38 protein-coding genes are annotated in these 42,054 nt (G+C 54.4%); 9 read left to right on the top strand and 29 right to left on the bottom strand.

Translation table 11 applies throughout. The features are described 5' to 3' along the window. Nucleotides 1–70: 70 nt before the first annotated feature. On the bottom strand, nt 71–634 hold the full coding sequence (gene gmhB / locus ACKWMY_RS21210; protein ID WP_024529528.1) for a D-glycero-beta-D-manno-heptose 1,7-bisphosphate 7-phosphatase: 564 nt from the start codon (nt 632–634) through the stop codon (nt 71–73). A 186-nt stretch (nt 635–820) separates the two neighbouring features. Between gmhB and metN the strand changes: the two genes are divergently transcribed. The 7 genes from metN (at nt 821) to ACKWMY_RS21175 (ending at nt 7,404) form a co-directional block, all read left to right on the top strand. Further along, nucleotides 821–1,852 carry a methionine ABC transporter ATP-binding protein MetN gene (gene metN / locus ACKWMY_RS21205; RefSeq protein ID WP_074031341.1) on the top strand — a complete coding sequence of 344 codons (1,032 nt, stop codon included), beginning with the start codon at nt 821–823 and terminating at the stop codon, nt 1,850–1,852. Further along, entirely contained in the window at nt 1,845–2,498 is a 654-nt protein-coding gene (locus ACKWMY_RS21200) for a methionine ABC transporter permease MetI (protein ID WP_021179942.1), read from the top strand. Before metN ends, ACKWMY_RS21200 begins: the two co-directional genes overlap by 8 nt. A gap of 98 nt (nt 2,499–2,596) precedes the next feature. Next, nucleotides 2,597–3,412 carry a MetQ/NlpA family lipoprotein gene (locus ACKWMY_RS21195; RefSeq protein ID WP_021179941.1) on the top strand — a complete coding sequence of 272 codons (816 nt, stop codon included), beginning with the start codon at nt 2,597–2,599 and terminating at the stop codon, nt 3,410–3,412. Nucleotides 3,413–3,529: 117 nt separating this feature from the next. Continuing rightward, nucleotides 3,530–3,934, top strand: coding sequence for an Rcs stress response system protein RcsF (rcsF, locus tag ACKWMY_RS21190; RefSeq protein ID WP_024485562.1), 405 nt, complete (start codon nt 3,530–3,532; stop codon nt 3,932–3,934). Beyond that, complete coding sequence (gene tsaA / locus ACKWMY_RS21185; RefSeq protein WP_024529526.1) at nt 3,931–4,638, top strand: tRNA (N6-threonylcarbamoyladenosine(37)-N6)-methyltransferase TrmO; 708 nt, start codon at nt 3,931–3,933, stop codon at nt 4,636–4,638. Before rcsF ends, tsaA begins: the two co-directional genes overlap by 4 nt. 121 nt (nt 4,639–4,759) lie before the next feature. Then, a complete protein-coding gene (gene proS, locus ACKWMY_RS21180; protein ID WP_024529525.1) occupies nt 4,760–6,478 on the top strand; it encodes a proline--tRNA ligase in 1,719 nt (572 codons plus the stop codon). A gap of 65 nt (nt 6,479–6,543) precedes the next feature. Beyond that, nucleotides 6,544–7,404: a YaeF family permuted papain-like enzyme gene (locus ACKWMY_RS21175; protein ID WP_074031342.1), complete on the top strand. Its 861-nt coding sequence runs from the start codon at nt 6,544–6,546 to the stop codon at nt 7,402–7,404. Nucleotides 7,405–7,719: 315 nt separating this feature from the next. On the opposite strand, the gene nlpE is transcribed toward ACKWMY_RS21175, so the two are convergent. From nlpE to ACKWMY_RS21160, 3 genes are read right to left on the bottom strand one after another with little or no spacing between them, the layout of a single operon-like run. Continuing rightward, the gene (gene nlpE, locus ACKWMY_RS21170) at nt 7,720–8,403 is read right to left on the bottom strand and encodes an envelope stress response activation lipoprotein NlpE (protein WP_024529523.1); all 684 of its coding nucleotides are present in this window, start codon (nt 8,401–8,403) and stop codon (nt 7,720–7,722) included. A gap of 41 nt (nt 8,404–8,444) precedes the next feature. Next, nucleotides 8,445–8,858, bottom strand: coding sequence for an alternative ribosome rescue aminoacyl-tRNA hydrolase ArfB (gene arfB / locus ACKWMY_RS21165; RefSeq protein ID WP_024485567.1), 414 nt, complete (start codon nt 8,856–8,858; stop codon nt 8,445–8,447). A 3-nt stretch (nt 8,859–8,861) separates the two neighbouring features. Further along, on the bottom strand, nt 8,862–9,410 hold the full coding sequence (locus ACKWMY_RS21160; RefSeq protein ID WP_065685544.1) for a YaeQ family protein: 549 nt from the start codon (nt 9,408–9,410) through the stop codon (nt 8,862–8,864). Between the two features lie 214 nt (nt 9,411–9,624). Here ACKWMY_RS21160 and ACKWMY_RS21155 point away from each other — a divergent pair, with 214 nt between their 5' ends. Next, nucleotides 9,625–9,825, top strand: coding sequence for a YaeP family protein (locus ACKWMY_RS21155; protein WP_024529521.1), 201 nt, complete (start codon nt 9,625–9,627; stop codon nt 9,823–9,825). Further along, nucleotides 9,818–10,075 carry a Rho-binding antiterminator gene (gene rof, locus ACKWMY_RS21150; protein WP_223499701.1) on the top strand — a complete coding sequence of 86 codons (258 nt, stop codon included), beginning with the start codon at nt 9,818–9,820 and terminating at the stop codon, nt 10,073–10,075. Before ACKWMY_RS21155 ends, rof begins: the two co-directional genes overlap by 8 nt. A 51-nt stretch (nt 10,076–10,126) precedes the next feature. Here the strand turns inward: rof and ACKWMY_RS21145 are convergent, their stop codons facing one another. From ACKWMY_RS21145 to rpsB, 25 genes are all read right to left on the bottom strand, one after another. Further along, nucleotides 10,127–10,441 (bottom strand): c-type cytochrome, encoded by a 315-nt coding sequence (locus ACKWMY_RS21145; RefSeq protein WP_074031344.1) that lies wholly within the window; start codon nt 10,439–10,441, stop codon nt 10,127–10,129. Nucleotides 10,442–10,451: 10 nt separating this feature from the next. Then, nucleotides 10,452–11,777 (bottom strand): tRNA lysidine(34) synthetase TilS, encoded by a 1,326-nt coding sequence (gene tilS / locus ACKWMY_RS21140; RefSeq protein WP_409486995.1) that lies wholly within the window; start codon nt 11,775–11,777, stop codon nt 10,452–10,454. Nucleotides 11,778–11,833: 56 nt separating this feature from the next. Continuing rightward, a complete protein-coding gene (dtpD, locus tag ACKWMY_RS21135) occupies nt 11,834–13,294 on the bottom strand; it encodes a dipeptide permease DtpD (protein ID WP_074031346.1) in 1,461 nt (486 codons plus the stop codon). A gap of 59 nt (nt 13,295–13,353) precedes the next feature. Then, nucleotides 13,354–15,492, bottom strand: coding sequence for a lysine decarboxylase CadA (gene cadA / locus ACKWMY_RS21130; RefSeq protein ID WP_021806099.1), 2,139 nt, complete (start codon nt 15,490–15,492; stop codon nt 13,354–13,356). A gap of 96 nt (nt 15,493–15,588) precedes the next feature. Then, on the bottom strand, nt 15,589–16,935 hold the full coding sequence (gene cadB, locus ACKWMY_RS21125) for a cadaverine/lysine antiporter (RefSeq protein ID WP_024485571.1): 1,347 nt from the start codon (nt 16,933–16,935) through the stop codon (nt 15,589–15,591). A gap of 414 nt (nt 16,936–17,349) precedes the next feature. Continuing rightward, nucleotides 17,350–18,900, bottom strand: a complete 1,551-nt coding sequence (gene cadC, locus ACKWMY_RS21120; RefSeq protein WP_161712816.1) for a lysine decarboxylation/transport transcriptional activator CadC — start codon at nt 18,898–18,900, stop codon at nt 17,350–17,352. An 89-nt stretch (nt 18,901–18,989) separates the two neighbouring features. Next, a complete protein-coding gene (locus ACKWMY_RS21115; RefSeq protein WP_024529516.1) occupies nt 18,990–19,379 on the bottom strand; it encodes a VOC family protein in 390 nt (129 codons plus the stop codon). Nucleotides 19,380–19,585: 206 nt separating this feature from the next. Continuing rightward, on the bottom strand, nt 19,586–21,724 hold the full coding sequence (locus ACKWMY_RS21110; RefSeq protein ID WP_024529515.1) for a lysine decarboxylase LdcC: 2,139 nt from the start codon (nt 21,722–21,724) through the stop codon (nt 19,586–19,588). Nucleotides 21,725–21,836: 112 nt separating this feature from the next. After that, on the bottom strand, nt 21,837–22,796 hold the full coding sequence (accA, locus tag ACKWMY_RS21105; protein ID WP_021806103.1) for an acetyl-CoA carboxylase carboxyl transferase subunit alpha: 960 nt from the start codon (nt 22,794–22,796) through the stop codon (nt 21,837–21,839). 12 nt (nt 22,797–22,808) lie between these two features. After that, nucleotides 22,809–26,297, bottom strand: coding sequence for a DNA polymerase III subunit alpha (dnaE, locus tag ACKWMY_RS21100; protein WP_024529514.1), 3,489 nt, complete (start codon nt 26,295–26,297; stop codon nt 22,809–22,811). 152 nt (nt 26,298–26,449) lie between these two features. Further along, complete coding sequence (gene rnhB, locus ACKWMY_RS21095) at nt 26,450–27,058, bottom strand: ribonuclease HII (RefSeq protein ID WP_409486994.1); 609 nt, start codon at nt 27,056–27,058, stop codon at nt 26,450–26,452. Continuing rightward, nucleotides 27,055–28,203, bottom strand: a complete 1,149-nt coding sequence (gene lpxB / locus ACKWMY_RS21090) for a lipid-A-disaccharide synthase (protein ID WP_024529512.1) — start codon at nt 28,201–28,203, stop codon at nt 27,055–27,057. Before lpxB ends, rnhB begins: the two co-directional genes overlap by 4 nt. A gap of 3 nt (nt 28,204–28,206) precedes the next feature. After that, nucleotides 28,207–28,995, bottom strand: coding sequence for an acyl-ACP--UDP-N-acetylglucosamine O-acyltransferase (gene lpxA, locus ACKWMY_RS21085; RefSeq protein ID WP_024529511.1), 789 nt, complete (start codon nt 28,993–28,995; stop codon nt 28,207–28,209). A 3-nt stretch (nt 28,996–28,998) separates the two neighbouring features. Beyond that, complete coding sequence (fabZ, locus tag ACKWMY_RS21080; protein WP_021179919.1) at nt 28,999–29,454, bottom strand: 3-hydroxyacyl-ACP dehydratase FabZ; 456 nt, start codon at nt 29,452–29,454, stop codon at nt 28,999–29,001. A 161-nt stretch (nt 29,455–29,615) separates the two neighbouring features. Beyond that, entirely contained in the window at nt 29,616–30,638 is a 1,023-nt protein-coding gene (gene lpxD, locus ACKWMY_RS21075; protein WP_024529510.1) for a UDP-3-O-(3-hydroxymyristoyl)glucosamine N-acyltransferase, read from the bottom strand. Nucleotides 30,639–30,642: 4 nt separating this feature from the next. Further along, nucleotides 30,643–31,140 (bottom strand): molecular chaperone Skp, encoded by a 498-nt coding sequence (gene skp, locus ACKWMY_RS21070; protein WP_024529509.1) that lies wholly within the window; start codon nt 31,138–31,140, stop codon nt 30,643–30,645. 163 nt (nt 31,141–31,303) lie between these two features. Continuing rightward, a complete protein-coding gene (gene bamA, locus ACKWMY_RS21065; RefSeq protein ID WP_074031351.1) occupies nt 31,304–33,727 on the bottom strand; it encodes an outer membrane protein assembly factor BamA in 2,424 nt (807 codons plus the stop codon). 35 nt (nt 33,728–33,762) lie between these two features. Then, the gene (gene rseP / locus ACKWMY_RS21060) at nt 33,763–35,118 is read right to left on the bottom strand and encodes a sigma E protease regulator RseP (RefSeq protein WP_024529507.1); all 1,356 of its coding nucleotides are present in this window, start codon (nt 35,116–35,118) and stop codon (nt 33,763–33,765) included. Between the two features lie 32 nt (nt 35,119–35,150). Beyond that, nucleotides 35,151–35,999: a phosphatidate cytidylyltransferase gene (gene cdsA / locus ACKWMY_RS21055; RefSeq protein WP_024529506.1), complete on the bottom strand. Its 849-nt coding sequence runs from the start codon at nt 35,997–35,999 to the stop codon at nt 35,151–35,153. A 9-nt stretch (nt 36,000–36,008) separates the two neighbouring features. After that, complete coding sequence (gene ispU, locus ACKWMY_RS21050) at nt 36,009–36,767, bottom strand: (2E,6E)-farnesyl-diphosphate-specific ditrans,polycis-undecaprenyl-diphosphate synthase (RefSeq protein WP_024529505.1); 759 nt, start codon at nt 36,765–36,767, stop codon at nt 36,009–36,011. A gap of 370 nt (nt 36,768–37,137) precedes the next feature. Further along, nucleotides 37,138–38,334: a 1-deoxy-D-xylulose-5-phosphate reductoisomerase gene (ispC, locus tag ACKWMY_RS21045; protein WP_409486993.1), complete on the bottom strand. Its 1,197-nt coding sequence runs from the start codon at nt 38,332–38,334 to the stop codon at nt 37,138–37,140. Between the two features lie 158 nt (nt 38,335–38,492). Then, on the bottom strand, nt 38,493–39,050 hold the full coding sequence (frr, locus tag ACKWMY_RS21040; RefSeq protein WP_024484316.1) for a ribosome recycling factor: 558 nt from the start codon (nt 39,048–39,050) through the stop codon (nt 38,493–38,495). A gap of 126 nt (nt 39,051–39,176) precedes the next feature. Further along, entirely contained in the window at nt 39,177–39,902 is a 726-nt protein-coding gene (gene pyrH, locus ACKWMY_RS21035; protein ID WP_021179910.1) for a UMP kinase, read from the bottom strand. 134 nt (nt 39,903–40,036) lie between these two features. Beyond that, nucleotides 40,037–40,891 (bottom strand): translation elongation factor Ts, encoded by an 855-nt coding sequence (gene tsf, locus ACKWMY_RS21030; RefSeq protein WP_021179909.1) that lies wholly within the window; start codon nt 40,889–40,891, stop codon nt 40,037–40,039. Between the two features lie 117 nt (nt 40,892–41,008). Continuing rightward, the gene (rpsB, locus tag ACKWMY_RS21025) at nt 41,009–41,734 is read right to left on the bottom strand and encodes a 30S ribosomal protein S2 (RefSeq protein WP_021179908.1); all 726 of its coding nucleotides are present in this window, start codon (nt 41,732–41,734) and stop codon (nt 41,009–41,011) included. Nucleotides 41,735–42,054 lie beyond the last annotated feature (320 nt).

The raw sequence follows: 42,054 nt of genomic DNA, 5'->3' as shown, positions 1-42,054 counted from the left end.
GCTGGTTCAGAATGACAAGGGTTAATATGCACTTTTCTTCCGACCGCTCACTATTCATGCATAACGCTGCTTAAACCCGCTTTTTAATCGCTGCAGGCAGCTCTTGCAGGCTGTTTAGCACCCAATCCGCCGCTTTCTCACCTTCTTCAGTTACTGGCTTGCCGGTGCGTACCAACACTTTAGTGCCGACACCTGCCGCTGCTGCCGCCTGCATATCCTCGATTTTGTCGCCAACCATATAAGAAGCGGCCAAATCGATATTCAGTTCTTTCTGCGCCTGTAGCAACATGCCCGGCTGCGGTTTGCGGCAATCACAAACCTGGCGATACTCTTCTATTACTGCTTCAGGATGATGTGGGCAGAAATAGATGCCGTCCAGATCGACATCGCGGTCGGCCATCGACCAGTCCATCCATTCTGTCAGACGCATAAACTGGTCTTCGCTGAATTTGCCGCGGGCAATGCCAGACTGGTTGGTGACCAGCACCAGCGCGAAGCCCATGTTTTTCAGTTCACGACAGGCGTCAATCACGCCATCGATAAACTGGAAATCATCTATTTCATGGACGTAGCCATGATCGATATTAATCGTGCCATCACGATCTAAGAAAATTGCTGGAACGCGTTGTGTCACCGGTATGCTCCTGAAAGCCTGAAAACCGCCCCAGTATCGCATGTTTTCGCCGAGACTGAGAATGATGAAGAATAGCGTTAACGTTGACTTGGACGTCTAGACGCCTTAACATCTGATCCAGACCTTGGCGCTGACCAAGGTCTCTCTTTATTAGGCCACGGCAACCAAGCTAAAAATAAGAAGAATATGATTAAACTTTCCAACATCACCAAAGTGTTCCAGCAGGGGTCGCGTTCCATTAGCGCACTCACCGACGTGACTCTTCACGTTCCTGCCGGACAGATTTATGGCGTCATCGGTGCCTCCGGCGCCGGTAAGAGTACGCTGATCCGCTGCGCCAACATGCTTGAGCGCCCGACGTCAGGTACCGTTCTGGTTGATGGCCAGGATCTGACCTCTCTGTCTGAAGGTGAGCTGACGCGCGCACGCCGCCAGATCGGCATGATCTTCCAACACTTTAACCTGCTCTCTTCACGTACGGTCTTCGGTAACGTTGCCCTGCCGTTGGAGCTGGACAACACCCCACGCGCGGAAATCAAAAAACGCGTGGTCGAACTGCTGGAGCTGGTTGGTCTGTCAGACAAGCACGATGCCTACCCCGCCAATCTGTCAGGCGGCCAAAAGCAGCGTGTGGCCATCGCCCGTGCTCTGGCCAGCAATCCTAAGGTGTTGCTGTGCGACGAAGCGACCAGTGCACTGGATCCAGCCACCACCCGCTCCATTCTCGAACTGCTGAAAGACATCAACCGCCGTCTGGGGCTGACCATACTGCTAATCACCCATGAAATGGACGTAGTGAAACGTATCTGCGATCAGGTTGCGGTGATCAGCCAGGGCCAGTTGATTGAGAAAGACAGCGTGAGCGAAGTGTTTTCACACCCCAAGACGCCGCTGGCACAGCAGTTTATCCAGGCTACGCTGCATCTGGATATCCCGGACGACTACGCCGCGCGCCTGGTGCCTGAGCGTACCGGTGGCCGTCAGCCGCTGTTACGCCTGGAGTTTACCGGCCGCTCGGTTGATGCACCGTTACTGTCAGAAGCGGCCCGTCGCTTCAACGTGAACAACAATATTATCAGCGCACAGATGGATTACGCTGGCGGCGTGAAGTTCGGCGTGATGCTGGCTGAACTGCACGGCTCCGATGAAGATGCACAGGCAACGATTAAGTTCCTACAAGAAAATCAGGTAAAAGTAGAGGTTCTGGGTTATGTCTGAGGCAATGATGTGGTTAATGGCACGTGGCGTGTGGGAAACCGTTACGATGACCTTTGTCTCCGGCTTCTTTGGCTTTGTGCTTGGCTTGCCGGTTGGCGTACTGTTATATGTGACCCGCCCCGGGCAAATCATTGCCAACAATACCGTTTATAAGGTGTTGTCCGGGTTGGTGAACATTTTCCGTTCCATCCCGTTCATTATCCTGCTGGTCTGGATGATCCCGTTCACTCGCATGATCGTTGGCACCTCTATCGGTTTGCAGGCGGCTATCGTTCCACTGACCGTAGGCGCGGCTCCCTTTATCGCCCGTATGGTAGAAAACGCCCTGTTGGAGATTCCGTCAGGTCTGGTTGAAGCCGCTCGTGCCATGGGTGCGACTCCTATGCAAATCATCACCAAAGTGCTGTTGCCTGAAGCGCTGCCAGGTTTGGTGAATGCCGCTACCATCACGCTGATCACCCTGGTGGGCTATTCTGCAATGGGCGGTGCCGTCGGTGCCGGTGGCTTAGGTCAAATTGGTTATCAGTATGGTTATATTGGTTATAACGCTACCGTGATGAATACGGTATTAATATTACTGGTGGTGCTGGTGTATCTGATCCAGTTTGGTGGCGACCGTATCGTGAAGGCCGTTACCCACAAATAGCTTTACCCACGCGCTGACATCTACTCGATAGCTTTGCTGCACCCGGCAGGATAAAGAGTAAAGCGTATTTCATATGCGAGTCTAATTGAGGAAGGGATATGTCGTTAAAATTTAAATCCATCGCAACAATCGGCGCACTGATCGGTACTCTGGCTCTGGCCGGTTGTGGCCAGGATGAAAAAGATCCAAACCATATCAAAGTGGGTGTTATTGTTGGTGCTGAACAGCAAGTGGCTGAAGTGGCACAAAAAGTGGCAAAAGATAAGTATGGCCTGGACGTTGAGCTGGTCACCTTCAACGACTACGTGTTGCCAAACGAAGCCCTGAGCAAAGGCGATATCGATGTCAACGCCTTCCAGCACAAGCCTTACCTGGATCAGCAGATCAAGGATCGTGGTTATAAGCTGGTTACGGTAGGTAACACCTTTGTGTACCCGATCGCCGGTTACTCCAAAAAGATCAAATCCATTGATGAGCTGCAAGAAGGTTCACAGGTAGCACTGCCTAACGATCCAACCAACCTGGGCCGTTCACTGTTGCTGCTGCAAAAACAGGGTCTGATCAAGCTGAAAGACGGTGTTGGCCTGCTGCCAACCGTACTGGACGTGACCGAGAACCCGAAAAACCTGAAGCTGGTTGAGCTGGAAGCACCACAGCTGCCACGTTCACTGGACGATCAGCAAATCGCACTGGCCATCATCAACACCACTTATGCCAGCCAGATTGGTTTGACGCCGGCCAAAGACGGTCTGTTTGTTGAAGATAAAGACTCACCTTACGTCAACATCATGGTTGCCCGTGAAGATAACAAAGACGCGGAAAACGTGAAGAAATTCGTTCAGGCTTACCAGTCTGACGAAGTTAACGAAGCGGCCAACAAGATCTTTAACGGTGGCGCAGTAAAAGGCTGGTAATCGTTCCTTAGCCATTTTATTCCGATAATTGCAAGACGGGCTACGGCCCGTCTTGTTATTTGCGCCAGAGATTGCTTCAATAGCGCCACTTTGATTATAAAATGGCAGGGACTCTCAATGCGTGTTTTACCTCTCTGTTTGTTAGCGCTCGCGCTGACTGGATGCTCAACGCAGCACACGGCTCCATCCACAACAAACAGCACAACAACTACGGCCGCTCCCGCTCCGGTAAAAGCCACCCCAGCAGCCCGCCCGGCCCCGGTAAAACTGTACAAGAGTGCAGAAGAACTGGTTGGCAAGCCTTTCCGCGATTTAGGTGAGGTTTCTGGCGAATCCTGTCAGACCACGGTTCAGGACTCTCCGCCAAATCTGAATACCGCACGTAAGCGTATGCAGACCCGGGCTTCCTACATGAAGGCCAATGCGGTGCTACTGCATGACTGCCAGATTGTCAGCGGCGTCGCCGGTTGTTACCAGCAGGCCATCTGCCAAGGCTCTGCGCTTAACGTCTCTGCCAAATGACCGAATTTGTTTTTGAGCAGATCGGCACCATCCGTTCTCCGTATAAAGAGAAATTCGCGGTTCCCCGTCAACCAGGGCTAGTGGAAGACGGCGGCGGTGAACTGCTGTTGCTGCCGCCTTACAATCAGCCCGAAGCGGTACGTGGCCTCAGTGAGTTCAGCCATCTGTGGGTGATGTTTGTGTTTCATCAAACCATGGAAGGAGGCTGGCGTCCTACCGTGCGGCCTCCTCGTCTGGGCGGCAATGCGCGTATGGGTGTGTTCGCCACCCGTTCGACCTTTCGCCCTAACCCGTTGGGTATGTCCCTGATCGAGCTGAAAGGCATTCGGACTCAAGGGGGCGAGGTGGTACTGGAGCTGGGCAGCCTGGATTTGGTTGACGGTACGCCGGTGGTCGATATCAAACCCTATTTGCCGTTTGCCGAAAGCCATCCGCAAGCGCGAGCCGGGTTTGCTCAGGCGGCTCCTGCTGGCGATATGCCGGTGTATTTCTCGCCCGAAGCGGAACAACAGCTGCAGCAACATGTGCGGCGCTATCCCAACCTGCGCCGTTTTATCACTCAGGTTCTGGCGCAAGATCCTCGCCCCGCCTATCGAAAAGAAGAAGCCAGCGGGCGCGAATATGCGGTATGGTTATTGGAGTTCAACGTGCGCTGGCGGATCGTTGATAGTCAAAGCGAAGTGTTGTCGCTCGACGCCCGTTAAAATTCCGCCCGCTCTCTTTTGACAACCGGCTTGCGCTGGTAAACTAAGCCACTTTTGAAAATTTTGGCGGCCAACCCTGGCAGCCCGATGCAATTTGCAGTTCTAACGGAACCAAAACACCATGCGTACAAGCCAATATCTGCTCTCCACACTGAAGGAGACACCTGCCGACGCCGAAGTGATCAGCCACCAGCTGATGCTACGCGCCGGGATGATCCGCAAGCTGGCCTCCGGTCTTTATACCTGGTTGCCGACCGGCCTGCGCGTTCTGAAGAAGGTTGAAAACATCGTTCGCGAAGAAATGAACAATGCTAACGCGATCGAAGTTTCCATGCCGGTTGTTCAGCCCGCCGACCTCTGGCTGGAAAGCGGCCGCTGGGAGCAATATGGCCCGGAATTGCTGCGCTTTGTCGATCGCGGCGAGCGTCCCTTTGTGCTTGGTCCAACCCATGAAGAAGTGATCACCGATCTGATCCGCAACGAAATCAGCTCCTACAAGCAGCTGCCGCTGAATTTCTTCCAGATCCAGACCAAATTCCGTGACGAGGTTCGTCCACGTTTTGGCGTAATGCGCTCGCGTGAATTCCTGATGAAGGACGCCTATTCCTTCCATACCACCCAGGAATCCTTGCAGGTCACCTACGACGCGATGTACGAGGCCTACAGCAAGATCTTCAACCGCATGGGTCTGGATTTCCGTCCGGTGCTGGCCGATACCGGTTCTATCGGTGGCAGCGCTTCGCATGAATTCCAGGTGCTGGCAGACAGCGGTGAAGACGATATCGTGTTCTCAACCGGTTCCGACTATGCTGCCAACATCGAGCTGGCCGAAGCGGTTGCCCCTGCACAGCCACGTGCTGCGGCAACGGAAGAACTGCGCATCGTCGATACGCCGAACGCCAAAACCATCGCCGAGCTGGTAGAGCAATTCCAACTGCCAGTAGAGAAAACGGTGAAAACCTTGATGGTGCACGCCCGTGAAGAGAGTGGCCACAAGCTGGTTGCCCTGCTGGTGCGCGGCGATCACGAGCTGAATGAAATCAAGGCCGAGAAACTGCCACAGGTCGCGGTTCCACTGACTTTCGCCACGGAAGAAGAAATCCGTGCAATCGTCGGCGCAGGCCCAGGATCCCTTGGCCCAGTCAATTTGCCGATCCCAGTGGTTGTCGATCGCAGCGTAGCCGCTATGAGCGACTTCGGCGCGGGTGCCAACATCGATGGTAAACACTACTTTGGCATCAACTGGGAGCGTGATCTGCCGCTGCCACAGAGCGCCGATATCCGTAACGTGGTGGAAGGCGATGCCAGCCCAGACGGGAAAGGTACGCTGCTGATCAAGCGCGGTATCGAAGTGGGCCACATCTTCCAGCTGGGTACCAAGTATTCAGAAGCGATGAAAGCCACCGTTCAGGGTGAAGATGGTCGTAATCAGGTGCTGACCATGGGTTGCTACGGCATCGGCGTGACGCGCGTGGTGGCTGCCGCCATCGAACAGAATCACGATGACCGTGGCATTATCTGGCCGGACGCAATTGCCCCGTTCCAGGTAGCGATTCTGCCAATGAACATGCACAAGTCATTCCGCGTGCAGGCACTGGCTGAAGAATTGTACGATACCCTGCGTTCACATGGCATCGACGTGATCCTGGACGATCGTAAAGAGCGCCCAGGCGTGATGTTTGCCGATATGGAACTGATCGGCGTACCTCACTCCATCGTGATCGGCGATCGTAACCTCGACAGCGAAGAAATTGAGTATAAAAATCGCCGTGTTGGCGAGAAGCAGATGATCAAAACCGGCGAAATCGTTGATTTCCTGCTGGGCCAGATCCAACGCTAATCGCTAGACAAAGCCCCCCAGATGGGGGGCTTTATTGATGGATGTTGTTGTTAAAGGATTAACTTATGCCATTACGCAGCCCCCCGGCTACCCGCCTATTTGCTTTGCTTTCAGTTTTTTTGACCGGTTGTACCATGGACGTAGGCCTATCCGACCGTGAAAAACATTCCATCAATCCCGTCAACGTTCAGTTCCAATCGTTAAGCTCCGCCCCTGGAAAAACTCTGCGAGAAATCAATCAGGCCGATCTGCAAGAGGGAGACCTGCTGTTCTCCTCAACTATTGGTTTGAAATCACTCGGGATCCGTATCTTGAGTACTTCGTCAGTCAGCCATGTGGCCGTGTATATTGGCGAAGGCCAGGTTGCCGAAGCGGTAGGGGAAGGCGTGCAGATTATCAGCCTGAAAGATGCGCTGACCCATAGCGACAAGATGTTTGCTTTGCGCATCCCCGATCTGACACCGGAGCAGGCTAGCCAAATCCGCCAATTCGCCAGCCAAAAAGCCGGCAGCCGGTATAACTATCTGGGCATTGCCGAGATGGTGCCCTTTATGATGACCAAGCAGCTGTGTTCGCTGAACCCCTTCTCTGCCGATTTCCGCCAGCAATGTGTCAAAGGCCTGGCCGCAGCCCAGCTCAAGGCGCCGACCGGTGCCGAGTCGTCGTATTTCTGTTCGGAGTTTGTGATTGCCGCGTTTGAAAACGCGGGGCATCCGTTGACATTGGCCGCCCCAGGCTGGGTCAGTCCGGGCGATTTACTGCATATGCGGGAAGGGGATATTGCCACGCTGGCACCTAGCAAAGCGCTGGTTTACGTTGGCCATATCAAGCCGGGGATCTATTTACGCTCGCGGGCGTTGGCAAAAAATCAGGCCCCTCACCCTAACCCTCTCCCACAGGGAGAGGGAACCGATCGAGTTCGCTGATTATTCTGCGTAATACCTTAACTTTTTGTTCCTACTCCCCACATTCCAAAGTCGCACGAACTAATCGAGAGGGAGAGGGAACCGATCCAGTTCGCTGATTATTCTGCGTAATACCTTAACTTTTTGTTCCTACTCCCTACATTCCGAAGCTGCACGAACTCATCAAGAGGGAGAGGGAACCGATCGAGTTCGCTGATTATTCTGCGTAATACCTTATCTTTTTGTTCCTACTCCCTACATTCCGAAGCCGCACGAACTCATCAAGAACTCCGGGCAGCTCCCTCTCCCTGTGGGAGAGGGCTGGGGTGAGGGGAATCAGTTACAGCTCTTGCTGCTGTCGAAAGTGATCTTGCCACCGGGTTCCGGGATCAGCGCTTTTTGCATCTGCCCTTCTTCCATGGAAGGCTGCACGCTGAAATGCCCGTTCAACATCAGGAATACCGGTTCGCCCGGCGCCCGCTGAGCCTTCAGATAGCCCTGCTCCAACGCGATATTATTCGCTACCGGGAAGGTTTTGCCAGTGGCACAATCCTTAAATACCGCCGCGTCGGCCATATAGGTATACAACCCGGTCAACGGCATCGGCGTTTTCGGCAAGGCTTTGGTCACCGGCGACAGCACATAATTAAGCTGAGAGACAATCGGTGCTCCACTGCGGTCCAGCATTCTCAATTGCTTGCCTTCCGGGTGGAAATAACGTTTTTCACCGTTGCTTTCGGTCAGCACCAGCTTATCTGCCGTACGCGCCCATGTGCCGTAACTGGCAAAGGTTTGATCGCCATCTTTAGCGCCACGATAGGTTTCCTGCAACACAAAGGTGCCGTCCTCATCGAGGAACAGCGATGTGTCCAGCCCGGAGCAGTCCGCACAAGGCAATAAGCCCTGATAGCTCTGCTGCATCGGCTGAAGCGCTTGTTCTTTTGGCTGGTATTGATTGTTACATCCCAGCAATGAAAGGGCTCCTGCCGCTAAAAACAGGGCGATAGTTATTTGCTTCAAGTTATTCTCCTGTTGTCATCCATTGATATCCACGGCGTAGGCTAAGGCTGAACCTTGCCGCGCAGTGCCTTGGTGGCACCTTTGCGCACCTTGCCTTCAAGACGGCGTAATTTGGCCCCTTTACTGGGTTTGGTTGCCCTACGCGTCTTTTCGACCACCATCGCCTGCTGGATCAGCGCCACCAGCCGGGCCAGTGCCGCTTCACGATTCATTTCCTGGCTGCGATATTCCTGCGCTTTGATAATCACCACCCCATCACCGGTCACTAAATGATGGTTAAGCGCCAACAGCCGTTCTTTATAGTACTCTGGCAGGCTGGATGCCCGGATGTCAAAGCGCAAATGGATCGCCGTTGAGGTTTTATTCACATGCTGACCACCCGCACCCTGCGCGCGGATCGCCGTTAATTCTATTTCGTTGTCCGGTATGGCTACGTTTCTTGACAGTTCCAGCACCGGTTATTCCTGCGCCTGCTGCCATTCGGCAAATTGAATTTCCAGACTATTCTGAAGGTCTGACAGCCAGATGGTCCCTTCCTGCAGCGTGGCCTGTAGCGTCATATTGCGGCTGGCTAACGCGGTCAAGCGGGACAGTTGTTCATCATCGAGAAAACGAATACTCAGGTTCTTGTGGTTGGCGACTTTGCTCTGCATAGACTGCCACCAGACATGCCCGGCACGATCACCATAGGCGTAAAGCACCACCCTAGGTGACTGATTGCAGGCCTTTTTGATGCGCTTCTCATCCGGCAGCCCCAGCTCTATCCACATTTCCAGCCCGTTATGGTCGTTGCGCCGCCAGATTTCCGGCTCGTCTTCCGCACTCAGTCCCTTGGTAAACACCAGGCGCTCATCGGCATGGCAGATCCAGGCCAGCAGGCGCAGCATCATGCGCTGTTCGGTTTCTGAAGGATGCTGGGCCAGGGTGAGTGTGGTATCACAGTAAAAGTGACGATCCATATCAGCGATATTGAGCGTGGCTTTATAAATTGTTGCTTTCAGCGCCATGGGTAACCTCATTATTAACAGGCCACATTGTACTTGATCAGGGCAGCCCGCAGCCAGCACGGGGAGCATCAGGAGTGGACTAATGCCCAAAAAGAGGAACTAATAACTCCCTAACACCTGTGCTATAGTCCTTTAGATAGGATTTAACCCCGAGTGTCTGTGCCTTATTGCAGCCTGCGTGGCAATAATGCAGAGATCCTAAAGGGAGGCCATTGTGCAACAATACTGTGAGTTAGTACGACGTTTTTACGCTCAGATCGGCAGTGGAGATCTAGGCTACGTGCCGGATGCACTAGCATGTGTGTTAAAGGCATTGGACGAGGTTGCCGCGAATAGCGAGCTGCCGTCCTCCGTTAGGGAACAGGCGGCATTTGCCGCCGCTAACTTATTGGTGAGCGACCATGTTGATGAATGATGAGTACCAATCCATCAATTGCGATGACTATGAAAGCCTGGAACTCGCCTGTCAGCATAACTACATTCTGAAGCTAGAGTTACGCGACGGAGAGAAGTTCGAAGGCATTGCCACCGAGTTGAAATTTACCAAGGGCGTTGAGTACCTGATTGTCGATCAGGCCGGAAGTGCTCTCAGCTTGCGTCTGGATCACATCCTCAGTTTCAGTCATCCGGAAATCGGTACCGTGGTTGTCAGCCTGTCAGACTGACTTTGCGGTAACGCCATCTCCACAGGGCAGCCCAAGGGCTGCCCTCGTCATTTAAGGCTTCAGGCTGGCGTAATAGGCCGCCAGGTCGGCAATATCCTCATCCGACAGACCTGAGACATAGGCCTTCATCACTTCCGCCTGCCCGCCAGAGCGCTCCCCTTTCTTGTAAGCCTGCAAAGAGTGCTCCAGATACATTTGATTTTGCCCGGCCAGATTCGGGTACATCGGAACCGAAACTTTGCCTTCCGCGCCGTGGCAGGCCATGCAGCTGGCCGATTTATCCTTGCCTGCCACCGCATCGCCCGCCGCCATCGCGGAAAAACTCAGTACGCTGGCCATCACTACCATTACGCTCACCAATTTCATTGCCCACTCCTCACAGCAGATTGTTATTATTTTTTTTCCAGCCAAGCCGCCAGGCCGGTTGCCCCGCAGACGCTTGCCCTTCCTCAGTAATAAATACGCCCACGGCAGCGATTAACTGCTCATCATAATAGAGCAACGGGATACGTTCACGCTGCCACGGTGGAATAGCCAACTCTTGCCACAGTTTTTTGATCGGACGTGAACCGGTACGGCCAACAATCCGCGCCCTGCCCTTGGCGGTAAAGCGCACACTGACCGACTCATGCTCTAAAGGGGCGCGTACCAGGCATTCACCTTCGCCCACGTACAGAGTACCCAGTCCGTCTGGTAATGCCAGTGGAGCCTCATTAGGCCAGGGCAATCGTGTGCCGCTCAGATCAGCCATCAGCGGTAGCAGGTACAGGCGCTGGCGAAAACGGCGGATCTGGTAGTTCCCGAGTTGCAGCTGCGGTTCGGCATCTTCCCGGCTTAATGCCACTTCCTGCCATAGCCGATGCAAGCTATCTCGCGCAGGCATGGTGACACCAAACAGCCCAATCCAGCGCCGTAGCAAAGCATAGCGCCTGGCAGCAGAGCAGGTAGCCAATTCGGCGATAGCGAGCGAGTTTTCGCCATCCAGCAGTTGGGTTAATTGCTCGGCCAGCAGCTCATCAAGCAGTTGCTCCTGCTCGGCACATAATTCAGCGCTGCGTGCGGTGGCGGCAGCAAAATGCGGCCAACGTTGATTCACTATCGGCAAAACGTTCAGACGTAAGAAGTTGCGATCGAAGCGGGGATCCTGATTGCTGTCATCCTCGATCCACTGCAGTTGATGCTGGTGTGCGTAGGCTTCCAACTGCTGGCGCGATATTCCCAACAGCGGGCGCAATAAGGGATTGTTACCCAAGCGGGTTTGTGCGGCCATGGCAGACAGTCCCGCAGGGCCGCTGCCCCGTTTTAAGGCCAGCAAGAAGGTTTCACATTGATCGTCAAGATGCTGCGCCGTCAGCAAAGTCTCGTCTGCGGTCAACGTTTCTGCGAAAACAGCGTAGCGGGCCGAACGGGCCGCGGCCTCGATCCCCCCAGGCCGCCCCTCTAGCTGAACATGTTTTACCACCAGCGGGACCTGCCAGCGTTCACATTGCTGCTGGCAATGTGCCACCCAATCATCGGCAAAACGGCTCAGGCCATGGTGCACATGCACCGCGCGCAGAGCGATGTCCGGTTGCTGCTGGCGCAACAGCACCAGCAGGTGCAGCAGTACGCTGGAATCCAGACCGCCGCTGAACGCCAGCAGCAGTTGGCGCTCAGCCCCTAGATGGTCGGCAATCTGTGTCAGGAGGTGGTGGGTCTTCATCAATTGAGCTTAGTGACATCTACATAACTGCACGTTAACCAGCCCACCGCCATCAATCAAGCATTAACCGCGCTATCATTGCGACGGGTCATTCCCCACCACAGCACCAGAGCCACCAACACCAAGGCCGCACTGCCTGCTGCTCCCCAGCCAATCTGGGTGAAAACCTTGCCGTAAGCTTCAATCATCGCATTACCCAACTGGCTTTCGGTGGTCTGGTTGGCAATCAGGCCCGCGAGGTAATTAGCCACCGAGCCCGTCGCCAGCATATAAATACCAGTCAGCACGCCAGTGACACCAGGAATATCCAACCGGGTGATTTGAGCCATCGCTACCGGATCGATAAACAGTTCGGCAAATCCCATCACCGCCAGCCCTGCCACCATCATCCCCATCGAGGCCTGGCCGTGCAGTTCCCCCCAGCGCGCATTTAATGCCATCAGCATAAAGCCCACAGCAATCAACAGCAGGCCAAAGGCAAACTTGCACCAGATGCGCACGGTCTGAGCGTTTCCCTGGCTGTTACGCATCAGGCAGGCCAGCAGCACGCCGCCGAGCATGACCGCAAAGGCGTTTACCGACTGGAACAGCGCTGTAGGCACCGACCAAGAGAACCATTGCCGGTCAACAAAGTGATCGATAAACAGGCTGATCGAACTGCCGCCCTGTTGGGCAAAGGCCCAAAACAGCGTTCCCAGCAGCATCAAGATGATGATTTGCCATAACGCTCGCCGTTGCTCACCGCTCACCCGCCAGAGGATACGCATGACGATCACCACCGCAGCGGCGCACACCACGCCAAGCAGATATCCGGCCCAGTTGTGAATGAACAACAGCGCGAAAAACAGCGGAGCACACAGCCCCCCTGCCACCAGCCAGAACCAATGCGGCAAGCGTAACGTGGTGGCCTGTATCAGCGGGATATTCACCCCGCGCGTATGCCGAAAGTGTTTGCTCCCCGACAGGAAGATCATCAGCCCGGCAAACATCCCTATTCCCGCCAGTGCAAAGCCGACGTGCCAACCATAGCGTTCAGCGGCTAACCCACAGGCGATCGGAGCCAGGATGGAGCCAACGTTCCCCGCGGCATACAGCAGAGAAAACCCGCCTTCCCGCCGTGGATCCTGCGCCTGGTACAGCTCTCCCAGCAGGCAGCTGATATTGGATTTAAACAGGCCATAGCCGCAGATGATGATGCCCAGCGCCAGGTAAAGGGAGTTGGCCGAGACCGCTCCCAGCCCCAATACGATATGGCCCAAGGTCATCAAGGCCGCCCCGGCAATCACCGAGACGCGGTTGCCCAACAGGCGATCGGCCAGCAGGCCGCCCAGAATGGGGGTGACATAAACCAAAGAGGCATAAGCGCTGAAAAGGGTGATGGCGTGGCTATCGGAATAGCCTAACTGGTGGGTCAGGTAGAGGATCAGTAACGCGCGCATGCCGTAAAAACTAAAATACTCCCAGATTTGTATCGCAACGACGTAGTAGATAGCGCGCGGCTGTGAGGGTGTTTTCATGGTGTACTCCCATCAGGATAACAAAGGGGAAAGCGTCTGTGCTTTCCCCTGTGATGCCATTATTCCGCTTTCAACACTTTCACCGTGTAGCGACCATCCGGCTGGCGGTATGCCCCGTGAATATCGGTCTCAAAGCCCGGATAATGCGCGCCGATTTCACACAGCATTTGCAGGAACTCGAGCACCGGGCGGCTTTCTTCGGTCAGCATTTCACCCGGCATCACCAACGGCACGCCTGGAGGATAAGGCAGGATCATATTGGCATTGACCTTGCCGACCATATCCTCCAGATAGACTTCCTCCACTTCGCCGTGCAGTTCTTTCTGGAAGGCGTGGTAAGGGTTCATCACCATGGTTGGCAGTACTTCGAAGGCGCGGTACATCAGGTCCGGCAGGTTATGATGCTCGACCAGGCGATGGATGTTCTGCGCCAGATCCTGGATGCGCATGTTTTCATAGAACTCAGGCGCTTCCTGATACAGCGATGGCAGCATGTTTTTCACCCGCAGGTTCAAATCGAACGAGCGTTTGAAATCGGTCATCGCACGCAGCAGGCTCAACGCCTTGGTTTTATCGATACCAATGCTGAACAGGAACAGCAGATTGTACGGGCCGGTTTTCTCCACGATGATACCGCGCTCATCCAGGTATTTGGCTACCAGGCTGGCCGGGATACCGAACGGCTGCATCTCACCTTCTTTGCTCATCCCTGGGGTGAGGATGGTCACCTTGATCGGATCGAGATACATGTGTTCGTTATCGATGTTTTTGAAGCCGTGCCAGGCGCTGTCGGAACGCAGCGGCCAGCATTCTGGCTCATCGATATGCTCCGGCTGCCAGACGTCAAAGAACCAGCCTTCGGACTCCACTTTCAGCCGTTTGATCTCCTTACGGAACTTGATGGCACGCTCGATGGAACCGTTAATCATGCGCTTACCGGCGTTGCCCTTCATCATCGCAGCGGCGGTTTCGGTGGACGCCACGATGCCATAATGCGGCGAGGTGGTGGTGTGCATCATATAGGCTTCGTTAAAGGTCTCTTCGTTGATGTCACCCTTCACGTGGATCATCGAAGCCTGCGAGAACGCCGCCAGCAGTTTGTGGGTCGACTGGGTTTCATAGATCACCTTGCCTTCAACCCGGCCGCCGCTCATGCCGCATTTGCCTTTATAGATCGGATGGAAGTTGGTGTAAGGCACCCAAGCAGAATCGAAGTGGATCGATTTAACATCCAGAGTCTGTTTGATGAAATCGGTGTTGTACAGCAAGCCGTCGTAGGTGGAGTTGGTGATCACCGCGTGCGCTGGCCAACTGGCGTTCGGCGTTTCTTTCACCCGTTTGGCGATGGTGGCACGGCTGAATTCGCTCTGCGGGATGCCACCGAGAATACCGTAGGCATTACGGGTTGGCCGGAAGTAGATCGGCGTGATGTCACTCATCATCATCAGATGGGTCAATGATTTGTGGCAGTTACGGTCGATCAGCACGGTGCTGCCGGCCGGAGCGGCATACATGCCGACAATCTTGTTGGCGGTGGAGGTGCCGTTGGTCACCATGTAGCTGCGTTCGGCATTGAACACGCGGGAAATGTACTCTTCAGCCTCTTTGTGCGGGCCGGAGTGATCCAACAGCGAACCCAGTTCGGAAACCGAAATGGAGATGTCAGACTTCATGGTATTCGGGCCGAAGAAGTCATAAAACAGGCTGCCTACCGGGCTTTTCTGGAAGGCAGTGCCGCCCATATGGCCTGGAGTACAGAAAGTATATTTACCTTCACGCACGTATTTGAACAGCGCCTTGGTCAGCGGCGGCAGGATGGCATCGATATACTCGTCGGTGTTCTGTTTGATCTTGGCGGCGATATCTTTTGCCGCACCCAGCGCATATTCGAAGAAACGTACCTGCATACGCAGATCGTTGAGGCTGACATCGAGCGTCGAATAAGTGTTGGCGAAGGCATACAGCGGCATGTATTCATTGAGCTGGCTGATCTCTTCGCACAGCTCAAGGTTGTATTTGTCCCAGTCAAAAATCACGCCGCACAGGCGGGCATTGTTTTCGATCAGCTTTAATAAATCTTCACGGTCATTAGGGTAGACGATGCGGAAGTCCAGGCTTTCCAGCGCCTGATGCAGTTCGCGGATCGGCTCTTCTTTGAAGTAGACACCCATGTGATTCATGATGGCAATAACGTTCATAATCATTTCTCCAGGCAAAGCGGGCCCCTTCCCGTCGCGGCTGACAGGTCGGAAAGAAAGGGGCTGGGTAAATTCAGTGGGTCAGAGCACGCAATCTCAGTGCGCTTTGGCCGTGGCGCTGTCGTTGACCGCAGCGGCTGCTTTGGCAACCTGGCGGGTATTCATTTTGCGGGCATAGAACATCAGGATGATCAGGCTGACGATAAAGGTGCCGGACAGCTCGAAGGAGTTGGCGCCCATCAGGGCGATAAAGCAGAACCCACAGCCCAGTACCGACGCCACCAGGCTCAGCAGGTTACGCACGTTGACACCTTCAAAGCGGATCAGGTCAACGCAGGAGTAGAAGTAAGGCAGCATGGTCAGCAGCACCGCGATACCGGTCAGTTCGCCGAACAGGTCGGAAGCTTTGCCACCGCTGGAGTTCATTACGGTGATCAACACCATCAGCGCGGTCATTTTGCAGCTTGCCAACAGCAGGCCCTTCTTCGGAATGCCGTTTTTATCCAGTTCGCCATACACTTTCGGGAAGTTGCCGTCGTTGGCTGCACGCACCCCGGCCTGACCTACCAGCATCATCCAGGAACCCAACGAGGTCAGGCAGGCAAAGGCGGTGAAAGCGGATACCATCGGAGCTGCCCAGTTGCCCATAATGGCGGAGGCGCTGATGGCGAAGGGAGCACCACTGGCAGCCATTTGCGCTGCAGGGAACATCCCGCTCATCACCTGAGTGGCGGCAATATAGATAATCCCTGCCAGGCCAGTACCGAGCATGGTCGCCAGTGGTACGGTGCGTTTGGGATTTTTCACCATCCCGGTGCTGACGGCGGCGGATTCAACGCCGATAAACGCCCACAGGCAGAGCAGGATACTTTTCACCACTGCATGGCTGTCGGTGGTACCGGAGGTATTCCAGTTGGCTTGATAGGTTGCAACATCAAACCAGTGCCAACCGGCCACGGCGGTGATCACTATCGGGATCAAGACCAGTACCAGACCCAGCGTGGTCAAGCGGCTGACCCAGGTACCCCCCAGCAGATTGACAAAGGTGAATATCCAGACGATGGCGATACAGGCAATCCCGGCCGGAACTGGATTATTCAACGCGGGGAAGAAAGTCGAAAGATAAGAAACGGCGGTAATACCGATTGCCAGGTTACCGATCCAGTTGGCATGGTAGTAAAGCACGCCAGTCTGGAAACCAAACGCCGGGGAGATTTCCCCCGCATAGGCAATTGGCCCGCCTTGCTGTGGGTTTTTAGTTGCCAGGCGGGCGTAAACATAAGCCAATGACATCGCGCCGACGATAGAAATCACCCATCCCCAGATGGCGATAGACCCCAGACTTGCCAGGTTTGCCGGTAATAAGGCAATCCCGCTCCCCATCATATTACCGGCGACGACGCCGGTGCAGGCAATAAGCCCTATTTTCTTGGATGAAGCCATGGTCAGTTTCTCCTGATTATCGATGCTGATAAGTGCTGAGCATTAAGAAGCGAGATTAATGAACAGACTTGATAATCAGGATGCTAACGATAGGCCAAAATAAAGTCCTAAAGATAAGGTGAAATTACGCTCATGATCCTACAAATGACAACTTGAGGTTTATGGTGAAAATATCAAGGTGGCAGCATGAGCTAAAGAAAAGGTAAACATTGTTTATAAACAACAGGATACTGGCACGAAGTGGCGGTAGTCAAGAGGGAAGCCGATGGGAGTCATGCAGAACACCGACGCGCCGTAAATCCATTTCTGGGGGCTCGAATCGCGCATCCTTGCGCTCAACGGTCGTAACCGTATGGCTCCCACCTGCCTTGGCTTATAGTGTCGCTGTATTTGTGCCAACGGTTGGCAATGGAGTTATTTTTGTGTGTCGTAGTTGTCTAAATAAGGAACAACTGCGGTGACTGAGGTCTGGAATACACCATTACGGATCCAATGCAGCGTATTTTCACCAGGACGAAGGTTGAAGGCAGTAATATAAGAATCCGCAGCCTGATGGTTATGGCCCTGCATTTCGTAGACTTTGCCTAGTAATACATAGTTCAACCATGACATCTGTAGATCGATAGCTTTATTAATGGCGCGGTAAGCCTCATCCGTTTTCCCTTGGGAAAGCGCATCGACGGTCACTATCTGCTGCAAGATGGGGGAATCAGCCAATATCGGCAACGCCTCCAGGCGGGTAATTTCCGTTCGTAGCTGTGCCAGCTCGGCCTCATCAAGAGGTTGGTAGGAATTACGCAGCAAATCCACCAGCGCTTTTTCGGCAACGGCATACTCAAAATCCGGCGAGGCTTTGATTATCGCCTCCAATTGGCTGCTGGCGCGGGTCAGTGAGTCCGCATCTCCCTGTACCAGCAATTGATGTGCCTGATAGAAACGCTGCAGCGCCGGGCCATTTTGCGGCAGCAGCAGCGCCAAACGCTGTGCCAGTTGCTGCGGCCAAGGCTGTTTCAACGCCGCCGACAGGCTGGTAAGGAAATCCTGCTGAATTTTTAGCTGATTATCAGTGGTAATAAAGTAGCGCTTATCCAGCATGATCGAGCTGTCGGCATTATCCACCAGCCGCACCGACAGGAAGCATTGCTGGGCACGGTAATGGCGTTGATTGACGAACTCGATATACAGCGACTTGCCGGAGCTGCTCGGCCCGGCAAAGTTGTAGTTGGTCTGATCGTGCACCAGGAACGTGGAATAGGTATTCAGCGCGTCGGTGACCAGTTCACTCACGCCAACCACATAAGAGAGCTGTGGCGTCCAGTTGCTGCAGCTGTTACCACCCTGGATACGAATATCGATATCACGCGGGTTGAGCAACACCGGCATGGTGGACACAGGTATGCGCTGAGACAGGGTCGCAATACCGACAAAGGCGACGCAGGCAGACAGCGCCGCCAGGAAAGTCAGCCAGACCCAAAAGGGTGAGCGTTGATAAAAACGACCTGCCGCAGTGGGTAACAGGGTCTTTGGCTTGGTAGCCGGACGCGGCGGGACATAGGCGGGAGCCTCTTCCTCGCTGCCATCTTCTGGCTCATGCATCACCACGGCCACCTGGGGTACCAACGGCGGCGCGTCTTCCCCTTCCTCACACCACATGACCGGTGCCGTCAGTTTATAACCGCGTTTAGGGACGGTGATGATGTATTCGGGGCTGTCTGGATCGCCGTCTTTCAGATATTTGCGCAGTTCCGAAATACACTGGGTCACCACATGGTTGGTGACGATATTGCGCTTCCAGATGTTATCAATCAGCTCGTCGCGGCTGAGCACCACATCCGGGTGCTGAGCGAAGTACTGCAACATATCGATCAGGCGCGGTTCCAGCGTCCGTTGACGCCCATCACGGCTTATGCGGTTGTCGGCCGGGGTGATCAGCCACTCCCCGACGCGGAAAACAGGCTCTTGCATGGCGGAAATAACTCTGTGGACACTGAGGGCAAGGGCGCGATGATAGCATAACGGCCCATAACTTGGGCCGTTCTCAGCAGATTAAGCATTCATAGTTCATATAATTCGAGCGGTAATCCGTCAGGATCGCTGAAAAAGGTAAAGCGGGATTGGGTATAGGGATCGACCCGAACCGGCTCGCAAACGACTCCAGCGGCCTGTAAATGCGCAATCGATGCCTGGATATCCTCTACGCTGAATGCCAGGTGACGCAGGCCACAAGCTTCCGGGTGGCTTGGTCTGGCTGGAGGGGATGGGAAGGAGAACAGTTCAATGACGTATTGGCCGTTCAGCGCCAGATCGGCTTTCCAAGAGTCACGCTCTTCGCGGTAATATTCCGCTAACAGGGTGAACCCCAGGATATCGCAGTAAAAGTGCTTACTGGCAGCGTAATCAGAACCAATCACCGCTATATGGTGAACCTGTCGTAATGCCAACATGGATGAGCTCCGTAAGTTATTTAGTGACCCCTCACCCCAACCCTCTCCCACAGGGAGAGAGAGCTAATACAGAGCCGTAATCAGGTATGAGAGTTGGTCTGTAGCACGTTTTATTTCCCCTCCAACCCCGGATACAAAAGTCAGGATGTGGCACGATCGGTCCACTCTCCCTTTAGGAGAGTGTTAGGGTGAGGGGCCATTCTTATCTAATCGGTTTTCAGCACCTTCACCAGATAGCGCCCATCCTCGGTCAGTTTAGCCCCGTGGATATCGGTTTCAAAACCTGGATAGTGTTCGCCGATCGAACACAGCATCAGCAGGAAATCGAGCACTGCGCGGCTCTCTTCGGTGATCATCTCCCCTGGCATCACGACCGGCACGCCCGGCGGATAGGGCAGGATCATGTTCGCCGCCACCTTGCCGACCAACTGGTCAATCTCGCAGGTTTCTACATTGCCGCGCACCTGCTGCTGGAACATCTCATAAGGCGTCAGCTTCATCTCCGGCAGTACGTCAAACGCACGCAACATCAGGCCCGGTAAATCGTGCTGGCGGATCAGTTGGTGGATCCCGGCAGCCAGATCCTGAATGCGCATATGGCGGTAGAAGTCCGGATCTTCAGCATACAGATCCGGCAGCATGTTCTTCACCCGCAGGTTAAGATCGTAAGCACGTTTGAAATCCGTCAGGCTGCGCAGCAGGCTCATCGCCTTGGTCTTGTCGATGCCAATGCTAAACAGGAACAACAAATTGTACGGCCCGGTTTTCTCCACCACGATCCCACGTTCATCCAGGTATTTCGCTACCAGCGCGGCAGGGATCCCGCTTTCCTCCAGCTCACCCAGTTCGTTCATCCCCGGCGTCAAAATGGTGACCTTGATCGGATCCAGATACATATGATCGCTGTCGGTCTGGCCAAAGCCATGCCAGTTGTCGTCTGGGTTCAACGGCCAGCACTGTGCCTCGTCAATCTCTTCCGGCTGCCAGATATCGAAGAACCAGGTGTCACTCTCGGCACGCAGGCGTTGCACTTCACGGCGAAAATGCAGGGCTCGCTCCACGGAGCGGTTAATCATGCGCCGCCCCGGATTGCCACGTAGCATCGCCGCAGCGGTTTCCATTGAAGCCACAATGCCATAATGCGGTGAAGTGGTGGTGTGCATCATGTAAGCTTCGTTAAAGGTGTTCTCATCATAATCCCCTTTAATGTGGATCATCGAAGCCTGAGAGAACGCCGCCAGCAGCTTGTGGGTTGATTGAGTTTCATAGATCACCTTGCCCGGGATGCGATCGCCACTCATGCCGCTTTTGCCTTCATAAATCGGGTGGAAATTGGTGTAAGGCACCCAGGCCGAATCGAAGTGGATCGACGCCACGTCCAGCGTTTGCTTGATATAATCGGTGTTATACAACAGGCCATCATAGGTAGAGTTGGTGATCACCGCATGTACCGGCCAACTGGCGTTGACAGTGCTTGCCACCCGCTCGGCAATGCTGTCGCGGGTAAATTCGCGCTGGGGAATGCCGCCTAAAATACCGTACGCATTTCGCAACGGGCGCAGATAAATCGGCACGATGTCACACATCATCAGCAGGTGACACAGCGACTTATGGCAGTTACGGTCAATAAGCACCGTGCTACCGGCAGGTGCCGAATACATGCCGACAATCTTGTTGGCGGTAGAAGTGCCGTTGGTCACCAGATAGCTCTGTTCCGCGTTGAACGTGCGGGCAATATACTCTTCCGCCTCCAGATGCGGGCCGGTGTGGTCCAGCAGCGAGCCGAGCTCCGTCACCGAGATGGAAATATCCGCCTTCAGGGTGTTGGCACCAAAGAAATCGTAGAACAGGCAGCCCACCGGGCTTTTCTGGAACGCGGTGCCTGCCATATGGCCCGGCGTACAGAAGGTATATTTCCCCTCCTTGACATAGGTGAACAGCGCCTTGGTCAGCGGTGGGGTGATGGTGTCCATATACTCATCGGTATACTGGCGAATGCGCTGGGCGATATCGTCGGCAGCGTTCAGACCATACTCGAAGAAATAGAGCACCATACGCATTTCGTGCAGGTGGACATCGAAGGTGGAGTGAGTGTTGATAAACGCATACAGCGGCAGGTATTCATTCAGCTCGTTGATTTCGCTGCACAGCTCCAGGCTGTATTCGTCCCAGTCGAACACCACCCCGCAGATACGCGCATTGTGTTCGATCAGCTTGAGCAGATCGCCGCTGTTCTTCGGGAACACCAGTTGGAAGCCCATTGAGGCCAGCGCCACGTGCAGCTCCCGGATAGGCTCGTCTTTGTAATAAACGCCCATCGGGCTCATGATCGCAATGATATTCATCGCAGCTATCCTTTAGTTAACTACCAATAGCTTATAACAACATAAAAAGCCGAGGCTGTCTTACGCGCATAAAAAAACCGCCCGGAGGCGGTTAGTCATCAGGCGTACAAACTCAGCAGTAGCCGTAGTTCATCAGCCGTTGATAGCGACGGTTGAGCAACTCTTCGTTGTTCAGGCCATCCAGATCCGCCAGGTCCGCCAACAGTTGGGCTTTCAACGAAGCCGCCATTGCCGGTACGTCGCGGTGAGCAGAGCCCAAAGGCTCTGGGATCACAGAATCGATCAGCTTCAGCTCTTTCAGGCGTGGTGCAGTGATGCCCATTGCTTCTGCGGCAATCGGTGCCTTATCGGCACTTTTCCACAGGATCGAGGCGCAGCCTTCCGGCGAGATCACCGAATAGGTGCTGTACTGCAGCATATTCACTTTATCGCCAACGCCAATCGCCAATGCCCCGCCGGAGCCGCCTTCGCCGATCACGGTGCAGATCACCGGGATATTCAGGCGAGACATTTCACGCAGGTTGCGGGCGATCGCCTCAGATTGGCCACGCTCTTCCGCGCCCACGCCAGGATAAGCACCTGGGGTGTCGATGAAGGTGATCAGCGGCATCTTGAAGCGGGAGGCCATTTCCATCAGGCGCAGCGCTTTGCGATAGCCTTCCGGTGCCGGCATACCGAAGTTGCGGCGGATTTTCTCTTTGGTTTCACGCCCTTTCTGATGACCAATGATCATCACCGGGCGGCCATCGAGGCGCGCAATACCACCGACAATGGCTTTGTCATCGGCATAGGCGCGATCGCCTGCCAGCTCTTCAAAGTCGGTAAAGATGTGTTTGATATAATCCAGGGTATAAGGACGGCGCGGGTGGCGTGCCAATTGGGCAATCTGCCAGGCCCCAAGATCGGAAAAAATCTTGCGCGTCAGCTCAACGCTCTTCTCACGCAGGCGCTGAACCTCTTCGTCCAGATTAATATCTAATTTTTCGTCTTGACGGCTGACTGCGGTCAGCGAGTCAATTTTCGCTTCCAGCTCTGCAATCGGCTGTTCAAAATCAAGAAAATTCAGACTCATAGCATTCCTATTTTAGTCAAATTCCAGTTCCACCTGCTCATTACCTACCAAGGTCCGCAAATCTATCAACAAGCGGTCGGTCGGCGTCACGCGCCAAGTTGCACCAAAGCGCAATCTTGCCCGTGCATCTTCCCGTTGATAGTAGAGATGCACTGGAATCGTCCCCGAGCGATGGGGTTCCAAAGACTGACGGAGACGGTTCAAAAGCTGGTCATCAATTTGCCTGTCCGTCAGCGAGATAGCAAGCCCGCGAGCGTATTTTTCACGTGCTTCACTGATGTCCATTAATTCACGAGCGGTCATTTTAAGCCCGCCGTTAAAGTCATCAAAGCTGACCTGTCCAGTCGCGATCAGGATACGGTCTTTTTCCAACAAATGCTGGTATTTTTCCAAGGCATCGGTGAATAACATGATGTCCAGACGGCCAGAGCGGTCATCCAGCGTACAAATGCCGATGCGGTTGCCACGTTTGGTCATCATGATCTTGGAAGCAATCACCAACCCGACGGCGGTAGTCATCTTGCCGCGATCCGTCGGGTGCATATCTTTCAGTCGCTGGCCACCGGCATAGCGTTCGATTTCTTTGAGGTACTGGGTGATCGGGTGGCCAGTAAGATACAGCCCCAGCGTTTCCCGTTCACCATCCAGCACCACCTGTTCCTGCCAAGGGGGAACGTTGGCGTAAGATTGTTCCACCTGCTCCGGCGCTTCCGCCAACACGCCAAACATATCCGCCTGGCCGATGGCTTCGGCTTTGGCGTGCTGATCGGCCGCTTTAAGCGCATCCCCTAGGGAGTTCATCAACGCGGCACGGTGTGGCCCCAGGCGATCGAACGCCCCAGACATGATCAGCTTTTCCAGAATACGGCGGTTGAGCTTTTTAATATCGGAACGAGCGCACAGGTCGAACAGATCTTTGAAATACCCCTGCTCGCCGGAATTACGCGCTTCGATAATCGCTTCGATCGGCCCTTCCCCTACTCCCTTGATGGCACCGATGCCATAGACGATCTCACCCTCGTCATTAACGTGGAAGTGATATTGCCCGCTGTTGATGTCCGGCGGCAGGATTTTCAGGCCCATGCGCCAGCACTCATCCACCAGCCCCACCACCTTATCGGTGTTATCCATATCGGCAGTCATGACCGCGGCCATAAACTCGGCCGGATAGTGGGCCTTCAGCCACAGCGTCTGGTAAGACACCAACGCATAGGCAGCGGAGTGCGATTTGTTAAAGCCGTAACCCGCGAACTTCTCTACCAGATCGAAGATTTTTACCGACAGTTCGCCGTCAATGCCGCGCGATTTCGCACCATCTTCAAAACCGCCACGCTGCTTGGCCATCTCGACCGGGTTCTTTTTACCCATGGCGCGACGCAGCATGTCCGCCCCGCCCAGCGTATAGCCAGCCAGCACCTGAGCGATCTGCATCACCTGTTCCTGATACAGGATGATGCCATAGGTTGGCTCCAGCACCGGCTTCAGCGATTCATGCTGCCACTGGATATCAGGATAGGAGATCTCTTCACGCCCGTGCTTACGGTCGATAAAGTTATCTACCATGCCGGACTGTAACGGGCCGGGACGGAACAGCGCCACCAGTGCGATCATGTCTTCGAAGCAGTCGGGCTTCAGACGTTTGATCAAATCCTTCATGCCGCGCGATTCAAGCTGGAATACCGCAGTGGTTTCCGAGCGTTGCAGCATGTCGAAGCTTTTCTTGTCATCGAGCGGAATGGCCGCGATATCTATCGGTTCCAACCCGGTCTTGGCACGACGGGCATTAATCATCTCCAACGCCCAGTCGATGATGGTCAGAGTACGCAGGCCGAGGAAGTCGAACTTGACCAGCCCGGCGTATTCCACGTCGTTCTTGTCAAACTGGGTGACCGGGTGGTTACCTTCGGCATCGCAATAGAGCGGGGCAAAGTCGGTGATCTTGGTTGGCGCAATCACCACGCCCCCAGCGTGTTTACCGGCGTTACGCGTCACGCCCTCCAGCTTGCGTGCCATGTCGATCAGCGCTTTGACCTCTTCGTCTGCCTCATAGATTTCCGGCAGTTGCGGCTCTGCAGCAAAGGCTTTTTCCAGCGTCATGCCCGGATCGGGCGGCACCAGCTTGGAGATACGGTCAACGAAGCCATAAGGGTGGCCCAGCACGCGCCCCACGTCGCGGATCACCGCTTTCGCCGCCATGGTACCGAAGGTGATGATCTGCGATACCGCCTCACGGCCATACATGTCCGCCACGTGTTCGATGACCAGGTCGCGTTTTTCCATGCAGAAGTCGACGTCGAAGTCGGGCATCGAGACACGTTCCGGGTTCAGGAAGCGTTCGAACAGCAGGTCAAATTCCAGCGGGTCGAGATCGGTGATTTTCAGCGCATAGGCCACCAGCGAACCGGCACCAGAGCCACGGCCCGGGCCTACCGGCACGTCGTTATCTTTCGACCACTGGATGAACTCCATTACGATCAGGAAGTAACCCGGGAATCCCATCTGGTTGATCACTTTCAGTTCCAGATCCAGACGCTCATCGTATTCAGGACGGCGCTCGGCACGGACTTCCGGATCCGGGAACAGGAACTCCAGGCGTTCTTCCAACCCCTCTTTGGACTTGAGCACCAGGAAATCTTCGGTGGTCATATCGCCGGTGGGGAACTGCGGCAGGAAATATTCGCCCAGACGGATGGTGACGTTACAGCGCTTGGCAATTTCCACGCTGTTTAGCAACGCTTCAGGGATGTCGGCAAACAGCTCGCACATCTCCTCTTCGCTGCGCATGTACTGTTGCGGGCTGTAGTTTTTCGGGCGTTTGGGATCGTCGAGCGTAAAGCCATCATGGATCGCTACGCGGATCTCATGGGCGTCAAAGTCATCTTCCACCAGGAAACGGACATCGTTGGTGGCGACTACCGGCAACCCACGTTCGGTCGCCAGGGCTACGGCGGCGTGCAGATAGTTTTCTTCATCCCCACGGCCGGTGCGGATCAGTTCGAGATAATAGCTGTCCGGGAAATGCTGCTGGTAAAACTCCAGGCATTGATCGACCAGGGCCTGGTTGCCACGCAGCAGAAACTTGCCGACGTCGCCCATGCGTGCACCGGAAAGCAGGATCAACCCGCTGCGATGTTCTATCAGCCAGTCGCGATCGATCACCGGGCCTGCCGGGCCATAACCGCGCTGATACGCCCTGGAGATTAATAGTGTGAGGTTTTGATAGCCAACGTTATCGGCTGCCAGCACGGTAAGCTGTGCCAGCTCATCGCCCAGCTCTTCGCTTTGTACATGGAAATCCGCACCGATGATCGGCTTGATCCCGGCACCGTGCGCACTGCCATAAAACTTCACCAGACCACACATATTGGTGAAGTCGGTGACGGCCAAGGCTGGCATGGCTAACGCGGCAGCTCTTTTCACCAACGGGCCAATCTTGGCTAATCCATCAATCATGGAGTAGTCACTGTGCACGCGCAGATGAATAAAACGAGGTTCGGCCATATCCAGATACCAACGTGTTGGGGTTCAGCAAACTGAACCAGGGTTACATTAGGGTGTGGGGAAGATCACCGTAGCCATTTCCCCTCACCCCGACCCTCTCCCAAAAGAAGAGGGGGCGTAATATTAAGCATCGTGTGAACTATGCGGCTTGGTTACTTAGCTGACGAGCCTGACTCCAGCGCCCGTCTTACCGGGGCAAAACTGCGGCGATGATGCTCGGTAGCCCCCAACACGGCCAGCTTTTCCAGATGGAACGCGGTGGGATAGCCCTTGTGTTGGGCAAAGCCGTAATCCGGGAAAATCGCATCCAGCTCGGTCATTTCGCGATCGCGGGTCACCTTCGCCAGAATTGATGCGGCACTGATTTCCGCCACCCGGCTATCCCCTTTCACCACCGCTAACGAGCGCATCGGCAATTTGGGGCAACGGTTGCCGTCAATCAACACCATGTCCGGGGCGATATGCAAACCCGCTACCGCGCGCTGCATCGCCAGCATGGTGGCATGCAGGATATTCAGTTGGTCGATCTCGACCGACTCAGCCCGCCCCAGGCTCCAGGACAGCGCCTTTTCCACGATCTCGTCGTATAACGCCAGACGGCGCTTCTCGCTGAGCTTTTTGGAATCCGCCAGGCCGACAATCGGCCGTGCCGGATCGAGGATCACCGCAGCGGTCACAACGGCACCCACCAAAGGCCCGCGCCCCACTTCATCCACACCGGCAAACAGCCGGGCGGCAGGGTAAACAAAGGGTTCCATCATGCTTTTGCCAGCTCCAACACAGCCTGAGCGGCCTGTTCATCGGCACCACAGCGAATACTCTGATGCAATTCAAGGAAGGTCTGTTTCAACAGCTCCGCCTGCGGGCTGTCTTCCAGCAACGGCAATAACGCCGCGGCCAGCTTATCCGGTACACAATCGTGTTGCAGCAGTTCGGTGACGATTTCACGCCCCGCCAGCAGGTTAGGCAATGAGACATACGGGGTTTTCACCAGCCGCTCCGCCAGCCAGAAGGTAAATGGCTTCATGCGGTAGCCCACCACCATCGGGCATTTTGCCAACATACACTCTAACGCCGCGGTGCCGGAAGCCAACAGAGCCGCATCGCTGGCCACCATCGCCTCACGGCCTTTGCCATCCAGCAGGTGAACCTTGAGCTCCGGTGCGACCTCTGCCTTGATACGCTCAAACTGCTCACGGCGCTTGGCGTTGACCAAAGGCACCACCACTTCCAGATCGGGATAATGCTCGCGTAGCAGTTGAGCGGTACGCAGGAAGTCGCCACTGAGCATTTCCACTTCGGCATTACGGCTGCCGGGTAGCAATGCCAAACAGCGAGCGGCCGGGTCAATGCCCAGCGTAGCGCGTGCGGCCAGCTTATCCGCCTGCAATGGCATCGCATCGGCCATGGTATGTCCGATAAAGCGGCAAGGGACGTTGAAACGATCGTAAAACGCTTTTTCGAAAGGGAGGAACGCCAACACCAGATCGGTCGCCTTACCAATTTTGAAAACGCGTTTCTGACGCCAGGCCCACACGGACGGGCTGACATAGTGAATAGTGCGGATACCGCGCTGTTTCAGGCGGCCTTCCAGCGTGAGGTTGAAGTCTGGCGCATCGATACCGACAAACACGTCAGGCTTCAGCTCACTGAACCGGCGGGTCAGATCCTTGCGGATCTTCAACAGGCGTGGCAGACGCTCAAGCACCTCTACCACGCCCATCACCGCCAGCTCTTCCATTTCGTACCAGGTTTCACACCCTTCGGCCTGCATCAGCGGGCCAGCAACACCGACAAAGCGGGCGCTTGGGTAGTGCGTCTTAAGCGCACGAATTAATCCGGCACCCAGAATATCACCGGAGGTTTCCCCGGCGACCAATCCGATAGTCAATGGACGATTTGGCATAACTCAGCGAATAATCCCACGGGTAGAACGCGCAAAGAAATCGAGGAACTGCTGCACCACTGGCTGCTGTTGCGCCAGGGTTTCGATCTCTGCTTTAGCCTCGTCGAAGGTCTTCTCGCTGCGATAGAGGATCTTGTAGGCATTGCGGATCGCCTGCATTTCATCCTTATCAAAACCACGGCGTTTCAGGCCAACGGCGTTCACGCCAAATGGCGTCGCGTGGTTACCCTGCGCGATGACAAAAGGCGGTACGTCCTGAGCGACACCGGAACAACCACCGACCATCACATGGGCACCAATCACACAGAATTGGTGGATCGCGGTCATGCCGCCAATGATGGCGAAATCGTCGATCTCCACGTGACCAGCCAGCGTGGCGTTGTTGGCCAACACGCAGGAATTGCCCACTACGCAGTCATGAGCAACGTGCACGTTGACCATCAGCAGGTTGTCATTACCGACTTTGGTCAGGCCCGTTCCCTGTGCAGTACCGCGATGAATGGTGACGCTCTCACGAATGCGGTTACGATCGCCGACTTCAACCCGAGTCGGTTCGCCAGCGTATTTCAGATCCTGATTCACTTCGCCGATAGAGGCAAACTGATAGATCTCGTTATCGCGGCCAATCTTGGTGATACCGTTCACCACCACATGCGATTTGAGGACCGTACCCGCGCCGATTTCCACCTGGGAGCCGACGTAGCAGAAGGGACCGATATGCGCACCAGCGCCGATGACGGCGCCTTCTTCAACGATCGCACTTGGATGGATAAAGGCGGTTTTATCAATCACGGATTATGCCTCCCGGCTGCGGGCACACATCATGGTTGCTTCGCAGACAATTTTTCCATCGACGGTCGCCACGCCTTTAAAGCGGGTCAAACCACGACGGGTTTTTTCGAAAGTGACTTCCATAATCATCTGGTCGCCAGGCACCACAGGGCGCTTGAAGCGAGCTTCGTCAATACCGGCGAAATAGTACAGCTCGCCCGGTTCCAGTTTACCCACGCTCTTGAATGCCAGGATACCCGTGGCCTGAGCCATAGCTTCCAAAATCAGCACGCCTGGAAAAATCGGTTTACCAGGGAAATGCCCCTGGAAAAACGGCTCATTAACGGATACGTTCTTCACTGCACGCAGATATTTATGCTCTTCGAAATCCAATACACGGTCAACCAGCAAGAATGGATAACGGTGAGGAAGCAGTTCCAGAATTTCTGCAATATCTAGAGTATGAGTGTCAGTAGTCAAAATACTCTTCCTGTCTCTAAAAACTGATGGCATCAACAACACGGCCTGCGTTGACCCCAAAAAGGAGATCATCAGGCAGGCCGCAAATTAACAACTCTTTGCGCTTTTGGCATCATTGCCAACGCGTTTCGTTTTATACCCAGCATCCCGGGCCGTGGTGATTAGTCTTTTCCGACTTTTCGTTCGACAGCTTTCAAGCGCTTGCTAATCTCATCGATATTCATCACCAACGCCGCGGTTTTACGCCAAACTTTGTTGGGTTGTAACGGAATGCCAGAGGAGTATACCCCAGGTTCGGTGATTGGTCGCATAACCATTCCCATCCCGGTGACAACTACCTGGTCAGCAATCTCCATGTGACCGTTGATCACACTGGCGCCGCCAATTTGGCAATAGCGCCCGATTTTCAGGCTACCCGCCATGATCACACCGCCCGCGACGGCGGTATTCTCGCCAATCACCACGTTGTGTGCAATCTGACACTGGTTATCTATGATAACACCATTCCCAATCTGGGTGTTATCCAACGCGCCGCGATCGATGGTGGTACAGGCACCAATCTCAACGCGATCGCCAATAATCACCGTGCCAAGCTGCGGGATCTTGATCCAGTTGCCACGCTCGTTGGCGTAGCCGAAACCGTCCGCACCAATCACCGTTCCCGATTGGATCAGGCAGTGCTGGCCGATTTCCACTTCATGATAAATCGTTACGTTGGCCCACAGACGCGTACCTGCGCCGATGCGTGCCTGCTTGCCGATAAAGCAACCCGGGCCGATGACCACGTTATCGCCCAGTTCAACACCGGATTCGATAACCGCATTCGCCCCAATAGCAACGTTCTGCCCCAGCTTGGCCTGCGGAGAGATCACCGCGCTTGGCGCGATATCTGCTGCGGGTGCTGGCGTGGTGTCCATCAACTGCGCCATACGCGCATAGGTCAGGTAAGGGTTTTTAACCACCAGCGCTGCGCTACGACAGTGTGGTAGGTCTGCTTCGGTGAGTACCACGGCACTCGCCTGGCAGGAAGCCAGCTGCTCTTGGTAGCGGCTGTTTGACAAAAACGTGATTTGGCCAGGCTGTGCGGAATGCATAGAAGCAATGCCGGTGATGACGAGATCGCCATCACCGTGCAATTGTGCATCCAACTGCTGCGCTAAATCAGCCAGTCGAATTGAAGGCATGGCGTTATTTAACCTGTTTCAGCACGTCTGCAGTAATATCTTTTGAAGAACCTGCGTAAGCAACTGCGTTGGCGTCGATCACGACGTCATAGCCTTCTTTGCTGGCAACGGCTTTCACAGCATCCTGAATACGGCTCAGGATCTTGTTACGCTCTTCCATCTGGCGACGACGATTATCCTGCTCGAAAGCCTGCGCTTTCTGAGAGAACTGCTCACGCTGAGCCATCACATCTTTTTCCATCTTGGTGCGATCGCTGGCTTTCATGGTAGAACCATCACGCTGCAACTTCTGCATTTTGGTTTGCAGATCGCGTTCCATGTTCTGGAGTTCGCTTGCACGGCCTTTGAATTCGCCTTCCAATTGCTTGGCTACGGTTTCACGAGCTGGCAGCTGTTGGAAAATGCTAGAAACGTTAACAACAGCAATCTTGTCAGCTGCCTGAACGCCTGCAGAAGCAGCCATTGCTAAACCGAGGCCTGCGGCACATAACCACTTTTTCACTATAAACTCCTTACCATCACCCATTTGTGTCACATGACACTTTTGAAAGTACACAATCTGCCAGACTTATCACATTACACAATGAGATTTCTCTCGCTATGAGCTGGTTTAAGCCTGGCATTTGCGATTCTTGTACCGCTCTGCCCACAGGTGAAACCGGTTATTACCAGGTTTTACCGATGTTAAACTGGAACTGCTCCGACCTGTCGCCGTCGTATTTCTTGATCGGATCCGCATAGGAGAAGACCAACGGCCCCAGTGGAGACATCCACTGCAGCGCAAGACCGGCAGACACGCGAATGTTGCTCGCCTTGCTGTAGTCTGGTACCCCGTACATCAGCGTCTGATCGGTGTTTTCCCAGTGGGTATCCCACACGGTACCGGCATCGACAAACAGTGAAGTACGCACCGAGTTGGCGTATTTCTCGCTGAGGAACGGCGTAGGCGTGATCAACTCCATGCTTGCCACGGCCATGGCGTTACCGCCCACCGCATCGTTCGAGCTACAAATCGGCTGAGCGGTGCTGGTGCCTGGCGCGTACTGGCACGAATACGAGTTGGAGTTGTAGTACACGGCTTTTGGACCAATGGTGTTGGACTGGAAGCCACGTACGGTACTTGAACCACCCGCATAGAAGTTTTCATAGAACGGCATTTCTTTACCGCCCAACCCATCGGCATAGCCCAGACGGCCACGACCCAGCAACACCCAGGTCTTGTCATCGTTAAGCGGCATATACTGCGCGGTGTCCAACGTCATCTTGTAGTATGAGTTGTCGGAGCCCGGCACGGTCACCTTGGTGTTGAACGTAGTGCGGTTACCCTGGGTAGGGAAGTAGCCACGGTCCAGATTATTATAGGTCCAGCCCAGGTTCAGCGTGAAGTCGTCGGCTGTAAAGCTGGCGCGATCCTTAAAGTCAGGATAATCGCCCATCGAGTTCAGATAGCGCCACATGGCGATCTGCGGCTGCATTTCTGACAGGGAGTTATGGACGTAACCCAGGCCAGCACGCAGCGAGTTGTTCTCGTTGATCGGGAAGCCTAACGTGCCGTCGATACCATAACTGCTGTTGGTATAGTCGGACAGATCGGCATTATTCGCTTTAAAGTCGTTATAGAAGATACGGCCGCCCAAACTCACACCGTCAACGGTGAAGTACGGGTTGGTCACCGACAGCTCGGTATAGGTCTGGTAGTCGTTCTTGGTGCCGCTGATGCCAACAGAGTAGCCCGTGCCCAGCCAGTTATCCTGCTGTACGCCCGCCTGGAAGCTGACGCCACTTTCGGTACCGTAACCCACACCAAAGTTCAGCGTCCCGGTGTTACGTTCTTTCACCTTATAGGTGATATCAACCTGATCGGGGGAACCCGGTACACGCTGGGTTTCTACATCGACCGTCTCGAAGTAACCCAGACGGTTCAGACGTTCTTTACCCTGCTCGACCTGATCGTTACCCAGCCACGCCCCTTCCATCTGGCGCATTTCGCGGCGCAGAACGGAATCTTTACTGGTGTCGTTGCCTTCGAACTTGATGCGACGCACATAGAAACGGTTACCCGCGTCGATGTTGACGTTCAACTTCACGGTTTTATCCGTGTCGTTGATTTCAGGCTGAGTCTGTACGCGAGGATAAGCGTAACCATAACGGCCAAACATCTTCTTGATGTTATCTTCCATTTTGGTCACTTTGGTGCCGTTAAACAGCTCACCCGGCTCAATCTTGGTCAACTGAGCCACTTCTGCCGAATGACCGGCAAGGTTGCCATTTACCACCACGCCAGAAAGCTTGTACTGATCGCCTTCGGTGATGTTAACGGTGATATAGATGCCTTTTTTATCTGGCGTCAGGCTGACCTGCGTCGAATCAATATTGAAACGGGCATAGCCGCGATCCAGATAGAAGCTGCGCAGGCTCTCAAGGTCCCCCGCCAGCTTTTGCTTCTGGTATTTGCGATCGGCCACCACGTTCCACCACGGCACATCATCACGCAACTGGAAGTGTGCGATCAGCTCATCGTTGGTGAAGGCATGGTTGCCGACAATGTTGATTTGTTGAATCTTGGCGGAAACCCCTTCCGTGAACACCAGTTTCAGGTCAACACGGTTGCGCGGCAACGGCGTGACAACGGCTTTCACCGAGGCACTGTATTTACCGACGCTGTAGTAGAAGTCTTCCAACCCTTTTTCAATGCTGGATAAGGTGGTGCGGTCGAGTGCTTCACCAACCCGGACGCCAGAGGCTTCCAGGTTTTGCTTGAGCATGTCATCTTTCACCGATTTGTTACCGGAGAAAGTGATGCTGGCAATGGTAGGGCGTTCCTTAACCTGAACAATCAGCGTATCACCATCGCGCAGTACGCGAACGTCCTCGAAGTTGCCAGTGGCAAACAAGGCACGGATGGTGTTACCGATATCATCATCAGAGACGGTATCGCCTACGCGAACCGGCATGTTGAGTAACGCCGCACCGACGGCGACTCGTTGCAGGCCTTCGAAATGAATATCCTTCACTACGAACCCGTCTGCACCGTATACGGTGGCGCTGCCAAACAGCAGCGACGCTATGAGCAACTTTTTCATCGCCATCGTTGTTATGCGTTCTTCCTAACCTGTCCCCGCCCCTAAAGACGAGAAAAATCATTGAAAAGTGCAAGACCCATCAGCAGTACCAACAAGATCGAACCAATGCGGTAGCTGTAGTCCTGTACTCGCTCAGAAACTGGCCCCCCCTTCAGCTTTTCTATCGCCAGGAAGAGGAGATGCCCACCATCTAATACCGGTAATGGGAAGAGGTTGATGATCCCTAAGTTGACGCTAATCAACGCCAGAAACATCATATAATACACAAAACCCACCTCTGCTGATGCCCCTGCTCCCTGTGCAATGGAAATCGGGCCACTCAGGTTGTTCAGCTTCACATCACCGGTAATTAATTTACCTATCATGCTGACCGTAAGATGCATCAGCTGCCAGGTTTTGTCCCCCGCCTGATACAGCGCAGAGAACGGCCCATATTGACGGATGGTCTTGTACTCATCCGGCAGAGGGATAACTTTAGGTACAATCCCGGCAAACCCCACCGCTTTGTCTTTTCCCACCGGCTTTGTATCTGGTATCAGCGTTAAAGACAAGGGGGCGCCGTTTCTTTCTATCTCTAAAACCAGCGGAAGCCCTGGAGCATTGTGGATACGTTTAACCAACGTAACCCAACGGCCAAGTGGCTGACCATCGACTTTAACGATCCTGTCCCCCGCTTGTAAACCTGCCTTTTGCGCAGCTGACCCGGCCTGGACTTCTGCCAGCACGGATTCAATCTGCGGGCCACGCGGGATCATGCCTAGAGAACGCACGGGATCTTCTTTGTCCGGCTCAAAGCTCCAGTGGCGCAAATCCAGGGTCTTGCTCAGCTTTTGTGAAGAACCAAACGGAGCAATTTCTACCTCGGTTTGCGCATCACCGATTTTGGTCACCAACGCCAGGCGAACAGATTCCCAATCAGGCGTTTCGATACCGTCAACGGACTTAAGTTCCATTCCCGGAGAAATTTCGGCCTGGGCGGCAATGGATTGCGGAGTAATTTCACCGATGACCGGGCGGTAACTCGGTACGCCGATGATAAAGACGATCCAATAGGCAAGAATGGCAAACAGGAAATTGGCAATGGGGCCCGCGCTGACAATCGCCGCACGCTGCCAGACGGTTTTATTGTTGAACGCCTCATGACGCAGCTCGGGAGCCACCGTTTCGACGCGCTCATCGAGCATTTTGACATAGCCGCCAAGGGGGATCATGGCGACGACATATTCGGTGCCCTGGCGATCGGTGCGGCGCCATAGCGCACGGCCAAAGCCGATAGAGAAACGCTCCACACGGACGCCACAGCGGCGAGCCACCCAAAAGTGCCCGAACTCATGCACTGTGATCAATATACCCAGAGCGATAATAAACGCGACCAAGTTCCAGAGTACGCTGACCATAGAATCCCTTTACTCCCCCCGCCGATGACGGATTAAAACACTAACAGCATCAAGCAGGCAAATACCGGTACCGCTGCGGTCAGGCTATCGATACGATCCAGAATGCCACCGTGCCCCGGGATCAGATGACCACTGTCCTTGATACCGGCTTCACGTTTGAACATGCTTTCCGTCAGATCGCCCAACACCGAAGCCAGGGCAGCAATCACCGAACAGACCAATAGGGTCATAGGCACCACGTTCAGCGGCGCATAGCGGCCAAACAGCCACGAAATCACGGCAGACGTTACCAGCCCACCGACCAGCCCTTCCCAGGTTTTCCCCGGAGAGACCTTCGGTGCCAGCTTGTGTTTGCCAAACAGCTTGCCGAACATGTAGGCACCGGAATCTGCGCCCCAGACCAGCAGCATAACGTACAGCAACCACCATGCACCGGTAAAATGATTCTCTTCATAGCCGAACTGACGCAGCGCCAGCATGCCCCAGAAAAACGGCACGATGGTCAACAGGCCAAAGACCAGCCGTAAGGTGCGCGAATTACGCCACAGCGCAGCCGAGCCTGGATAGAACAGCACCAGCAGCAGGGCCACCAGCCACCATCCCAGCGACAGCCATAGCGGGCCAGCGATCTGCAATTGGTGAACAGATTGATGGTAGGCAGGCACGCTGAGCATCATCAGCGTCAATAGGAAACCGCATAATATCGCCAGCCAGATACGTTGGGGGCGGGCAGCAAAGCCAGCCAACTGCCCCCATTCCCAGGCGGCTAACATGCACACAGCGAGTGTTACCAGGGCAAAGCCCATCGGCGGCAGCAAGAACAGCGCTGCGATAACAATCGGAATTAAAATCAGAGCCGTTATGATGCGAGACTTCAGCAAAAGTTCCCCCTAGGACGCATTGGCATCGATAGGTGTTGTTCCTCCGAAGCGACGCTCGCGTTGTGCAAATGCATTCAGCGCACCTTCAAAGACAAGTTCATCAAAATCTGGCCAGAGTACATCAGTAAAGTAAAGCTCGGCGTAAGCAATTTGCCACAACAAAAAGTTACTGATGCGATGTTCGCCGCCGGTACGGATCACCAGATCCACCGGAGACAGATCGCTCATGCAGACGCGCTCGCCCAGTAACTCTTCGCTGATCTGATCTACGCACAGCGTACCTTGCTGTACTTGCTCGGCCAGATCCTTCACTCCCTGAATAATATCCCAACGGCCACCGTAATTGGCGGCAACGTTAAGCGTCAGGCCATCGTTATTTTCTGTCAGTTGCTCCGAGCGGCGGATACGCTCTTGCAAACGTGCGCTGAACCGGCTGACATCGCCGATCACACGCAACCTGACATTATGTTTATGCAGGCTTTTTACTTCGCTGTCCAGTGCGCGGACAAAAAGCTCCATCAGCGCGGAGACTTCCTGCGCCGGGCGGTTCCAGTTTTCGCTGCTGAAGGCATAAAGCGTGAGTGCATCTAAATGGTGACTGGCGGCAAAACTGACCGCACGGCGTACCGATTTCACCCCTGCTTTATGACCGAAGATACGTAACTTGCCCTGGCGTTTAGCCCAACGCCCATTGCCGTCCATAATGATCGCGACATGACGTGGCCCATGAGCAGAAAGATTAGCTTCTTGTTGGTTTGCGGACGACATAACTCGTACTTATTTCCTCGGTAGAAACGCCCTGGCCTTGCCGGAATATCGGACCTTACGCGCAAAAAAAGCCGTGTGCCTGACACAGCTTTTCAGTCTGCCTGCCTGGTGCCCCAAGGAGCGCCCGGCAAAGATTGGCGTAAATTTTCCCCGTCTTCTGGCTTGGCACTGCCCTATTGGCCGCGCTTGTCAGGTAAAAAGGTCTGCCAATCCGGCCATTATTCAACGGTATAACCGGTGATTATGGCGCAGACTATAACACCTCCGTGAAGCCTGAACAAACGGCCACACGGCGGCCTGGCGAGTTTACCAGCAAATTCAGACAATGTAGCAGAGCCGAATTTACCCGCGGTATAACCCGCTCAAGTGATTAAACTCGCAGGTTACGAACCAAACCGCCAGCCACCTCACGCGCCTGACGATCGATCTCCAGCACCATCTCAATGCTGGTGGGTTCCGGCAGCGCCATACATTCAACAACCTTTTGGTTCACGACTGAAATATCAGTGAAACGAATTTGTTGCTGCAAAAATGCCGCTACGGCAATCTCATTGGCCGCGTTGAGGGCGGTGGTCGCCGCCTGGCCTGCATCGAAGGCTTCGATTGCCAAATACAGGCAAGGATAGCGCTCAGGTTCCGGCTCAGAGAAGGTCAGCGCCCCGATACGGCAGAAATCGAGCGCTGCCACCCCGGAGTGGACCCTCTGCGGATAAGCCATGGCATGAGCGATAGGCGTGCGCATATCCGGCGTACCCAGTTGGGCCAGCACGCTACCATCGGCATAGCGCACCATGGAGTGGATCACCGACTGCGGGTGGAGGATCACTTCCATCTGCTCTGCCGAGGCGTTGAACAACCAGCGAGCTTCGATATACTCCAGCCCCTTGTTCATCATGGTGGCGGAATCTACCGAGATTTTGCGCCCCATCGACCAGTTGGGATGCGCACAGGCCTGATCCGGCGTCATGGTGGCGAACTGTTCCATCGGCGTAGTACGGAACGGGCCACCGGAACCGGTCAGCACGATGCGCGAAACGCCGTGGGCTTCCAGCGAGCTATAACCCAGTTGGCGTTGAATGCTTTCTGGCAGGCTCTGGAAGATAGCGTTGTGCTCGCTGTCCAGCGGCAGCAGCTGGGCCTGGCTCTTTTGCACTGCGTCCATAAACAGGCGGCCACAAGTGACCAGCGACTCTTTGTTCGCCAGCAGCACCTGCTTACCGGCACGGATCGCGGCCAGGGTGGGCAACAGCCCAGCGGCCCCGACAATGGCTGCCGTCACCTGGTCGACGTCGTCTAATGCGGCTAGCTCGCAGGCTGCCTTTTCACCTGCCAGCACTTCGGTTTTCACACCGTTTTCTGCCAGCACGGCGCGTAACTCATTGGCGGACTGCTCATCGGCCATTGCCGCATAGCTCGGGTGGAACTCTATGCACTGCTGCGCCATGACCGCCACATTACGGCCAGCTACCAGTGCCTTGATTGCGAAAAGGTCGGGATTTTCCCTGACCACGGCCAGGGTGCTGGTGCCCACAGAACCGGTGGAACCCAGAATTGTCAGTTGCTTCATGAGATCGCTCTGAATCTACTGCGTGATGAGATCGGAGGTACACCACAGTGTAACTTGCATCACGGCTGGTTTACGCTCTGTGCGTACGATAAAACGAGATCTGCACCACAAAAAATAAAGCGCCGCCAAGGCGACGCTCTATTTCAAGGCGATGGAGATTAGAAATCCATCAGTTCTTTTTCTTTATCGGCCAATGCCGCATCAAGCAGTTTGATGTAGGCATCGGTCATTTTCTGGATGTCGTCTTGTGAACGGCGATCTTCATCTTCGCTGATTTCTTTGTCTTTCAGCAGCGCCTTCACTTTATCGTTGGCATCGCGGCGCACGTTACGCACGGCCACACGGCCCTGCTCGGCTTCGCCACGTACGACCTTGATCAGATCCTTACGGCGCTCTTCCGTCAGCGGAGGAAGCGGAACGCGGATCACGGTGCCAGCCGAGCTTGGGTTAAGGCCCAGATCGGAAGACATAATGGCTTTTTCTACCGCCGACCCCAGAGAACGGTCAAACAGGTTGATCGCCAGCGTACGGGAATCTTCTACCGTGACGTTGGCCAGTTGGCGCAGCGGCGTTGCTGCACCGTAGTATTCCACCATGATGCCGTCCAGGATGCTTGGAGAAGCACGGCCAGTACGGATCTTGCTGATTTGGTTTTTGAATGCTTCGACGCTTTTTTCCATGCGTGAATCAGCATCTTTTCTGATTTCATTAATCACGTTGCGAACCCTTGGAAGCTGGTTACTTGGCAGGCTGTACTGAAAAGTATAGCCCGTGAATTTTACTTATCAGAAGCACACAACGCCTGGCGTTACCCGCTCCTGGGAAATTTGGCCAAACAGCCGTTATTTGGTGATCAGAGTACCTTCGTTCTCACCCATCACCACGCGACGCAGTGCGCCCGGCTTGTTCATGTTGAATACGCGGATCGGCAAGCCATGGTCGCGAGCCAGCGTAAACGCCGCCAGATCCATCACTTTTAACTCACGCTCCAACACGTCCTGGTAGGTGATCTGTTCGTACAGCGTTGCGTCCGGGTTTTTCACCGGGTCAGCGGAGTATACACCATCCACTTTAGTCGCTTTCAATACCACATCGGCTTCAATTTCGATGCCGCGCAGGCAGGCCGCAGAATCCGTGGTAAAGAACGGGTTACCCGTACCGGCGGAGAAAATGACCACACGGTTGTTACGCAGCAGGCTAATCGCCTCTGCCCAGCTGTAGTTGTCACATACGCCATTCAACGGAATGGCAGACATCAGGCGGGCGTTCACATAGGCACGGTGCAGTGCATCACGCATAGCCAGGCCGTTCATCACGGTAGCCAGCATTCCCATGTGGTCGCCCACTACGCGGTTCATGCCGGCTTGTGCCAGACCTGCACCACGGAAAAGATTGCCACCGCCAATAACTACACCGACCTGGATGCCCAGCTCGACCAGCTCTTTTACTTCCTGAGCCATGCGATCCAAAACGCTAGCGTCGATCCCAAAGCCTTCTGCACCTTGCAGGGCTTCACCACTCAGTTTGAGCAGGATACGCTGATAAACGGGTTTTGCATTGGTTGCCATGGTGTTCTGTCCTAAGAAGCAGTAGTTATAGTATTGGGGTTTTCAACCGATTAGCCTGGGCACGCGGGGCCCACCATCGGCATTTCTCTGGCTGGATAAAATGGAGCCGCCTCGCGGCGGCTCCATTAACAGCATTAAGACTGTTTGCTCATTGCTGCAACTTCAGCAGCAAAGTCAGCTTCAACTTTCTCAATGCCTTCACCCACTTCAAAGCGGATGAAATTGGTCACGTCAGTGTTGTGCTCTTTCAGCACCTGAGCAACGCTCTTGCTTGGTTCGATCACGAAAGGCTGACCGGTCAGAGAGACTTCGCCGGTGAATTTCTTCATGCGGCCTTCAACCATCTTCTCTGCGATTTCTTTCGGCTTGCCAGACTGCATGGCGATGTCCAACTGAACCTGGTACTCTTTCTCTACCACTTCAGCAGACACATCTTCAGGCTTGACGAATTCAGGCTTGCTAGCGGCAACGTGCATTGCCAGCTGCTTAACCAGCTCTTCATCCGCGCCTTTGGTAGCGGCAACCAGAACACCGATGCGAGCACCGTGCAGGTAGCTACCCAACACGTCGCCTTCCAGGGCAGCAATGCGGCGAATGTTGATGTTCTCACCGATTTTTGCCACCAGCGCAACGCGCTCTTCTTCGAACTGCGCTTTCAGCACATCAACGTCAGTGATTTTGCCAGCAAAAGCCGCATCCAACACTTTGTCAGCGAAAGCCTGGAAACCGCCGTCTTTAGCAACGAAGTCGGTCTGGCAGTTAACTTCCACGATCATGCCGAAGTTGCCTTCGATCTTGGTTTTGATCACGCCGTCAGCAGCTACGTTGCCTGCTTTTTTCGCCGCTTTGATCGCGCCAGATTTACGCATGTTTTCGATTGCCAGCTCGATGTCGCCGTTAGATTCGATCAGCGCTTTTTTGCAATCCATCATACCTGCGCTGGTACGCTCACGCAGTTCTTTTACCAGGGCAGCGGTAATATCAGCCATTTCTTTTTCCTCGGTTATCTCGCTCGGAGATAGTTCTCATTCAGATAAGCAAAGGGGGCCCTTAAAGGCCCCCCTAACCAACATATTCAATACCTGGTTAATAAGGGCTTGACCTTATTATTCAGCTTCTACGAAGCTTTCTTCCGCCTGAACGGCCAGATCTTGAGAACGACCTTCACGGATGGCGGCAGAAACGGCGGTCAGGTACAATTTGATTGCACGGATTGCGTCGTCGTTACCAGGGATGATGAAGTCAACGCCGTCTGGATCGGAGTTGGTATCAACGATAGAGAATACCGGGATACCCAGGTTGTTGGCTTCTTTGATCGCGATGTGTTCGTGATCGGCATCGATAACAAACAGAGCGTCTGGCAGACCACCCATGTCCTTGATACCACCCAGGGAGTTTTCCAGCTTGGCCAGTTCACGAGTGCGCATCAGCGCTTCTTTCTTGGTCAGCTTGTCGAAGGTGCCGTCTTGGGACTGGATTTCCAGATCTTTCAAACGTTTGATTGACTGACGAACGGTTTTCCAGTTAGTCAGCATGCCGCCCAACCAGCGATGGTTCACGAAGAACTGATCGCAGCCGTTAGCATATTCTTTTACCGCTTCGCTTGCTGCGCGCTTGGTACCAACGAACAGGATCTTACCTTTACGGGAAGAGATCTTGGTCAGTTCAGCCAAAGCCAGGTTGGCCATTGGTACGGTTTTTTCCAGGTTGATGATGTGAACCTTGTTACGTGCGCCGAAGATGAAAGGCTTCATTTTCGGGTTCCAGTAACGGGTCTGGTGACCAAAGTGTACACCAGCCTGGAGCATGTCGCGCATGGAAACAGTTGCCATGATTAAAACCTCTATTAGAGTTGATTGGGGTTATGCCTCCACGTATCCCATAACGCCGACCCGGACAATGACGTGAGTCATCTCAAGGCACCCCGGCGGATGTGTCGATACGTGTGTGTTATTTACACAATGTGAGTGCAGTTGAATTACTTTCGGTCATTTCCTCACTGGCACTCAAGGCCGAATGCGGATCTGCCGGCGCGCTTTATACCATAAACCCGCCCCAGACACCAACTTTTGTTGCAGTTGGCCTGGCCCTTCACAAATGAAATTTGGCAGCCTCAAGCCGGGCTGATACCATAACTCAATGCCTTATCTTT

The sequence above is a fragment of the Serratia sp. J2 genome, from assembly GCF_046269175.1.
GTDB lineage: Bacteria > Pseudomonadota > Gammaproteobacteria > Enterobacterales > Enterobacteriaceae > Chania > Chania fonticola_C.
The sequence above is the reverse complement of the archived record's forward strand: the minus strand, read 5'-3'. Positions and strand labels throughout refer to the sequence as shown.

Coding starts and splice junctions, on each gene's coding strand:
- metN (WP_074031341.1), top strand. CDS start 821: ATGATTAAACTTTCCAACATCACCAAAGTGTTCCAGCAGGGGTCGCGT.
- ACKWMY_RS21200 (WP_021179942.1), top strand. CDS start 1,845: ATGTCTGAGGCAATGATGTGGTTAATGGCACGTGGCGTGTGGGAAACC.
- ACKWMY_RS21195 (WP_021179941.1), top strand. CDS start 2,597: ATGTCGTTAAAATTTAAATCCATCGCAACAATCGGCGCACTGATCGGT.
- rcsF (WP_024485562.1), top strand. CDS start 3,530: ATGCGTGTTTTACCTCTCTGTTTGTTAGCGCTCGCGCTGACTGGATGC.
- tsaA (WP_024529526.1), top strand. CDS start 3,931: ATGACCGAATTTGTTTTTGAGCAGATCGGCACCATCCGTTCTCCGTAT.
- proS (WP_024529525.1), top strand. CDS start 4,760: ATGCGTACAAGCCAATATCTGCTCTCCACACTGAAGGAGACACCTGCC.
- ACKWMY_RS21175 (WP_074031342.1), top strand. CDS start 6,544: ATGCCATTACGCAGCCCCCCGGCTACCCGCCTATTTGCTTTGCTTTCA.
- ACKWMY_RS21160 (WP_065685544.1), bottom strand. CDS start 9,410: ATGGCGCTGAAAGCAACAATTTATAAAGCCACGCTCAATATCGCTGAT.
- rof (WP_223499701.1), top strand. CDS start 9,818: ATGAATGATGAGTACCAATCCATCAATTGCGATGACTATGAAAGCCTG.
- ACKWMY_RS21145 (WP_074031344.1), bottom strand. CDS start 10,441: ATGAAATTGGTGAGCGTAATGGTAGTGATGGCCAGCGTACTGAGTTTT.
- tilS (WP_409486995.1), bottom strand. CDS start 11,777: ATGAAGACCCACCACCTCCTGACACAGATTGCCGACCATCTAGGGGCT.
- dtpD (WP_074031346.1), bottom strand. CDS start 13,294: ATGAAAACACCCTCACAGCCGCGCGCTATCTACTACGTCGTTGCGATA.
- cadA (WP_021806099.1), bottom strand. CDS start 15,492: ATGAACGTTATTGCCATCATGAATCACATGGGTGTCTACTTCAAAGAA.
- cadB (WP_024485571.1), bottom strand. CDS start 16,935: ATGGCTTCATCCAAGAAAATAGGGCTTATTGCCTGCACCGGCGTCGTC.
- cadC (WP_161712816.1), bottom strand. CDS start 18,900: ATGCAAGAGCCTGTTTTCCGCGTCGGGGAGTGGCTGATCACCCCGGCC.
- ACKWMY_RS21115 (WP_024529516.1), bottom strand. CDS start 19,379: ATGTTGGCATTACGACAGGTTCACCATATAGCGGTGATTGGTTCTGAT.
- ACKWMY_RS21110 (WP_024529515.1), bottom strand. CDS start 21,724: ATGAATATCATTGCGATCATGAGCCCGATGGGCGTTTATTACAAAGAC.
- accA (WP_021806103.1), bottom strand. CDS start 22,796: ATGAGTCTGAATTTTCTTGATTTTGAACAGCCGATTGCAGAGCTGGAA.
- dnaE (WP_024529514.1), bottom strand. CDS start 26,297: ATGGCCGAACCTCGTTTTATTCATCTGCGCGTGCACAGTGACTACTCC.
- rnhB (WP_409486994.1), bottom strand. CDS start 27,058: ATGATGGAACCCTTTGTTTACCCTGCCGCCCGGCTGTTTGCCGGTGTG.
- lpxB (WP_024529512.1), bottom strand. CDS start 28,203: ATGCCAAATCGTCCATTGACTATCGGATTGGTCGCCGGGGAAACCTCC.
- lpxD (WP_024529510.1), bottom strand. CDS start 30,638: ATGCCTTCAATTCGACTGGCTGATTTAGCGCAGCAGTTGGATGCACAA.
- bamA (WP_074031351.1), bottom strand. CDS start 33,727: ATGGCGATGAAAAAGTTGCTCATAGCGTCGCTGCTGTTTGGCAGCGCC.
- rseP (WP_024529507.1), bottom strand. CDS start 35,118: ATGGTCAGCGTACTCTGGAACTTGGTCGCGTTTATTATCGCTCTGGGT.
- ispU (WP_024529505.1), bottom strand. CDS start 36,767: ATGTCGTCCGCAAACCAACAAGAAGCTAATCTTTCTGCTCATGGGCCA.
- ispC (WP_409486993.1), bottom strand. CDS start 38,334: ATGAAGCAACTGACAATTCTGGGTTCCACCGGTTCTGTGGGCACCAGC.
- pyrH (WP_021179910.1), bottom strand. CDS start 39,902: ATGGCAACCAATGCAAAACCCGTTTATCAGCGTATCCTGCTCAAACTG.
- tsf (WP_021179909.1), bottom strand. CDS start 40,891: ATGGCTGATATTACCGCTGCCCTGGTAAAAGAACTGCGTGAGCGTACC.
- rpsB (WP_021179908.1), bottom strand. CDS start 41,734: ATGGCAACTGTTTCCATGCGCGACATGCTCCAGGCTGGTGTACACTTT.